This window comes from Streptomyces sp. BRA346 (assembly GCF_052851135.1).
Genome location: NZ_JAIWIH010000021.1, coordinates 171,434 through 228,142 on the forward strand (window position 1 = coordinate 171,434; position 56,709 = coordinate 228,142).

A 56,709-nucleotide genomic window follows, 5' to 3' on the forward strand; every position below is an offset into this window, starting at 1 on the left:
ACGTCCAGTTCGTCGCCGAGCGCCCGGACGTCCAGGACGTCGCCCTCGGCCCAGTGGCCGCCGACGATGCGGGCGCCCAGCCGCTGGACCACCTGGCCGTGCACACCGCGGCCGGAATAGGACGCCATGGGGTTCTCCTCGGGGGGAAGTCACGTGGTCACGGGCACAGTTCCGGGCACTCCGGCCCTGAGCATTATTTATGAATACATCTTGACACCCCTCGGGCCCGCCCGGACGATGAACCGACCTCACCGACGAGCACGCCGACCGCGGGGAGCCCCCTGTGACGCAGTCGCCGCACGCCCATCTCCCGGCCACCCTCACCATCTCGCTGTGGGACTTCAGCTGGTACACCCGTACCGGCCCGGGCGAGCCCTTCGCCGATCTGGACCGCGCCTTCGAGGACGCCGTCGCCCGCGGCTACAACACGGTGCGCATCTGCGCGATGCCGTATCTGCTCTTCGGCTCGGGGCTCGACACCAGCAGGCTGCGGCTGCGCCCGCTGGGCGGCGACTACGGGCAGCGGATGCGCTGGTACGACGTGGGCGGGGTGGCCGAGATCGACGGGCGCGCCCATCTGCGGGCGCTGTTCGAGGCGGCCCTGCGGCACGACTGCTACGTCATCCTCTCCAGCTGGGAGTACCAGCAGAGCCCGTCGTTCGCCGAGGACCGCGCCTGGTACGACGCCCTGATGGCGGTCGAGCCCGAGCGGCGCGCCGAGGCGCTCGCGGACGCGCTGGCCGATCTGATCGACTTCCTCGTCGTCCACGGTCTTGACGACCGGATCGCCTTCACCGAGCTGCACAACGAGGTGCAGGGCACCCGGCTCACCGACGGTCTGCGGGGCGAGGACCGGGTCGTCGCGCTGCGCCCGCGGCTGGAGCGCGGTCTCGCCCGCTTCCGGGAGCGCCACCCGCACCGTCCGGTGACCGTCAACTACGCGATGGTGCCGGTCGGTTCGCTGCGCGGAGTGCCCCGCGACATCGACGTCGCCGTGTTCCATCCGTATGTCTACGGGGTGCTCGGCGAGCTGATCGACACCTTCGCGATCCGCGACCGCGCCCGGCCCTTCCCCCAGCCCCGGGCCCGCCGGGAACTGCTGCGCCCCGGCGCGCCCGATCTGGCGGACTGGGTGCCGCCGGAGCGCGACCGGTGGCGGCTGGCGGCCACCACGGTCGGGCCGCGGGAGATCTACGTCCACGACTGGTGCGATCCGGTCAAGTGGGACGCGTGGCTGTACGAGCGCTACGCGACGCACCGGCTGGCGATGGAGCAGAAGCTCGTCACCTGGATCGACGCCGCCGCCGACTGGGCAGCGGAGACGGGTGTGCCGCTGGTCTTCGGCGAGGGCTGGATCGGCTACACGCCGCTGCACGGCACGTTCGAGGAGGGCCCGGTGGGGGCGGCGTTCTGCCGCCGCGCGGTGAACGAGGCGGCGCGGGTCGGGGCGTGGGGCGCGGTGGTGTGCTCCAACGCCGCGCCGCAGCACCCGATGTGGCAGGACATCGCGCTCCAGCGGGAGTGCAACGCCGTCCTGCGCGGCTGACCGCGGCGCGCTCACCCGGCGCGGTCATCCGGGCGCGGTCACCACTCGGCGAACGAGCCGTCCGCGTGGCGCCAGATCGGGCCGCGCCAGTCGGGGGCCGTCGAATCGGCGGCGCGCACGGCCCGCTCGTCGACCTCGATGCCGAGCCCCGGGGCGGTCGGCCGGTTGATGTGGCCCTCGTGGAAGCGGAACACCTCGGGGTCGACGACGTAGTCGAGGACTTCGGCGCCGTCGTTGTAGTGGATGCCGATGCTCTGTTCCTGGATCAGGAAGTTGGGGGTCGCGAAGGCGATCTGGAGGCTCGCGGCGAGCGAAACCGGGCCGAGCGGGCAGTGCGGGGCGAGGGGGATGTCGAAGGTCTCGGCGAGCGCGCCGATGCGCCGCACCTCGGAGATGCCCCCGGCGTGCGAGAGGTCGGGCTGGAGCACGGCGACCCCGGCCTGGAGCGCGGGCAGCACATCGGTGCGCGAGTAGAGCCGTTCCCCGGTGGCGATGGGGACGGGCGAGGAGGCGACGATGTCGCCGAGCAGATGGGTGTACTCGGGAAGGACCGGCTCCTCGGCGAACAGCGGACCGTACGGGGCCAGATGGGGCAGCGCCGTGCGGGCGGCCGCGGCGGTGAAGCGGCCGTGGAGGTCGACCGCGAAGTCCCGGTCCGGTCCCAGGGCCTCGCGTGCGGCGGCGGCACGGGCCACGACGGCGTCGATGTCGGAGACGGTGGGCAGCCGGTTCATCCGCCCGGAGGCGTTCATCTTCACCGCAGTGAATCCCGCCTCGACCTGGGCGGTGACCGCCTCGCCGATCGCGCTGGGCTCGTCGCCGCCGACCCAGCAGTAGGCGCGGACCCGGTCCCGTACCGGCCCGCCGAGCAGGACGTGGACGGGTACGCCGAGGGTCTTGCCCGCGATGTCCCACAGCGCCTGGTCGAGTCCGGCGACCGCGCTGGAGAGCACCGGGCCGCCCCGGTAGAAGGAGCCCTTGGTCATGAGCTGCCAGTGGTCCTCGATCCGGGCGGGGTCCTTGCCGACGAGGAGTTCGGCCAGTTCGTGGACGGCGGTGCGGACGGTGGCGGCGCGGCCCTCGACCACCGGCTCGCCCCAGCCGACGACGCCCTCGTCGGTCTCCACGCGGCACAGCAGCCAGCGCGGCGGGACGGCGAAGGTCTCCACACGGGTGATGATCACAGCTTGCTCCTCAGGAACTGGTTTTCAGCACGCTCCACCCGCCGTCGACCACCAGCGAGGCGCCGGTGACGAACGAGGCGTCGCCGCCGAGCAGGAAGGCGATGGCCCCGGCCACCTCCTCCGGGCGGCCGAGGCGGCGGGCCGCGGTCTGTTCGGCACTGCTGCGCCGGTCCTCCTCGCTGATCCCGGCCCAGGCGCGGGTGAGGACGGGGCCCGGCAGGACGGCGTTGACCCGCACCGCGGGGCCGTACTCGACCGCCAGCTGGCGGGTCAGCCCGGTGAGCCCGGCCTTGCCCGCCGCGTAGGCGGGGCGGCCGGGGAGGCCGACGAGGGCGTGCACGGACGACACCAGGACCGCGCTCCCCCGGGTGGCCCGCAGGCCGGGGAGGCAGGCGCGGAAGCCGAGGAAGGCGGCGGTGAGGCCGACCGACAGCTGCCGGTTCCACTCGTCGAGGCCGATCGCGTCGGCGGGCCCGATCCGTACCGCGGTGGCGTTGCTGACCAGCCCGGACACCGGTCCGTAAGCGTCGGTCGCGGTACGCACCGCCGCGTCCCAGGACGCCTCGTCGGCCACGTCGCAGTGCTGGAAGACGGCCCTGCCGCCGTCGGCGCGGATCTCCCGGGCGACGTCCTCGCCCTCCTCGCGCAGCACGTCGGCGATCAGCACCCCGGCGCCGTCCGCGGCCAGTCGGCGGGCGGTGGCCGCGCCGATGCCGCCGGCGGCGCCGGTGACGATCACGCACCCGGGTTCCCGGGCGGATCCCTGAGCGGGGGAAGAAGGGCTCACGGCCGATATTAAATATGAATTAATGATCGACGCCAAGGCGTCCCGCGGGCCGGGCGGAGTAAAATTCGCTGCACGTGCCGGTACGAGGCGAGAGCGCATGCAATGGGCGACACCACCTTCCGCGGATGGCCCCACCACCTCCCCGACCTGATCTCGGAGGCCACCTGTGTGGTGGACGAGCGGGGCGTGCTGACCGGCTGGAGCCTCGGCGCGCAGAACCTCCTCGGGCACCGGGCCGAGGACGTGGTGGGACGCCCGGTGGCCCAGCTGTTCGCCCCCGGCGGCCCGGGGCCGCCCCGCTTCGCGTCAGACACCGCCGCCGGAGGCGGCCCCGCGGTGCTGCGCCACCGCGACGGCCACGACGTACGCACCGTCCTGTGGGCCCAGCCGTGGTCCCCGGGCGACGGGCGCCCCCACTGGCTGCTCCAGGCCACCCGCGAGGAGGCGGTGCGCCGCCAGGACATCGGCCGCGCGCTCCTGGACGGCCTGGGCCTGGCCTCACCCATCGCCATGAGCGTCTACGACGACCAGTACCGCTGTCTGATGCAGAACGCCGCTCTGCGCCGACTGAGCGGCGTCCCGGACGAGGAGCGGCTGGGGCTCACCCTGAGCGAGACGGTCTCACAGGTGGACACCTCCGAAATGGAGGCCACCCAGCACCAGGTGCTCCGCCAGGGCGTCGCGGTCGCCGACGTCGAGGTTCGGGGCCGGGTGCCCTCCGACCCGGACCGGGAGCGTGTCTGGTCCAACTCGGTCTTTCCGCTCAAGGACCGCTCCGGCGAGGTGTTCGCCGTCTGCCACGCGGTGCTCGACATCACCGAGCGGCACCGCGCCCGGGAGCGGCTCGCGGTGCTGAACGACGCCAGCGCCCGCATCGGCTCCACCCTCGACCTGCTGCACACCGCCCAGGAGCTGGCGGACGTGGCGGTGCCCCGGCTCGCGGACTTCGCCTGCATCGACCTGATCGACTCGGTCTTCGAGGGCGAGGAGCCGCCCACCGGGGCGGTGGCGGGCGAGAGCGTGTTCCGGCGCGCCGCCCACCAGTCCATCGTGCCCGGCACCCCGGAGGCGGTGGCCGACGTGGAGGACGTGGACGTCCACGCGTCCGCCCCGGCCTCCCCCTTCGCCCGGGCCCTGGCCACCGGCACCTCCGTCCTGGAGTCGGTGAACGGCCGGGATCCGCCCCCCGGCTGGCTCGCCGACGATCCGAAGCGGGCCGAGGGCATCAAGCGGTGGGGCATCCACTCCTGGATGGTGGTGCCGGTACGGGCCCGCGGCAGCACCCTCGGAGTGGCGGTGTTCCTGCGGCGGCAGCGCACCGACCCCTTCGAACAGGACGATCTGCTGCTGGCCGACGAGATCGTGGCCCGTGCCGCGGTGTGCATCGACAACGCCCGCCGCTACACCCGCGAACGCGGCACCGCCCTCGCCCTCCAGCACAGCCTGCTCCCCCAGCGGCTCCCGACCCAGGCGGCCGTGGAGGCCCGATCGCGCTATCTCCCGGCGGGCAGCCGCCTGGGGGTGGGCGGCGACTGGTTCGATGTGATCCCGCTGTCCGGCGCCCGGGTGGCGCTCGTCGTGGGGGACGTGGTCGGCCACGGCATGAAGGCCGCCGTCACCATGGGGCGGCTGCGCACCGCCGTCCGCACCCTGGCCGACCTCGACCTTCCCCCCGACGAGCTGCTGGCCCACGTCGACGACCAGGTGCGGCGGCTGGTCGACGAACAGGCCGCCGAGGGCCAGGAGCCCGGCGATGCCACCGGCGCCGCGGCCGGTCCCCCGCCCGAACCGGCCATCGACGCCTGGGCCTTCGGCGCCACCTGTGTGTACGCGGTCTACGACCCCATCACCCGGCACCTCACCTTCGCCCGGGCCGGGCACCCCCCGCCCGCCGTCATCACCCCCGGCGGCCGCGCCGAGTTCCTCGACTCCGCGAACGGGCCGCCGCTGGGCGTCGGCGGACTGCCGTTCGAGGCCACCGAGGTCCAACTGCCCGACCACAGCCTCCTCGTGCTCTACACCGACGGCCTGGTGGAGTCCCGCGACCACGACATCGACGCCGGGCTCGACCGGCTGCTCCGCGCCCTGGACGACGACTGCCGCGATCTGTCGCCGGACGTGGTGTGCGACACCGTCGTCTCCCGGCTGATCCCGGGGCACCCGCCCGACGACGTGGCACTGCTGGTGGCGCGTACCCGGGCGCTGAGCGACGACCGCTGCGCCGCCTGGGACCTGCCCGCCGAACCCGCGGTCGTCTCCCGGGCCCGGGCCCACGTGGCGCACCAGCTGTCGCGGTGGCAGCTGGGCCATCTCGTGGCCACCACCCAGGTCGTGGTCACCGAGCTGCTCACCAACGCCATCGTGCACGCCCGCAGCCCGATCCAGCTGCGGCTGATCAGAAACCAGTCGCTGATCTGCGAGGTGTCCGACAGCAGCGCGGCCGCCCCGCATCTGCGCCGGGCCGGACGGATGGACGAGGGCGGCCGCGGGCTGTTCCTCATCGCGCAGCTCAGCCAGCGCTGGGGCACCCGGTACTCCGGGGACCACAAGACCATCTGGGCCGAGCAGCCGCTGAAAGGTCCGCCCCGGTAGCCACGTCCGGTACGTACCCGCCCCGGGCGGGTACGGGATGCAGGTGAGCTGTTCTCTCCCCGGTCCGGCCACGCGCCGCGCCCTGCTGGCGGGTTCGGTCGGCAACTTCATCGAGTGGTACGAGTTCGGTGTCTACGGCTTCTTCGCGACGGTCATCGCCGCGAACTTCTTCACCCCCGAGGGCGCCGGCAGCATCGAGGGCCTGGTCAAGACCTACGCCTCGTTCGGGCTCGCGTTCTTCTTCCGGCCCATCGGCGCCGCCGTCTTCGGCCGCGTCGGCGACCGGATCGGACGGCGCCCGACCCTGATCCTGGTGCTGCTGCTGATGACCGGCGCCACCACGCTCATCGGCCTGCTGCCCACGTACGACACGGTCGGCGCCGCCGCCCCGTGGCTGCTCACCCTGGTGCGGATCCTGCAAGGGCTGTCCGCCGGCGGCGAGTTCGGCGGCGCGGTGGCGCTCATGACGGAATTCGCCCCGCCCGGGCGCCGCGGGCTGTACGGGGCGTGGCAGTCGTTCACCGTCGCGCTGGGGCTGCTCGCGGGCGCCGGGACGGCCGCCGTCCTGGCCACCGCGCTGAGCGAGGAGGCGTTGGGCGACTGGGGCTGGCGGCTGCCGTTCCTGCTGGCCCTGCCGATCGGGCTGACCGCGCTGTGGCTGCGGCTGAGACTGGAGGAGACCCCGTCGTTCCGGGAGACGGGCGGGCGGAGCGGTGTGGCACGCCTCCCGGCGGCCACGCGCCGCGAGGTGGCCCGCGCCATCGTCTTGGGCGCCGGGCGCATCATGGGCTGGGCCGCGGCCGGGTACACCTTCCTGGTCGTCATGCCCTCGTATCTCCAGGCCACCCTGGACACCACGTTCCAGCAGGCGCTGATCGCCACCGTGGTGGCCAACGCGGGCTTCGCGGCCGCCATCCTCCCGGCGGGGCTGCTCAGCGACCGGATCGGACGGCGCCCGGTCATGCTGACCGGCGCCGCCCTGGTGACCGTGCTGGCCTTTCCGCTGCTCAACCTCCTTCAGGACCCGGACAGTTCGGCCCTCGTCCAGGGCGTGGCCGTACTGGTGGCGGGCGCGGTGGTCGGGCTGATGGCGGGACCCGGCCCGGCGATGCTCGCCGAGATGTTCCCGACCCGCGTCCGGTACACGGGGCTCGGGCTGGCGTACGCGCTGTCGAACGCCGTGTTCTCGGGGTGCGCCGGGCTGATCATCACCGAGGCCATCAAACGGACCGGCGACGCGGACATCCCCGCGTACTACGTGGCGGCGACCGGTGCCCTCAGCCTGGTCGCCCTGGCCACCCTGCGCGGCGACACCCACCGGGGCACGCTGCGGGAGGAGGAGCGGCACCCGCCCCGGGACGAGAGCGAGGAGGAAACCCCATGCGCGTGATCGGACTGATGTCGGGCACATCCCACGACGCGGTGGACGCGGCGGCCGCCGATCTGGCCCTCGACGGCGACACCCTGGTGCTCGCCCCGCTGGGCCTGATCGGCGCCGCCTACCCGGACACGTTACGGGCGGCGCTGGCCGCGGCGCTGCCACCGGCGGCGACCACCCTGGCGGACGTGTGCGCGCTCGACACCCGGATCGGCCAGGCGTTCGCCCGGCTCGCCGTCCGCGCCGACCGGGAGCTGTGCGACGGACGGGCCGACCTGATCAGCTCGCACGGGCAGACCGTGTACCACTGGGCCGAGGACGGCCGGGTGCACGGCACCCTCCAGCTCGGACAGCCCGCCTGGATCGCCGAGGCCACCGGCGTCCCCGTCGTCTCCGATCTGCGCAGCCGGGACGTGGCCGCGGGCGGCCAGGGGGCGCCGCTGGTCAGCCTGATCGACACGCTGTGGCTGCGCGGGCGGCCCGGGGTGTGCGCCGCCCTGAACCTGGGCGGCATCGCCAACCTCACCGTGGTCCCCCGGGCCGGGGAGCCGCTGGCGTTCGACACCGGCCCCGGGAACGCCCTCATCGACGCGGCGGTCCGGGATCTGACGGACGGGCGGCTCGACCACGACGCGGACGGCGCCCTCGCCGCGCGCGGCACCGTCCACCCCGGACTGCTGGAGCGGCTGCTGGCCGAGCCGTACTACGCGCTGCCGCCGCCCAGGACGACCGGCAAGGAACGGTTCCACCTCCCCTATCTGCGGGCCGCGTTGGCGGCCACCGGCCCGGTGGCGGACCACGACCTCGTCGCCACCGTCACCGAGCTGACCGCCCGTACCGTGGCCGACGCGGCGCGCTCCGTCCACGCCACCGAGGTGATCGCCTCCGGTGGCGGGGTCCGCAACCCGAGCCTGATGGCCGCGCTGCGCCGCACGCTCGGCCCCATCGCCCTGCGGGTCTCCGACGACCTCGGGTTTCCGGCGGCGGCCAAGGAGGCGTACGCCTTCGCCGTCCTGGGCTTCCTGACCGCCCACGGCCTGGCGGGCACCGTGCCGAGCTGCACCGGCGCCCGGCACCCCGGCGTCCTGGGGTCGATCACCCCGGGACGGCGGCCGCTCGTCCTGCCGCCGCCGGACCGGCCCGCGCCGTCCCGGCTGGAGATCTTCCGCCGGTGAGGGGCCGGTGAGGGCCCTCAGTCCTCCGGGATCTCCATCCGGAGGTCCCGGGGCAGCTGCTGTTCGAACCACACCAGCTTGCCGGTGCTCAACCGGGTCGCGCCCCAGCGCCGGGCCAGCTCGTTGACCAGGAACAGGCCACGGCCGCCCTCGTCGCCCGGCCGGGCGTGCAGCATCCTGGGCACGAACGGCGAGTCGTCGCCCACCTCGCAGCGCAGCACATCGGTGCGCAGCAGCCGCAGCGTCACCGGCCGGGAGGCGTAGCGGACGGCGTTGGTGACCACCTCGCTGACCATCAGTTCGGTCGGCTCCAGCAGCGAGTCCAGATGCCAGCGGTGCAGGGTGCGGCGGGTGAGCCGACGGGCCCTGCCCGCGGTCTGCGGCTTCGGATCCAGGAACCAGTAGGCGACGTTGTACGACGGGATGCCGTCGAAGCGGGCCGCGAGCAGCGCGATGTCGTCGTCGCGGTCCCTGGGCCCGACGGCACCCACCGCCGCGTCGCACAGCAGCTCCAGCGGCGGGGGGTCGAGCACCTGGGCGGTGGTGTGCAGCCGATCGCGCAACAGCTCGACCCCGGTGGCCACATCGGTGTCGCGGGACTCCACGAGACCGTCGGTGTACAGCAGCAGGGTGGCCCCGGTGGGCGCGAACATCTCCACCGTCTCGAAGCTGACACCGCCGACGCCGACGGGCGGGCCGGGCGGGATCCGCAGCACCTGGCCACGGCCTCCCGGCTGGAGCAGCACCGGGGGCGGGTGTCCGGCGTTGGCCATCAGCAGCCGGTGCGCGATGGGGTCGTAGATCCCGTAGAGACAGGTGGCCATGTGCTGGCTGCCCAGCCGCTGGGCCTGCTCGTCGAGGTGGTGCAGCACCTCGTCCGGCGAGAGATCCAGGGCGGCGAGGGTCTGCACGGTGGTGCGCAGCTGTCCCATGATCGCGGCGGAGGTCATGGAGTGGCCCATGACGTCGCCGATGACGAGGGCGACGCGATTGCCGGGCAGCGGGATCGCGTCGTACCAGTCGCCGCCGACCCGGGCGGTCTTCGACGAGGGAAGGTACCGGGTGGCCAGCCGGACGCCGATCGGCTCGGGCAGCGAGGCGGGCAGCATGGTGCGCTGGAGGGCGTCGGCGACGGAGGCCTCGCGCCCGTAGAGCACCGCCTTGTTCATGCCGAGGGCGGTGTGGGTGGCGAGCTGGGAGGCGACCAGCAGATCGTCGCCGGTGAAGGGCGGCCGGTCGGGGTGGCGTACGAGGACGGCGGCGCCCATGACGGTGTGCTCGCGGCCGCGCAGCGGGGCGATGATCAGCCGTCGGCCGGGCGGCACCGGGCCGGGGCCGCCCACCGCGGGGCTCAGCAGCTCGGCGACCGCGGCGGCGATTCCGGGGACGTCCCCGAACGCGGCGCGCCCGGCGGCCAGCAGATCCGCGAGCCGGCCGGTGACGGTGAGCCGGGCGAAACCGGATGGGGCTCCCGGCCCCGCCTCCGGTGCGGCTTCCGGTCCGGCTCCCGGCGGGGCATCCGGCGCGGCTTCCGGTCCGGCCGCGTGCGGGCACAGGACCAGCGGTCCCGGCGGCTCCTCCTCCCCGGCGGGCAGCGGGTCGCGCAGATGCACCACGGCCGCGTCGGCGAAGGCGGGCACGGCGGCCCGGCACAGCTCGTGCAGTGTCTCGTCGAGGTCCATGCCCCGGGCGATCTGCCGGGTGGCGGTGTCGAGGTAGCGCAGCCGGTCGGTCTGCGGCCCGGTGCCGTACGCCGCTGCCTCCCGCGGGTGCTCCGCGCCGGGCGGGCCCGGCCCGGACTGCGGCGGGGTCCGGCGGGAGGGCGCGGCGGGCCCCACGGCCCGGCCGCCCGGCCGGTCCGGGCCTTCCTGGGGGGTGGGGTGCGCCATCAGCTGTGCCGTTCGTCGCGGATGCGGTACGGGTACGGATGCGGATTCCTCAGCCGCCCCGTCGGCACCGCAGGAAGATCTGCTCCTCGGGCGGGACGTCCGAGGAGGCCGGTGCGTAGGTGTAGGACGACTCGCCGACGATCTCGAAGCGGGCCGCCTCGATGACCTCGCGCAGATCGTCCCGCAGATAGCCGGTGACCCGGATGGTGGAGCGGAGGAATGGGATCGAGAAGTCGTCCACGTCGGCCTCCACCATCGACAGGGCGAACAGCCCGCCGGGCGACAGCAGGCGGTGGATGGTGCCCAGCGCGAGCGGGATCTCGGCGCGGGGCAGCATCAGCAGCGAGAAGAACGCCGTGACCGCGTCGAACCGGCCGAGGTCGAGCGGGCCCCCGGTCCGCAGATCGGCGATGTCCGCCTGGTGGAAGGAGGCGCCGGGGACATAGGACCGGGCGAGCCGCACCATTCCGGCGGACAGGTCGACACCGGTGACCCGGAGCCCGGCGCCGGTCAGCTGGCGCGCGGTGGGCAGCCCGGTGCCGCAGCCCAGGTCGAGCACCCGGGATCCGCGCGGGAGCAGGCCGATCAGCCACTCGCCCGCGGCGAGCTGGCCGTCCTTGTGCGGGAACGCCTCGTCGTAGCGGTCGCCGATGGCATCGAACGCCTCGGCCTGACCGGTACGGTCGAGCCGAATGTTCCCGTAGCCGGTGTCGCCGGTCCCGTTGTTCACGGACACATCCCCGGAGTTTCGACGTCACCCCCCATTCTCCCCGCATTCCGGGCCCGCGCCACGGTCCGGGCACACCTTCCCCAGGTCCCTAGGGGGTGCTCCCCTTCGGCTTCTCGTCGTCCACGATCTCCGCGTCCACGACCTCGTCGGCGTCCGCCTGCGACTGGCCCTGGCCTCCGTCGCCGCTCCCGCCCCCGCCCGGGGTCCCGGACTGCCCTTGGGCCTGGGCGTAGAGGGCGGTACCGATCTTCTGTCCGACGGTGGCGGCCTTGTCGGTGGCGTCCCGGATCGCGGCGGTGTCCTCGCCCTTCAGCGTCTCCTTCAGCTCCGCGATCGCCGTCTCGGCCTCCTCCCGGACGTCCTGCGGCACCTTCCCGGCCTGGTCGCGCAGCAGCTTCTCGGTCTGGTACACGAGCGCTTCGGCCTGGTTGCGGGTCTCGGCGGCCTCGCGGCGCTTGTGGTCCTCCTCCGCGTACTGCTCGGCCTCCCGCATCATGCGGTCGATGTCGTCCTTCGGCAGCGCGGAACCGCCGGTGACGGTCATCCGCTGCTCCTTGCCGGTGCCCAGGTCCTTGGCGGAGACGTGCATGATGCCGTTCGCGTCGATGTCGAAGGCCACCTCGATCTGCGGCACCCCGCGCGGCGCGGGCGGCAGCCCCGTCAGCTCGAACATCCCGAGCTTCTTGTTGTACGCGGCGATCTCGCGCTCGCCCTGGAACACCTGGATCTGCACCGAGGGCTGGTTGTCCTCGGCCGTGGTGAAGACCTCCGAGCGCTTGGTGGGGATCGTCGTGTTGCGCTCGATCAGCTTGGTCATGATGCCGCCCTTGGTCTCGATGCCCAGGGACAGCGGGGTGACGTCCAGCAGCAGGACGTCCTTCACCTCACCCTTGAGCACACCGGCCTGGAGGGACGCGCCGATCGCCACGACCTCATCCGGGTTGACGCCCTTGTGCGGATCCTTGCCGGTCAGCTCCTTGACCAGGCCGGTCACCGCGGGCATCCGGGTCGAGCCGCCGACCATGATCACATGGTCGATGTCGGCGGTCTTGACCCCGGCATCCTTGATCGCCTGGTGGAAGGGGGCCTTGCAGCGCTCCAGCAGGTCCTCGGTCAGCTGCTGGAACTGCGAGCGGGTGAGCTTCTCGTCCAGGTGCAGCGGGCCCTCGGCGGACGCGGTGATGTAGGGCAGGTTGATCGCGGTCTCGGTCGCCGCGGACAGTTCGATCTTGGCCTTCTCGGCGGCCTCGCGCAGCCGCTGCACCGCCATCTTGTCCTTGGCCAGATCGACCCCGTAGTTGTTCTTGAACTGCTTCACCAGGTGGTCCACGACGCGCTGGTCCCAGTCGTCGCCGCCCAGATGGGTGTCGCCGTTGGTGGCCTTGACCTCCACCACGCCCTCGCCGATCTCCAGCAGCGAGACGTCGAAGGTGCCGCCACCGAGGTCGAAGACCAGGATCCGCTGGTCGTTCTCCCGGTCAAGACCGTACGCGAGGGCGGCCGCCGTGGGCTCGTTGATGATCCGCAGCACCTTCAGCCCGGCGATCTCGCCCGCCTCCTTGGTGGCGGTGCGCTGGCTGTCGTTGAAGTACGCGGGGACGGTGATGACGGCGTCCGTGACGTCCTCGCCGAGGTACGCCTCGGCGTCGCGCTTGAGCTTCTGGAGCACCCGCGCGGAGATCTCCTGCGCGGTGTAGCGCTTGCCGTCGATGTCGCCGGTGGCCGGGAAGTGCCAGTGCTCCTCCCCCATGTGGCGCTTGACCGACCGGGCGGTGCGGTCCACGTTGGTCACCGCCTGGCGCTTGGCCACCTCGCCGACCAGCACCTCGCCGTTCTTCGCGAAGGCGACCACCGAGGGGGTGGTCCGGGCGCCTTCGGTGTTGGTGATGACGGTGGGCTCACCGCCCTCGAGGACCGAGACCACGGAGTTCGTCGTCCCCAGGTCGATACCGACTGCGCGGGTCATCTCGAACCACCTCCCGATACGCCTCCCAGTATCCCAAAAGATGTGTTACGCGGCGGCGGGCCGGGATTCAGGCCCCGAGGTGGTCGACCTCGCGCATCCGGTTCGTCGCGTCGAGGGCGGCGACCTTGTAGGACTCGGCGAAGGTCGGATAGTTGAACACCGCGTCGACCAGGTAGTCGACGGTCCCGCCGCAGCCCATCACCGCCTGGCCGATGTGGATCAGCTCGGTCGCGCCGGTGCCGAAGCAGTGCACCCCGAGCAGCCGCCGGTCGTGCGAAGGACACCAGCAGGACCAGCGCGACCAGCCCGGCGGGCAGGGCGGGCGCGGCCGGAGCGGCGTACGTGACCAGCAGCCCGCCGAACGCCGCACCCACGACGAGGGACGCGAGCAGCGCCAGGCTGACCCAGCGCACCCGGCCGTCGCGGGCCACGTCGACCAGCAGCCCGGTCAGGGTGCCGGTGAGGTAGGTGGTGGACATCCCCGGCGGTCCGACGGCGCGCACCAGACCGCTCTGGCCGCCCATGGCGAGCGCGGCCACCGCGAGCAGCCCCAGCCGCGCGCCCCCGCCCGGGTCGCCGCCCGCCGAGGCCCACCCCGCCCACAGCCCGCCGAGCGCGAGCACCTCCACGCCGAGCGCCCAGCGGAGCCGCCGTACGGGCCGCTCGCCCCGGACGATACGGGCACTGAGCAGGGCGCCCGCGACGAATCCGGCCACCGCGACGGCGGCGTCCCGGGCCCGGTCCGGGTCCTGGGCGCCCGCGGAGATGCCGAGGAGGGAGAGGTTGGCCGTCATGACGCTGGTGAAGACGCCGCCGAGGGCGAGGAAGCTGATCGCGTCCATCGCCCCGGTGGCCACGGTGAGCGCGACGGCGGCCGCCACCAGGCCGCCGTCACCGGTGGTCTTGTCGCCGTCCGCCATCGGCCACCTCCGGGCGCCCCGCCCCTTTGATGCTCGGTTCGCCTCCGGGGCGCAAAAGCCCCTGTCGACGGTCGACCCTGCTCGGCCCTTCGTTCCTCAGGGCCTCCGCGCGCTCTCCCTTTCGACAGCGGCGCGCCCCTGCGGCTCACTCGCGGGTGCCCGCCCGGGGGCGAGGGAAACAGCGGGTCGGAACTCCGGCCGTATTCCGCTTCCCGTACCGCCGCGACATCGTTAGGTTCGGGGTGCTCCGCCCCGTAACGCCCCCTGAACCGTGGAGGAATGCCACACGTGTCCCGCGAACTCCATCACCGCGCGGTCGTCGCCGACGCCCACAACGATCTGCTGATCGCCGTCGCCGCCCGGCCGCCGCGGCGCTGGGCGTCCTTCTTCCGGGAGCAGTGGCTGCCCCAGCTGCGCGAGGGCGGAGTGGACCTCCAGGTGCTGCCGGTCTTCATCGAGGACCGGTTCCGCCCCGAAGGCGCGCTGCGGGAGACGCTCCGCATGATCGAGTGCGCCCATGCGCTGGCCGAGGGCAACCGGGACGAGGTACGGCTGTGCCTGGACGGGTCCGACATCGACGCCGCGCTGGCGGAGGGCAGGATCGCGCTGGTGCTGGCGCTGGAGAGCGCCCCCGGCATCGACGCCGACGTGGAGCTCATCCCGACCGTCCACCGTCTGGGCGTGCGGGTCGCGTCCATCGCCCACTGGGGGCGCAGCGCGCTGGCCGACGGCAGCGGCGAGGACGCCACCGGCAGTCGGCTGACGGCGGCCGGAGTCGAGGCACTGCGGGAGATGGAGCGCCTGGGCATCCTCTTCGACGTCTCGCATCTGGGCGCCTCGGGCGTCGCCCATGTGCTGGAACTGGCCAGCCGCCCGGTGCTGGCCACCCACTCGTCGGCGCGTGCGCTGCTCGACCACCACCGCAATCTCACCGATGAGCAGATCCGCGGGATCGTGGCCACCGGTGGCATGGTGTGCGTGAACTTCCTCGGCGAGTTCCTGGCCACCGACCCGGACGAGCGCACGGTGGAGCGGCTGACCGACCACATCGCCCACATCGCGGAGGTCGCCGGGCCGGACCGGGTGGGCCTGGGGCCCGACTTCATCAAGGAGGTCAGCGCCGATGTCAACCCGCCGTGCTGCGAGGACCTGGAGTACGCCGAACTGGTCGTCCCGGGCCTGGAAGGGCCCCGCGGCCTGCCCCTGGTCACCGAGGCACTGATCGACCGGGGTTTCTCCGAGGCCGCGGTCCACCAGATCCTCGGCGGCAATGTGCTGGACCTGTTCCGCAAGGAGCTGGGCCGCCCCGCGTGAGCCGCCGGGCCCGCTCATCCGCGGCACCCGCTCACCCGCGCCGGTTCGCGCGCCCCAGGAGGAAGGGAACCGCCAGGTGGTGGACCGGCGCGGCCATGGCCCACACCGCGCGGCCGACGCGCCCGTGGAAGCGCACCGAGGTGACCCAGACGACCCTCGCCCCGTCCACGGCCACGACGTTGCGCGCGGCGACCAGCCGCGAGGCCGCCGCCAGGGTGATCGAGTGCGCGCCGGAATCCGTGACGGGCCAGCCCAGGACATGGGCCGGGGACGTCCTCGGCCCCAGCCGCAGCCCCAGGACGAGCGTCCATCCGCCCACCAGGCACCACCGCAGAGGGGCCGGGGCGCCCTCGAACGTGGCGCGCGCCCATTCCTCGGGGGACCGGGACCGGGGCGCCGTCAGCTCGAAGGCCGAGACGTAGTCGGAGTCCGCCAAGTCCTCGCCTCCCGGCGTCACTTGGGGCACATCGACCCGGCGTACCCGCGCGGTGGTCATGGCAGGGCGCTCCTTCCGCGGCGGCTGCGCCGGAGTCTATGCGACAGACACGGGAGCGGGCGGCACCGCCACCGCGATGCCGCCCGCTCCTTGAAGGGCCGTCAGGGCCTCGCCGCCGCCGCGGGTTCCGCGGGCGACGCGGCCGGGGTGCCGGTGTCCGCGCCTGCCCGTACCCACAGCGGCTTCAGCCGGCAGGTCAGCAGGTAGAGCACCACGGAGGCGCCCGCGCCGACGTACATGCTCAGGTCACCGGCGCCGGGGTACGCCGAGGCGAACGCCCCGGTGTACAGCTTGGACTCCCAGAAGGGTACGGACGCCACCACGCCGCCCGCCCAGGCGACGAAGCCCCAGGAGAGCACCCGCCCGCGGTCGTACAGTTCGGCGATCCGCGCCGGGTCGGAGCGGCCGCCCAGCCAGTAGTCCAGGAGCAGCACGGTGGCGAAGGGCGCGATGAAGTACGCGGTGAGGTTGAGGAACACGGAGAACTTCTCCTCGATCCCCGACTCGCCCCACAGGCTGATCACATACGCCAGGAGACAGATGACGGTGACCGCCTGGGTCCGGGTGACCGGCACCTTCAGGGTCTGGACGGAGATCGCGCCGCCGTAGACGTTGAGGAAGTTCTGCGCGAGCGCGGAGAGGCCGACCGCGATGAGCGCGGGGACGGCGAACGGCCCGGCCAGTTCGTGGAGGGCGGTGATGGAGTCGGTGCTGTTGGCGTTCGAGCCGACCAGGACGCCCAGGATGCCGAGCCAGGCGATGGTGACGAAGTTGCCGAACCCGGTGTACCAGGCGGTGCGGTTGACCACCTTCGGGGTGTCCGGCAGATAGCGCGAGTAGTCGGAGGCGAACGGCGCCCAGGCGACGAGGAAGGAGAGGAACCAGCCGCAGAAGGTGATCCAGCCGCCCGTGTCGCCGATGTAGCCGGACGCCTTCGGGTTGGCGTCGAAGGTGCCCGCGCCGCGCACCAGGGCGACGACCGTGATCATCACAAACAGCGGGGTCAGCACGTAAGTGAGCGCACGCTGAAGGAAATTGATCATGTTGTAGCCGAAGATGGAGACCACCAGCTCGATGACGGTGAGCAGCAGTCCACAGAGCCAGTAGGGCAGATGCGTCAGCTCGGCGATCGCCTTGCCACCGAGGATCACGGTGACCGAGGCCCAGCCGACCCCGGCGAACACATTGATGTACGCCACCGGCAGGAAGTTTCCGAAGAAGCCCAGCGGACCGCGCGCCTGGATCTGCTGCGGCACCCCGAGCCGTACGCCCATCTTGGACATCACGGCCATCAGCACCGATCCGACCCCGGCCCCGACGACGATCGCGGCAACCGCGCCGGTGAAGCTGAGGCCCAGGCTGATCGCGCTGAATCCGAGCAGGATGATGGGGAAGTTGAGACCGGCGGCGAACCAGACGAAGAACTGTGAGCTGGGCTTGCCGTGCCGCTCGTTGTCGGGGATGTGGTCGACCCCGAAGGGTTCGACTTTGGTGACCGCGCTGCCGTAGACCGGCGCAGCATCGTCGTGGGTCATGGGCGTGCTCCTGGGGACAGGGGAGATCCGGGCGTCAAGGGGTGGCGATGAGCGGGGGAATGGGAGGGTCCAGGCGCGGCCGGGGCGTCTCACCACGGCAAAGGCGCTGTGTTCGAGATATCGAAAAACCCACCGCCGCTGTAGACCAGAGGCGCCAGGTCCTCGTGACGGGCCGCGACCACCCGGCCGGTGAAGACGGTGTGGCTGCCCGCTTCCAGCCGTTCGCCGATCTCCACCTCCAGCTGGGCGCAGGACCCGTCGATCAGCGGTGCGCCATGGGCGCCCGCGGCCCAGGAGAGCCCGGCGAACTTGTCGTCCGATTTGGACGCAAAGACCTTGGCGACGTCGAGCTGGTTCGCCGCGAGGATGTTGATGCCCAGGTGGGTGGCCCGGTGCAGCGCGGGGTGGGTGGTGGAGCTGTGCTGCACGCACACCAGCACCATCGGCGGGTCCAGCGAGATGCTGGAGAAGGCGTTGACGGCCAGCCCCCTGGGCGTACCGGCGTCGTCGGTGGTCACCACGGTCACGCCGGTGATGAACTTGCGGTGCACCCCGCGCACCAGATCGGCGTCGACGGCGGCCTCCTGGGTGGTGGTGATGATCCCCAGCGCCTCCAGCAGCTGGCGGGGGTCCCAGGTCACCCATTCCTCGGCGATCACACCGCCGTCGAAGTGGGTGAAGGTGGCGCCGGAGACCTCGACCGGGCGGCCGGTGGGCGGCACGCCGAGGAAGTCACCGGTGTGGCTGCCGGTGCTGCGCCAGCGGATCGCCAGCTCCTCGCCGTCCTCCACGATCTCCTCGATCTCGGTGTGCAGATCGGGGAACGCCTCGCGGATGGCGCGGACGGAGTTCTTGAACTGCTCGCGGTCCTGGGGCGCGGCGGCGGGGCCGCGGCGGCGTACGTAGCCGGGGCTGAGCAGTTCGTCGAGCGCCTCCACCCGGCCTTGATCCCAGGCGGCCTGCCAGGCGGAGCGGATGCGGGCGGTGCGGTCAAGAGTGTGCGTCATGACGGATCCCTCATTCAGCTCTTGTATGGCAGAGGACGGTAGGAACGCCATCCGTCACTGTCAACACCTTGGGACAAATGAGCCGGGAAAGAACCGCTCTCGCACCAAATGCACAGGTCAAAGTTGTTGCCTGGACGTTAACCCTTGACGGGCCTCAACCGGACTCCTAGCCTCCCTGCCATGGCACAGCGTGACCCGGAAGAACAGGACGGACGCTGCATGCGCTTCTCGATATTCCACAACCTCGGAGCACCGGGCCGGCTCGGCTCCTACGCCGAAGTCATGGACGAGGCCCGGGAGTTCGCGGTCGCCGCCGACCGGGCGGGCTTCTGGTCCACCTGGTACACCGAGCACCACTTCGGCCACGAGGCGATCGAGATCACCCCGAACCCGGTCCTGATGGGCGCCGACATCGCCGCCCGCACCGAGGACATCCGGATCGGTCAGGCGGCGAACATCGCCACCTTCTGGCATCCGCTGCGGCTCGCCGAGGACATCGCGATGCTCGACCAGCTCTCCGGCGGCCGGGTCGAGGTGGGCCTCGGGCGCGGGCTGTACGGGCGCGAGGCGCTCAATCTGAACGCGCTCGCCGATCCGCGCGACCAGGAACAGAACCGCGCGCTGTACGACGAGACCGTGGAGATCCTCCGCAAGGCGTGGAGCGGCGAGTTCTTCTCGCACCGCGGCCGCTTCTACGAGTTCCCCGCCCCGGGGGTGACGTGGAACCACCCCCTCTCCCCCGCCACCCCGGACTACATGGCGGACGGGGCCATCACCAAGATGCAGGTCACCCCGTACCCGTTGCAGCGCCCGCACCCGCCGCTGTGGCAGGTCATCGACAGCCCGCGGTCGATCAAGGCGGCCGCGGCCGACGGGGTCCAGGGGATGTTCTGGCTGCCGCCGGTCTCGGCGCTCAAGGAGCGCTTCGAGCTGTACCGCTCCACCGCGAGCGAGGCGTCCGGCCGCGCGTACGCGCTCGGCGAGGGCATCGGCCTGGTGCGGGACGTGTACGTCGCCGACACCATGGAGCAGGCCCGGGCCGACTTCGAGGAGGCGCTGATGACCACCTACCGGTGGATCATGCACTTCCGGGGCCTGGGCAACCTGATGGAGGCGGGCGAGGAGCTGACCGACGCCCACGAGCTGTCCTTCGAGTTCCTGGCGGAGCGCAATCTGCTGGTCGGCACCCCCGAGTACGTCTCCGAGAAGATCGCCGAGCTGCGGGAGGAGGTGGGTCTGGAGCATCTGCTGCTGTGGACCACCCACCCCGGCCTGGAACACCGCAAGGCGATGCGCAGCCTGGAGCTGTTCGCGGAGAAGGTCATGCCGCGGTTCACCGGTGGCGGCGGCCATGAGTGACCTGGGCCTGCGCAAGGTCGTCAGCGTCACCGACGATCTGCTGCTGGAGCTGGGACGGCCGGTGGCCGTGCCGGTGCGCCGGGTCGCGGCGGCCGCGGTGATCCGTAACCCATGGGCGGGCCTGGGCCTGGTCGCCGATCTCCAGCCCGAGGTCGAGCGGATCGCCCCGGGGCTGGCGCGGCTGCTCACCGACCGGGTGAGCGAGGCGCTGGGCGGCGTGGACCGCGTCGAGTCGTTCGGCAAGGCCGCGATCGTCGGCCTGAACGGGGAGATCGAACACGGCGGCGCGCTGATCCACACCCCGTTCTTCGGCAACGTGCTGCGGGAGCTGACCGAGGGCACCTCGATCATCGTGTTCAGCGACGACCGGCTTCCGGCGGGCGAGCCGCTGACCGTACCGCTGTGGCACAAGACGGCGGCCGCCACCCGCTCGCACTACCAGACGTGCCAGATCCGCATCCCGGACGCGCCCCGGCCCGACGAGATCGTGGTCATCGCGGCCGGTGCCTCCGGCCCCCGCCCCAACGCGCGCATCGGGGACCGGGCCACCGACCCCGCCATCCGCCTCGCCGACCTGGAAGACCGCGAAAACCCGAAAAACATGGAGACCGTCCAGTGAACGTCCGCAAGATCATCACCTTCACCGAGGACATCCACAGCGAGGGCGGCCGCCCCGTGGACCCGCCCGCCCGGACCGCGGTGGTGCTCGCCATCATCGAGAACCCCTGGGCCGGGCAGGGCTACGTGGCCGACCTGCTGCCGGGTATCGACGAGGTGGCGCCGAAGCTCGGCGAGCTGCTGGCGCCCCGGGTGGTCGAGGCGCTGGGCGCGCCGGTCGAGGCGTACGGCAAGGCCGCCGTCGTGGGCCTGGACGGGGAGATCGAGCACGGCTCCGGGCTGATCCACACGCTCAAGTTCGGCGACCACTTCCGCCGGGCGGCGAAGGCCACCACGCTGCTGCCCGCCGTGGAGAAGCGCGCGGCCGCGGGCACGGTCTTCGACATCCCGCTCAAGCACATCACCGATGCCACGATCCGCTCGCACCACCAGAGCATCGAGGTGCGGGTGGCGGACGGACCACGCGCCGACGAGATCGTGGTCGGGCTCGCGGCCGCCGCCCAGGGCCGCCCCCAGGCCCGGCTGGCCCCGCTCGCCACGGAGCAGTGAGCGTCGTGGGTACGCCCGGGGCGCGCTCCACCACCCCGGTCGCGCTGGGGCACGAGACGCACGGCACCGGGCCCGGCCTCGTCCTGCTGCACGGCGTCGGGCTCGACCGGAGCATGTGGGAGCGGTGCCTGCCCGCGCTCACGGCCCGGCACCGGGTCACGCTGGTCGACCTGCGCGGCCACGGCGCCTCCCCGGCCGCGGCCCCCGGGGTGTCGCTCGCCGAGCTGGCCGCGGACGTCGCGGCCCTGCTGAACGGACCCGCGCACATCGTCGGCTTCTCGCTCGGCGCCCTGGTCGCCCAGCGGCTCGGCCTGGACCGGCCGGACCTCACCGCCTCGCTGACGCTGGTCAGCTCGGTGGCGGGGCGGTCGGAGGACGAGCGTACGGCGGTGGCGCGGCGGCGGGAGGTGGCGGCCCGGGACTTCGGGGCGTCCGCGTGGGCGGCGGTCGACCGCTGGTTCTCGCCCGGCTGGCGGGCCCAGGAGCCCCTCCTGGCGCGCCGGGTGCTGGACACCCTGCTGGCCAACGACCCCGTCTCGTACCTCGCCTGTTACGACGTCTTCGCGACCGCCGACGCCGGGCTGTGGCCGCTGCTGCCGCGGATCACCGCCCCCACCCTCGCGGTGACCGGGGAGGACGACCCCGGCTCCACCCCGGCCATGTCGCGCCGGCTCGCGCAGCGGATCCCCGGCGGCCGGGCGGTGATCGTGCCCGGGGCCCGCCATCTGCTGCCGCTGGAGTGCCCGGAGCGACTCGCCGACGCGATCCTCACCCAGACCGGAAGTCACACCGGAAGCCACACGGGAAGCCACACCGGACATCAGGAGTGCCACAGCTCATGAACCGCCTGCCGCGCCATGACCACTACATCGCGGGCGAGTGGACCGCACCCGCCGACGGCGGCTACTTCGCCAGCGTCAACCCGGCCACCGCCGAGCCCTGGTACGAGGCGGCGAACGGCACCGCCGCCGATGTGGAGCGCGCGGTGGGCGCCGCCCGCGCCGCCTTCGAGGATCCGCGCTGGCGGGATCTGAGCCAGACCCGGCGCGGCCGGCTGCTGCGCACCCTCGGCGATCTGATCGGTGAACACGCCGAGGAGCTGGCCCGCACCGAATCCCTCGACAACGGCAAGCTGCTGCGCGAGATGCGGGCCCAACTCGCGGGCCTGCCCGAGTACTTCTATTACTACGCGGGACTCGCCGACAAGATCCAGGGCGAGGTCATCCCGGGCGCCGGCCGCGAACTGCTCAACTACACCCTGCGCGAGCCCGTGGGCGTGGTGGGCGCCATCACTCCCTGGAACTCCCCGCTGCTGCTCACCGCCACCAAGCTGGCCCCCGCGCTGGCCGCCGGGAACACGATGGTCATCAAGCCCTCGGAGCACACCTCGGCCTCGCTGCTGGCGCTCGCCCCACTCGTCGAGCGGGCGGGCTTCCCGCCGGGCGTGGTCAACGTGGTCACCGGCTTCGGCGCGACCGCGGGCGGCCCGCTGACCGAGCACCGGGACGTGGCCAAGGTGAGCTTCACCGGCTCCACCGGGACCGGCCGCCGGATCGCCCGTACCTGCGCCGACCGGCTGATCCGCTGCACCCTGGAGCTGGGCGGCAAATCGCCCAACATCATCTTCCCGGACGCCGACCTGGGCTCCGCCGCCATGGGCGTGATCGCCGGGGTGTTCGCCGCCGCGGGTCAGACCTGTGTGGCGGGCAGCCGGGTGCTGGTGCACCGCGAGGTGTACGACGAGATCCTGGAGCGGGTGTCGGCACGGGCCGCCACCATCGCGATCGGCGACCCCCTCGACGACACCACCGAGCTGGGCCCGCTGGCCATCGCCGAGCAGCTGGAGAAGGTCGAGTCGTACGTCGACCTCGGCCGTTCCGAGGGCGGGAAGGTGGTCTGCGGCGGGTCCCGGCCGGACACCGGCCTGGGCGGGTACTTCTACTCCCCCACCGTGTTCACCGGCGTCGACAACACGCTGCGGATCTGCCAGGAGGAGATCTTCGGGCCGGTGGCCACCGTCATGCCGTTCGACTCCGAGGAGGAGGCGCTTTCCATCGCCAACGACTCGGCGTACGGCCTCGCGGCGGGCGTGTGGACCCGGGATGTGAACCGGGTGCACCGGATGGCCGCCCGGCTGGAGGCGGGCACGGTGTGGGCCAACACCTACCGTTCGATGTCGCCGATGTCGCCCCGGGCGGGCTTCAAGAACAGCGGCATGGGCACCGAGCACGGCACCGAGGTGGTCCGGGAGTACACCCGGCTGAAGAGCGTGTGGATCAACACCAGCGAGGAACCGGCCGGGGATCCGTTCATCCTCAGGTCATGACGTAGGGACGGACGGAGCGCTCTTGTATGGCAGATCACAGAGGCCCGCCCTCGACCGGCGGCGAGGTTGACGGGGAGAGAGCGCCCCGCCTACGGTTCCGTGCCATGCAACAACCCACGGGCAAGCGGCTTCAGCAGACCAGCATGCAGGCGCGGGTCGCCGAAGAGCTGCGGCAGATGATCATCAGTGGCGAACTGCCGCCCCGCTCCAGCCTGTCCGAGATGGCGCTGTCCGAGACCTTCGGGGTCAGCCGGACGCCCATCCGCGAGGCCCTCAAGCAGCTCCAGATAGAGGGGCTGGTCGAAGTCCGGCCGCGGGTCGGCACGTTCGTCGCCGTACCGTCGCGCCGTGAGCTGACCGAGCTGTTCCAGATGAAGGAGCTGTTCGAGGGCGCCGCCGCCCGGCTGCTCGCCTTCCGCGGGAACGTGCCCGAAGTGGATCAGCTGGAGGCCAGCATGCGGGCGGCCGACCAGGCCGTCAGGGACGGTGACGCCGAACGGTACGCGGCGCTGGTCCACGAGTTCCACGACCTGATCGTCAAGGGCGCGGACAACAGCAAGCTGGAGGGGCACTACCGCACCCTGATGAACCAGCTCGCCTACGCCCGGCTGGTGCGCACCTCGCTGTCCCGCCCCGGGCGGCTCATCGAGTCGGACTCCGAGCACCACCGCGTCCTCAGCCTGATCCAGGCCAAGGACGGCGACGGTGCCGAGCGGGTGATGCGCGAGCACGTCCGCGCCAGCCACCAGGCGCTGATGCAGGGCATGGACGAGCGCGGGATCTGACGTTTCCCGGCGCGGCGGCCGGGGGCGGACCGCGGACGGTCAGCCGTCGGCGGAGGCCCGTGCGGCGCGCAGCGCCGAGCGGAGCCGGTTCTTGGCGCCGAGGAGGTGCTCCCGCAGGGTGGTGACGGCGGTCTCGGTCTCGCCGCTGCGCACGGTCTTCAGCAGGTCGACATGGGCCTCGGCGGAGGGGTGGAGATCGACGTCCTGGGCGTTGGTCACGTCGAGGACGACGCCGAAGGTGGGCCGGTACTGCTCCCAGACCGCGACCAGTCGGCGATGCCCGGACAGCACGTAGAACTGGGAGTGGAACTCCAGGTCGGCGAGGGCGAAGTCGCTGGGCGCGGAGCGGTCGGCGGCGTCCCGCATCCGGTCGACGAAGCCCTGGGCGCGGTCCCAGTCGCCGGGTTCGGCGCGGCCGATGGCGAGGGTGAGGGCGAGGGTCTCCAGGGATTCCCGCAGCGTGTACAGCTCGTCCACATCGTCCTCGGTGAGCCCGGTGACGAAGACCCCGCGGCGCCGGGATTCGACCAGCCCCTCGGCCTCCAGCTGCCGCAGCGCGTCACGGACCGGGCCGCGGCTGACGTCGTACTGCTCGGCGAGGGCACCTTCGACGAGGTGGGTGCCGGGGCGCTGCCGTCCTGAGATGATGAGGACGCGCAGTTCGTGTGCGACCAGATCGCCGAGGGACTGCTGCTGTAGCGAGGTGATGGGCACCGACGGGCTCCTTCTGGGGGGCGGAACGTCCTTCAGTCAACGGTTAACCGTTGACTCATTATTCCTCCTCAGGGCCGCTTCGGAAACGGTGGCGAAGGCGATGCCGCGCCGCTGCCAGGTATACGCGACGGCGACGCCGTCCGCCCAGGGCACGACCGCCGGGTAGGAGAACTCGCTGTGGCCGTCGGTCCGCACGCCCGTCTCGTCCGGGACGATGGCGCCGGGGCGGGAGACCGGGCGGTCCTCCAGCACCACCGCCCGGCGCCAGGTGATCCCGTCGTCCCCGGAGACGGACAGCACCAGCGGGGTGCGCGCGCCCCACTCGGCGGCCACCGGGTTGTGCGCCAGCACCACCCGGCCGTCGGCGAGCCGTACGGCGTCCAGACCGCTGTTGTTGTTCGGTACGTCCAGCGGGCGCGCGGTCGACCAGGTGACACCGCCGTCGTGGGAGGCGCTGCGGCAGACCCGGCCGCAGGAGCTGCGCAGCAGCATCCGGATCTCGCCCGGGGCGCTCTCCCACAGCGCGGGCTGGATGACCCCGGCACCGGGGAACGCCGGGCGGTCCAGGGGTACGGGCGCGGAGCGCCGCCAGCTCGCGCCGCCGTCGTCCGAGCGGTCGGTGAACGCGTCCCAGCGGCCACCGGCGCTCTGCGGCTCCTCGACCGACGCGGGCGCGAGCCAGCCGCCGTCGGCGAGGCGGAGAGGCTTGTTCTTCACCGGTCCGCGGCCCCCGGCCCCGTCCGCGCCCGGCACCAGTTCGGCGGGGACGGACCAGCTCAGGCCGCCGTCCCGGGAGCGCAGCACCCGGGTGCGCCAGTCGGGGATGCGGTGGCCGGTCTTGTAGAAGAGCAGCACCTCGCCGTGGCCGGTGGCGAACAGGACGGGGTTCCAGTGCGGCAGCCCCGCCTCGTCCGCCACCTTCACCGGCGCGCCCCACCGGCCGCCGGTCCGCCGCGCCAGCCAGATCGCCACGTCGTCCGCGCCCTCCCGGCTTCCGGCGAACCAGGCGGCCAGCACCTCGCCGTCCGGCAGCGGAAGCAGGGTGGAGGCGTGGCAGTGGCCGAAGCGGGGGTCGTCGCGCAGGACGAACTCGCGGTGGACGGTCATGGCCGACTCCTGTTTCAGGGCGCGACCGTGTCGGTCTCCGGCGCCTTGGCGGTGCCGGTGTCCGGTGCGGGCTCGGACCCGGCCGCCATCGCGGAGCTGGTGTCGACCAGGTCGCGGCGGGAGGTCTCGGGGGTGAAGAAGTACGCGGCGGCGGCCGAGACCAGGGCCACGGCGCTCGCGTACGCGGCCACCGGGACCCAGTTGTCGCCGCCGCCGGTGAGCGCGGTGGCGATGAACGGGGTGAGGCCACCGGCCACGATCGCGCCGAGCTGGGCGCCGACCGAGGCGCCGCTGTAGCGGACCTTGGAGCCGAACAGCTCGGTGAACAAGGCGGGTTGGACGGCGTTGCAGGCATTGTGGGCGAGGTTGATGACCAGGCAGTACGCCAGCACGATCAGCACCGCCGAGCCGGACTTCAGCAGCCAGAACGCGGGGAAGGCCAGCGCCGCGGCGGCCAGGCCGCCGTAGACGTAGACCGGGCGGCGGCCCACCTTGTCGGACAGCGCGCCGAAGAAGCCGTGGGCGGGGAACGCGAGCACCGAGGCGATCATGATGGCGGTGGTCAGCGTGGCCTTCGGGATGCCGAGGTGTTCGGGCCCGTAGGACACCGCGAAGACGGTCAGCAGGAAGAACGGCACGCTCTCGCTGAACCGCAGCGACATGATCAGCAGCACGCTGCGCCAGTCGTGGCGCAGCACGTCCAGCAGCGGCGCCTTGGCCTTGCCCTCCTCGTGCTTGACCTGCTCGAACACCTCGGATTCGCCGAGCCGGCCGCGCATCCACAGCCCGACGCCCACCAGCACCGCGCTGCACAGGAACGGCACGCGCCAGCCCCAGGACTGGAACTGCGCGTCCGGCAGGATGCCCATCAGCGCGAACATGCCGGTGGCCAGCAGCTGTCCGGAGAAACCACCGGTGTTGGGCCAGGCGCTGAAGAAGCCGCGGCGGTGCGCCGGGGCGTTCTCGACGACCATCAGCATGGCGCCGCCCCATTCGCCGCCGACCATGAAGCCCTGGATGAAGCGCAGCACCACGAGGAGCACCGGTGCCCAGATGCCGATGGTGTCGTACGTTGGCAGAAGACCGACGGCGAAGGTGGCGGCGCCCATCCCGCACAACGTCGTGACCAGCGTGGTCTTCCGGCCGATGGTGTCGCCGAGGTGGCCGAAGACGAAGCCGCCGAGCGGGCGGGCGATGAAGCCGATGCCGAAGGTGGCGAACGACGCGAGGGTGCCCGCGAACGGGCTCAGGCTCGGGAAGAAGAGATCCCCGAACACCAGCGCGCTGGCGAGGCCGTAGAGCAGGAAGTCGTAGAACTCGATGGTGTTGCCGATGAAGCTCGACAACACGGTGCGACGGAGCTGGGCGGACGCGTGGCGTGAGGTCATGTGGTTCTCCTGCTCTGGGCCTCATTGCCCTGGATATCAGTTAACCGTTCACGGTTAACCGTGGCGAAGAGTATGGGATCCCGCACCACGCTCGTCAATAGGCACCCTTGACGCCCCGGAAACGGCTCCGTACCTTTCGGTTCACCTTTTGAAAGATCGAACCGTCAAACACCCTCAGAACTCTTCAACACTCTTCAAGGGGCGAAGAACATGAATGGTGTGCGCAGACGAACGGTGCTCGCCGCGGCCGGCGGCACGGCCATCGCGGGCAGGGCCGCGACCGGCACCGCCCACGCCCGGGAGCGCCCGGGCCCGGGCGAGCGGCCCGCGGCGGAACCCGCCCCGTACGAGGCCAGGGTCCAGGCCCTGCTGGGGCGGATGACGGTCGAGGAGAAGCTGGGCCAGCTCCAGCAACTCGCCTGGACCGGCGACACCGGACCCGGCGGCGGGCAGACCGCCGAGGCGGAGAAGGCGGCCCGGCAGGGACGGCTGGGCTCCGTGCTCAACATCTACGGGGCGAAGACCACCAACACGCTCCAGCGGATGGCCGTCGAGGAGTCGCGCCTGGGCATTCCGCTGGTGTTCGGGCTCGATGTCATCCATGGTCTGTGGACCACGTTCCCCATCCCGCTGGCCCAGGCCGCGAGCTTCGACCCGGCGGTGGCCGCGCGGGACGCCGAGGTGTCCGCGAAGGAGGCCCGCTCCAACGGGGTGCACTGGACGTTCTCCCCGATGATGGACGTCACCCACGAACCGCGCTGGGGGCGGATCTCCGAGGGCAGCGGCGAGGACCCGCATCTGACGGCCGCGATCGCCGCCGCCAAGACCCGCGGCTACCAGGGCGAGGACCTGGCCGCGAAGGACCGGCTCGCGGCGTGCGCCAAGCACTTCGTGGCGTACGGCGGAGCCGAGGGCGGCCGCGACTACAACACGGTGGATGTCTCCGAGGCCCGGCTTCGCAACCTCTACCTCGGGCCGTTCCTGGCGGCCGTGGACGCCGGGGTGGCCACCGTCATGGCGAGCTTCAACACCATCAGCGGAGTCCCCGCCCACGGCAACCGGCACACCCTCACCGACATCCTCAAGGACGAGTGGGAGTTCGGCGGGGTCGTCGTCAGCGACTACAACGGCATTCAGGAAATGACGGTTCACGGCTTCGCCGCCGACCACGCCGACGCCGGACGGCAGGCGCTGAACGCCGGGGTCGACATGGAAATGGCCAGCACCACCCTCGCCGACCACGGCAAGCGGCTGCTGCGCAGCGGCGCGATCACCACCGCCCGGCTGGACGACGCGGTGGCCCGCATCCTGCGGCTCAAGTTCCGGCTCGGGCTCTTCGAACACCCCTATGTGGACGAGGACGCGGCGATCGAGGAGCCCACCAAGGCGTCCCGCGCGGCGGCCCGCGAGACGGCAGCGCGCACCATGGTGCTGCTCAAGAACACCCCGGCGGGGAAGGGGAAGGAGAAGGGGCCGCTGCTCCCCCTCAGCCCCTCGGCCTCCTCCATCGCCGTCGTCGGGCCCTTCGCCGACTCCACCGATCTGCGCGGCTCCTGGGCCGGACCCTGGGCAGACGCGTTTCCGCCGGTCACCGTCCTCGACGCGGTCAAGGACGCCGCACCGAAGGCCCGGGTCACCCATGCCCCCGGTGTCGCCCCGGCGGGCAAAGACACCGGTGGCATCGCGAAGGCCGCCGCGGTCGCCAGGGCGGCCGAGGTGGCGGTCGTGGTGGTCGGGGAGGCTTCGGCGCTCAGCGGGGAGGCGGCCGTACGCAGCGACATCAGCCTGCCCGGACAGCAGGAGGAGCTGATCGCGGCGATCGCGGACACCGGCACGCCCTTCGTCGTGGTCCAGGTCAGCGGGCGCCCGCTGACGATGGGCGGCTGGCTGGACTCGGCACCCGCCGTGCTCCAGGCGTGGCATCCGGGCATCGAGGGCGGAAACGCCATCGCGGACGTCCTGTTCGGCACCGTGAACCCCGGCGGCAAGCTGCCGGTGTCGTTCCCGCGCTCGGCCGGGCAGATCCCCATCTACTACAACCACGAGAACACCGGGCGCCCCTACGACCCGGACAACAAGTACACCTCCAAGTACCTCGACCTCGCCGACGGCCCGCAGTTCGCCTTCGGCCACGGCCTCAGCTACACCACCTTCGACATCGGCGAGCCGAAGCTGTCCGTCAGCCGTATCGCGGCCGACGCGCTGCGCAAGGGCGACACCGTGGAGGTGGCGGTCACGGTGCGGAACACCGGGAAACGCGAGGGCGACGAGGTGGTGCAGGTGTATCTGCGCGACCCGGTGGCGAGCCTGGTGCAACCGGTGCGGCGGCTGTGCGGCTTCCGCCGGGTGACGCTCGGCGCGGGGAAGTCCACCACCGTCCGCTTCCGGCTGGGCGCCGAGGACCTGGGGTTCTGGACCCACGACCGGGACGGCACGTTCACGGTGGAGAAGGGCGAGATCCAGATCTACGCGGGCAACAGCTCGCGGGCGAGGAGTGAACGCACCCTGACGATCACATAGTGGGACGGCGTCCCGTCTTCTGCACAGACACACCGGGTTATTTGTAGGGTGCATGCTGACAACTCCAGCCCGGGAAGACACCGAAGATGACCGCCGCGCCCTGCCCATTGCCCAGCACCCCGAGAAGCCATCCCGCTCCGCGGCGCCTCGCGGCCCACCGGAACCCCGACCGGGCGGAGGCCCCGTGGACGGTGTGATCACGGGCTTCGGCGTCATCGCGAGCATCATCGTCACCGGCTATGTACTCGGCATCCGCGGAGCGCTGGGCGGGCAGGGCCGGGAGGTGCTGACCAAGCTCTCCTTCAACGTCGCCTCCCCCGCCCTGCTCTTCACCACCCTGGCCCACGCCGACCTCTCCGTCATCGTCTCGACCCCGCTGCTCGTCACGGCCTCAAGCACCTTCGTGGTGGCGGGCGCGTTCGTCGCGGTCGGCGCGGTGCGCAAGTGGAGCGTGGGCCGCACCACGATCGGCGCCCTGTGCGCGAGTTATGTGAACGCGGGAAACCTCGGCATCCCGATCGCCATGTACGTCCTCGGCGACGCGTCCCTCATCGCCCCGGTGCTGCTGTTCCAGCAACTGGTGATGACACCGATCGCGCTCACGGTCATCGACCTCAGCCGCCCCGGGGACCACCCGCCCTCGATACTGCGCCGGCTGACCAGCCCGTTCCGCAACCCCATCGTGATCGGCTCGCTGTCCGGGGTCGCGGTGGCCGCCACCGGGTGGCAGGCGCCCGGGCCCCTCATGGAACCGTTCCACCTGGTGGGCAGCATGGCCGTACCCGCCGTGCTGCTGGCCTTCGGGATCTCGCTGCCGGGCAGTGCACTGCCCGGGCGCGGCGAGGAGCGCGGCCCGGTGCTGCTGTCGGTGGCGCTGAAGTCGTTCGGCCAGCCGGTGGTGGCCTGGGCCATCGCGGCCGGTCTCTTCGGGCTCGCCGGGACCGCCCTCTTCGCGGCCGTCGTCACCTCCGCGCTCCCCGCGGCGCAGAACCTGTTCACCTACGCCGTGCGCTACGAGACGAGCACCATCCTGGCCCGCGAATCCATCCTGCTGTCCACGGTGTTGGCCGTGCCGGTGCTCTTCACGGTCGCGGCGCTGCTGGGCTAGGCGCCGCCGGGCCGAGGGCGGCGCCCGGCGCACGGTGTCCGGCCCGGAATCGGGTGGGGTTTACCCCTGGAGGCCCCGGGCAGGCGGATATTCGTGCTTCGGACCGGAGGCACGCACCGCGGGAGCAGTCCGACCGCTCCAGGACGCGGCCACCGGTCCGTATCCTGCGCGCTCCCGCATGGCAGCGACCACGGTCCCAGGCGACCCCGTCAGCCCCTTGCAGGAGGTGTGTGACATGACGACCGCAGCGCAGCACACGACACGTCCCCGCTCCGGCTCCGCGAAGCACCCGCATGACGACGCCCCGGACACCAGCGCCGAGTTCCACGAGATGGCCCGCCTCCCCGAGGGCCCCGAGAAGGACGCGCTGCGGCAGCGGGTGGTGGAGGCGTGGATGCCGATGGCGCAACGGCTGGCCCGCCAGTACCGCAACCGCGGCGAATCCCTGGAGGACCTGGAGCAGGTGGCCGCGCTCGGCCTGGTGAAGGCCGTCAAGCGGTACGACCCCCGACACGGCACGGCGTTCGCAGGTTTCGCGGTGCCCACCGTCGTCGGCGAGATCAAGCGCCACTTCCGGGACCACCTGTGGGTGCTGCACGTGCCGCGCCGGGTCCAGGAGCTGCGCAACCGGGTGCGGACCGCACACCGGGAGCTGTCCCACTCCCTCGACGACGCCACGGTGCCCACCGAGGCCATCGCCGAGCGCACCGGCCTCAGCGAGAAGGAGGTGCGCATCGGCATGGAGGCCATGGGGAGCTTCACCCCGCTGTCCCTGGACGCGCAGCTGACCGGCGCGGACGACGGCTACTCGCTGGCGGACACGCTCGGCGGCCAGGAGCCCGCGTACGACCGGGTCGTGGACCGCGAGGCGGTGCGCCCGGGGCTGGGGCGGCTGCCCGCCCGCGAGCGCCAGATCCTCTACATGCGGTTCTTCTGCGACATGACCCAGAGCCGGATCGCCGAGCAGCTGGGCATCTCCCAGATGCATGTCTCCCGGCTCATCAACCGCACCTGCTCGACGCTGCGCGCCCAGGCCCTGGCCGAACCGAGCGCCAACTGATCGGCGTGCCGCCCACCGCTCGCCCGCGTTGCGCCGCTGGAACGATGTGCATCGCCTCAGCGGGTGACCGTGGCGCCGTGGAGAGCGCCGGGATCCGCTCCGGACTGCGAGGGTCGGGGCGCGGATCACCGATGACCAGCGAAGGAGTACGCCCGTGACCACCCTCCAAGGCCCGCCCACGGTGTCCGACCTCAAGCTCCTCCAGGGCCAGAAGGCCCTGGTGACCGGGGCGAACTCGGGCATCGGCAAGGCGACCGCGATCGCCCTGGGGCGCGCCGGCGCGGATGTCGTCGTCAACTACGTCTCCGACCGGCCGTCCGCCGAGGCCGTCGTGAAGGAGATCGAGGGCCACGGTGTGCGCACCTACGCCCACCAGGCGGATGTGTCGCGGGAGGACCAGGTGGTGGACATGGTGTCCGCCATGGTCGACCGGCTCGGCACGATCGACATCCTGGTCGCCAACGCGGGCCTCCAGCGTGACGCCCCGACGGTGGACATGACCCTGGCGGACTGGGAGAAGGTGCTCTCCGTCAACCTCACCGGTCAGTTCCTGTGCGCCAGGGAGGCGGTCAAGGAGTTCCGGCGGCGCGGGGTCGTTCCGGAGGTGTCGCGGGCGGCCGGGAAGATCATCTGCATGAGCTCGGTCCACCAGATCATCCCCTGGGCCGGACATGTGAACTACGCGTCGTCGAAGGGCGGCGTGGCGATGATGATGCAGACCATGGCCCAGGAGCTGGCGCCCGAGAAGATCCGGGTGAACGCGATCGCGCCGGGCGCCATCAGGACGCCGATCAACCGTGACGCGTGGGACACCGAGGACGCCAGGACCGCCCTGCTGGAGCTGATCCCCTACGGCCGGATCGGCGATCCGCAGGACATCGCGAACGCCGCCGTCGCCCTCGCGTCCGACCTGTGCGACTACGTGGTGGGCACCACGCTCTACGTGGACGGCGGGATGACCCTCTTCCCCGGCTTCGCCACGGGCGGCTGACCGCGCCGCCACCCGGTACCACCGGCCGTCACCAGGCGACTCTGCGCGCGCGGAGCGAGGATGGTGGTGTCACCGTTTCCTCAAGGAGGTGAACGACGATGACGTTCCCCTCGGACAACTCACGTGACGCCGATCAGCGGAAGGAGCGCCACACCGACTCCGACCAGCCCTTCTCCGGTCTCCTGGGCACCGTGTCGGACGCCGCGTGGCAGGTCCTGCTGACCGCGGGCCTGGTCGCGATCGTGCTGGGGCTGCTGGTGCTGGTGTGGCCGGCCGCCACCCTGGCGGTGGTCGGCGCCCTGTTCGGCGTCTATCTGCTGGTCAGCGGCATCTTCCAGCTGATAGCGGCCTTCGGGACGCATATCCCGCGGTCGATGCGCGCCCTCAGCTTCATCAGCGGGGCGGTGAGCGTGTTCCTCGGCCTGCTCTGCTTCCGTGGTCCCGCCCAGTCGGTCCTGCTGCTAGCCCTGTGGATCGGATTCGCCTGGCTGCTGCGAGGTGTCATGCACACCGTCACGGCCGTCCAGGACGAGGCGATCCCCGCCCGCGGCTGGCAGATCTTCCTCGGTGTCGTCAGCGCCGTGGCCGGAATCGTGCTGATCGTGGCGCCCTTCGGCTCCATCGCCGCCCTCACCCTGGTGACCGGCGTCTGGCTGCTCGTTCTGGGCATCATCGAGGTCATCCACGGGATCCAGCTGCGGGCCCGGCTCGGAGGCCACGCGCCCCGCAAGGCACATCACGGCTTCCGGTTCCGCCAGCAGCCCCATCCGCAACCGTAAACCGCCGCGACAGCCGCCCCGAGCGGCTGTCGCGACAACCAGGGGGCTAGTGAGTCTGCACCCACCACGCCATCAGGCCGATGGCCGCGGTGCCGCATGCATACGACGCGCCCCGCACGAAATTCGCGGCGGCGAGCCGACCGTATCGACGCCATCTACTACTGGAACGGCTGGGTACCGGTGGGCGAACCTCCATCGTCTGCTGCATTGGGAGCCCCTTTCGTGACCGTACGGACAGTGACTGTCCGACAGGGGGGAACGACGCGCTGAAGAAAGCATACAAAAGTGTGAACTTCCCTCAGGTGACTGACTCGCCGAGAAAAATAGCTTCCGACACGATTTCAGAACTCGTGCGTCTGAAGGCTCCTGACGAGGCTCCTGACGTGACGGCGCTCAGCCCTGTCCGTGCCAGCGCAGCACCGCGCCCAGCCCTCCGGCGGGCCCCGCCAGGCCCTCGGGCACCAGCAGCACCTCGGTGTCGGCCACCGCCGCGGACCGCATCAGCGCGTCGTCGGCGCGCGCCGGTTCGGGCGCGCTCACGCCCAGCGCCCGCACCTGGGCCCGCTGCACCGCCACCTGATCGGCACCGGGGCCGATCCACACCTCATGGCGCATGTCGCCGCCCGCCTGGCCCAGCAGCAGGGTGGCCGCCTGATGGCTGCGCACCGCCTCCACCACCGCGGGCACCCCCTCCGCCGCCCCGCTCGGCGCGGTGCCGTCGTGGCCGGTCGCGGCGTGCCCGCCGGGGCGGCCGCGCCCGGCGCGGAAGAGATCGAGCACGGCTTCCAGATGGGCGCGGGCGTGGTCCGCGCGGGCATGGTCGATCTCCGCCTCCAGGAGGTCCCGGGCGGCTCCCGGCGCCCGGCTGCCGTGCCGCGCCTCCACCGCCCGGTCCCGCAGCGGCTCGGGCAGCCGGTCGCGGACCGCCCTGCGCTCGCGCGGATCGCCCGCCAGCACCAGCAGGGGTGCGCCGCTGTCCGGCCACTGCCGCACCAGCTCCTCGGCGACGAGGTCCGCGGTGTGCTCCCAGCCGTTCTCGACCCGGTTGCGGTAGTGCCACTCGTACCGGTCCGCGGGCACCGACCGGTGGCCGCGGCCCCGTGGCGCCCGGCCCGTGGCGCGGCACACCGGGCGGGCTCCGCCCTCGTCGCGCAGCTCCAGGTCGGCGCCCGTCCGGTCGACGTACGCCACCAGGCACGACGGCCACTCGCCGCGCAGCGACGCCAGCGGCGCCACCCGGGGCAGCGGCGACCAGGACGTCACGACGTCGCCCGGCGACGCGGCCAGCGGCAGGTCGAGCACCACCTCGCCGTCCGACGCGAACAGCGCCCGTCCGGCGGTCGCGGTGGCCGCCCGCTGACCGGCCAGTCTGCTCACCACCGCCTCACGGGTGCGGGGGTCGGCGCCCTGGGCGGTCAGCTGACCGGCCACGAACCGCTCCCGCAGCCGGCGCCGCGTGGGGGCGTCCTCCGTCGCACGCGAGGTGTCGAGGTAGACGCACGCCCAGGGGCCGGGACGATCGAACAACGGCTTCAGGAATCCAACGTCCATGACCTCCCCCAAACCGGGGAAACACACGACCCGGACGGGCGTCCGGATCGCCGCGCCACTTCGGCCGCGCAGGCCCGCGCCGCTTCGGCCACGTGGGGCGCTTCACGAACCAAGCATCCCTCCAGCTCCCCGGGATCGCCAGAGCTGTCGGGCCGTACGGCGACTAGAATTTGTCCCATGGCTCGCTCCAACGAGGAGGTCGAAGCCCTCCTGCGCGAGTACGCGGATCTCCTCCTGATCACGGGCGGGGACGCGTTCAGGGCGCGCGCCTACGAGAAGGCCGCACGGTCGATCGGCGGCCATCCCGCCGATGTGTCGGGGCTCGATGTGAAGGGGCTGCGGGAGATCCCCAACGTCGGGAAGTCGATCGCCGAGAAGGTCGTCGAGTATCTGCGCACCGGACACGTGCCCGCCGTCGAGGAGGCGCGCGCCGCCATCCCGGCCGGGGTGCGGGAGCTGACCGCGATCCCGGCGCTCGGGCCGAAGAAGGCCATGCTGCTGTACGAGGAGCTGAACATCGCCTCGATCGAGCAGCTGGCCACCGCGATCGAGGAACACCGGCTGCGCGATCTGAAGGGCTTCGGGCCGAAGTCCGAGGAGAACATCCTGCACGGCATCGGGCTGCTGCGGGCCGCGGGCGGCCGGGTCCCGCTCGATACGGCCATGGACGTCGCCGACGACATCGTGGCCGTGCTGTCGCGGGTGCCGGGCTGTGAGCGGGCGGCGTACGCAGGGTCGCTGCGCCGGATGCGGGAGACCGTGGGCGACGTGGACATCCTGGTGGCGGCGGCCGAATCGGCTGCCTTCATGGACGCGTTCACCGCGCTCCCGTATACCGCCGAGATCATCGCGCACGGCGAGAAGAAGACCTCGATCCGCACCACCAAGGGGCTCCAGGTGGATCTGCGGGTGCTGCCGCTCGACTCCTGGGGCGCGGGGCTGCTGTACTTCACCGGCTCCAAGGCCCACAACATCCGCGTCCGCGCGATCGCGGTGCGCCACGGCCTCAAGCTCTCCGAATACGGCCTCTTCGAGACCAAGAGCGGCAAGAAGATCGCCTCCCGCAGCGAGGAGGACGTGTACGCGCGGCTCGGCATGGACTGGATCCCGCCGACCCTGCGCGAGGACCGCGGCGAGGTGAAGGCCGCGCTGGAGGGCCAACTGCCCACGCTGGTCAGCGAATCCGATCTGCGCGGCGATCTGCACACCCACACCGATCTCACCGACGGCCTCGAACCGCTGGAGAACATGATCGCCACGGCGGAGCGGCGCGGTTACGCGTACTACGCCGTCACCGATCACGCGCCGAAGCTGTACATGCAGCAGATGACGAAGGAGAAGATCCTCGCCCAGCGGGAGCGGCTGCGCGCCATGGACCGCGGGCGGGGCCGCCGGGACACGCGGCTGCTGCACGGGGTGGAGCTGAACATCGACGCCGACGGAGAGGTGGACTGGCCCGACGACTTCCTCGAGGGCTTCGACCTGTGCGTGGCCTCGGTGCACACGCTGTTCGGCCAGGACCGGGACACCATGACCCGGCGGTTCCTGCGGGCCTGCGAGAACCCGCACGTCAACATCATCGGCCATCCGACGACCCGGATCCTGGGCAAGCGGCCCGGCGTCGACGCCGACCTCGACGCGGTGTTCGCCGCGTGTGCCCGCACCGGCACCGCGCTGGAGATCAACGCGCATCCGAACCGGCTGGACCTGTCGGACGAGAACATCCTGCGGGCGAAGGAGCACGGCGTGGTGTTCGCCATCGACAGCGACGCGCACTCGACGCTGGACCTCGCCAATCCGCGGTACGGGGTGGGCATGGCCCAGCGCGCCTGGCTGACCACCGACGATGTCATCAACACGTGGCCGCTGACCCGGCTGCGGCGTTTCCTGCGCAAGGGAGCGGGGCACTCGCGCGACGTATGACCACAACGGATTCCGCTTCCGAACCCGCCCGCCGGGCGCCCGGCGCCCGCACCCTCGCCGAGCTGGACGAATGGGTCAGCCGGTGCCGCGCCTGCCCCCGCCTGGTCGCCTGGCGGGAGGAGGTGGCCCGTACGAAACGGGCCGCCTTCGCCGACTGGGACTACTGGGCCCGGCCGGTGCCCGGGTTCGGTCCGCCGGACGCGGCGCTCGCCGTGGTGGGGCTCGCCCCGGCCGCGCACGGCGGCAACCGCACCGGCCGGATGTTCACCGGCGACCGCTCCGGCGACTTCCTGTTCGCGGCGCTGCACACGGTCGGCCTGGCCAACCAGCCCACCGCGACCCACCGCGACGACGGTCTCGCGCTGCGCGGGGTCAGGATCACCGCGCCGGTGCACTGCGCCCCGCCCGCCAACCGCCCCACTCCCGGGGAGCGGGACACCTGCCGTCCGTGGCTGGAGCGGGAACTGCGGCTGCTCCGGCCGACCCTGCGGGCCGTCGTGGTCCTCGGGGCGTTCGGCTGGCAGGCCGCCCTGCCCGCGCTGAACGCCGCCGGATGGGCCGTGCCCCGGCCGCGGCCCGCGTTCGGACACGGCGTGCGGATCACGCTGGAGGCCACCGACGGGGGCGCCCCGCTGCGGGTGTTCGGCTGCTATCACGTGAGCCAGCGGAACACCTTCACCGGCCGTCTCACTCCGGCCGTACTGCACGATGTGCTCGGCGCGGCGGCGGAGGCTGCCGGGCTGCTGCCTCCGCCCGCCGCTCCCCTGGCCCCCGCCCCGGAGGGCGGCTGACAGGGGGAAGGGGAGGCCCCGGGCACTGGGGCAGGAGGGCGCCCGGGGCCTCGTTCAGGGGTGGGTCGGGTCAGTTGACCCCGGCCCCACTGGCGGCGTCATCGGCGGCGTCACCGGCACCGGCGCCGTCCTCGTCGTCGCCCGTACCGGCGCCCGCACCCGCGTTGGCGCCCGCGTTCGCTCCGGCATTCGCACCGGCATTCGCACCGGCGTCCGCGGCACCCGCGCCAGCGTTGGCACCCGCTTCGTCACCGGCACCGGCGTTCGCGGCGCCCTCGTCGCCGCCCGCACCGGCGTTCGCGGCACCTTCGCCACCGGCGTCGCCCGCGCCACCGGCGTCACCCGCGCCGCCATCGGCGCCGATCACCGCGCCGGTTGCTTCCAGGGCGCCGGTCACCGGCTGGAAGAACGTCTCGCCGCCCTGGGTGCAGTCGCCGCTGCCGCCGGAGGTGAGGCCGACCGCCGCGTCCCCGGCGAACATCGCGCCACCGCTGTCGCCCGGCTCCGCGCACACGTTCGTCTGGATGAGGCCGTTGACGATGTCGCCGCCGCCGTAGTTCACCGTGGCGTTCAGGCCCGTGACCTCGCCGTCGCTGACGCCCGTCGTGCTGCCGGAGCGCTGCACCTTCAGGCCCACGCTGGCCTCGACCGCCCGGCCGATGGCCTGGTTGCTGCCGTCGGCGAGCTTGACCGCGCTCTCGGGCTGGGTGGTCGCGTCGTCGTACATGACGAGCGCGAAGTCGGTCTCGGGGAACTGGGTGTCCTGGACCGTGCCCAGCGCCTGGGCACCCGCCTGGTCGGCGGTCCAGGTCTCGGATTCGTTGCCGCAGTGGCCCGCGGTCAGGAAGCCGGGTGCTCCGTCGACGGAGACGTTGAAGCCGAGGGAGCAGCGGGCGCCACCGCCGAAGATGGCATCGCCGCCGACGAGACCGGCAGCGGCTTCGCCCCCACCGCCCGCGCCACCGGCGGCCTCCCCGGCACCGCCAGCGGCCTCACCGGCGCCGCCCGCGGCATCCCCGGCACCACCGGCTGCGGCGTCACCGGCACCCACGTTCCCGGTGCCACCGGCGGCCGCGTCGTCCCCGGCGGCGTCGCCCGCCGCGTCACCGGCTCCCGCGGCGCCGCCGTTGGCACCCGGCTGGGCCGTGTCGCCGCCGTCGAACCTCTTGAACTCGCCCTTCGTCCGCTGGACGGACACCATGCCGTCCATCGCGTCCGTGGCCTTGGTCAGCGTGTCCCACTTGGCGCCGGTCACGGTCTTGTCCGCGGTCACCCGGACCTTGTTCGTCACCGGGTCGATGGACCAGGCGGTACCGGCCACCGAGGCGTCGGTGCTCAGGGTCTTGGTGGCGGCCTTCAGCTCGGACATGCTGTTCTGCACGATCTTGGCGACCGCGCCCTGGGCTTCCACGGTCTTCGCCGCGTCCTCGGTCATGACGTTCATGACCAGTTGGCTCGTGTCGTTGTTGAAGTACCAGCCAGCGCCGTTGTCACCGAGGTCTGAGGCGAGGCTCCTCGCGAGTTTCACTGCCGACGGGGACGAGAAGGTCTTCACGTCCGTCGTCTTGTCCTGGCTCGCATTGGCATTGGGCAGCAGAAGGGCGGCTGCCCCGAGCGCGACAACAGCAGCACCGGAAACGGCGAGGGTCCGCTTGTTCACACGACGGTGGTGGCTCAACACTGACCTCCAGTAGGGGGGCGCGGGGCATGTGCGGAGCGCCTGTTGCGTTCCGCCACGCCCTCGCGCAGGGCCACCACCGAGTACGGGAGGCGTTTACTCCGTTCTCACCATGACTCACAGTGTGATGAATGGCTGCGGCGCACGATCCGGAGCGATAGGGTCCGCCGCTTCCGCACCGTCAGCCCGCGTCCCCGCCCGCCCTGGCGGCCTGGGCGCGCAGCTCCCACACCTCCCCCAGGGCCATCTGCGCCGACCCCTCGACCGGGGAACCCGCCGTGGTCTCGAAGTGATCGACGTAGGCGCCGATGAACTCCTGCCAGCGGTGGTTGACCGGGTCCTCGTCCAGCGCCGCCATCGCCGCGGCGAAGTCCTCGCAGTCCACGAGGTGGAAGAGGTGGCGTCCACTGCGCCAGATCCGCCAGTTGGTGATCCCGGCCCGCCCCAGCGACTCCAGAAGATCCGCCGGAACCGTGGCGTGCTCCCGTTCGTAGCCCGATTCCTGGCCCTCCTTGAGGACCGAGTGCAGCGCCACGCGCATCGGCGTCTCCCTTCATCCACGCTCATCACGGCATATGACCGGAGCCACTCTGCCCCCTCCGGCCCCGCCCGCCAACGGTCCGGCAGTCGCCTCCTGTCCCACGAGGCGCTGGAAACGGCCGCCGCGATCTACGATGCCTCGCGGAGCGGCGCGATCGCCGGACGCCGCGCACCCGCTGATGACGACCACGGAAGGACCCCGACGCCATGGCCAACACCCCCGTGCGCGACCGTTCCACGATCTTGGTTCTCAACGGGCCGAACCTGAACCTGCTCGGTCTCCGCCAGCCGGAGATCTACGGCACCGACAGCCTGGCCGACGTCGAGAAGCTGGTCGCGGCCACGGCCGCCCCGCACGGGCTCACCACCGACTGCCGCCAGAGCAACCACGAGGGGCAGCTGATCGACTGGATCCAGGAGGCCCGGGAGCGGCACGCGGCCGTCATCATCAATCCGGCCGGTTACTCCCACACCTCGGTGGCCCTGCGCGATGCGCTGGCGACCTGCGACGACATGCCGATCATGGAGGTGCACATCTCCAACATCCACCAGCGCGAGCCATTCCGGCAGCACTCCTACGTCTCCGCGCTCGCCAGCGGCGTGATCGCCGGATGCGGCATCCAGGGCTACGCCTTCGCGGTGGAGCGGGTGGCCACGCTGCTCGCGGCCATGAAGAAGTGAACCTCAAGGCCTGAAGAACATGTGAGACCCCGGGCCCGTCAGGCCCGGATGACGCGGACACCGGCCTCGGCGTACGGGGCGATCGCCTCGTCGGTGGCGCCGGTGTCCGTGACCAGCACCTCGATCGCGTCGAGCGCACAGATCCGGGCGAACGCCCGGCGGCCCAGCTTGGAGCTGTCGGCCGCGACGACCACCCGGGCGGCACGCTCGGCCATGAGGTGGTTGATTCCGGCCTCGCCCTCGTGATGGGCGGCCGCGCCCCGCTCGGGGTCCAGCGCGTCCACGCCGAGGATGGCCAGATCGAGGGAAACCTGGGCCAGCACCCCGGTGGCCAGCGGCCCCATCAGCTCGAACGACTGGGGGCGGGCCACCCCGCCGGTGAGCACGATCTTGATGTGCGGGCGCACCGCCAGCTCATGGGCGATGTTCAGGGCGTTCGTCACGACGGTGACGGCCGGGCCGCCGCCCACGGAGTCGGACAGTTCGCCACGGGTGGCGATGGCGCGGGCGATTTCGGTGGTGGTGGTCCCGCCGTTGAGGCCGACGACCGCGCCGGGCTCGACCATGCGGGCGACGGCGGCGCCGATCCGCTGCTTCTCCGAGGCGCGCCGGGCGGTCTTGTAGCGCAGCGGAAGGTCGTACGACAGGTTGTGCGCGACCGCGCCGCCGCGGGTGCGGGTGAGCATCTGCTGCTGCGCGAGTTCGTCCAGGTCCCGCCGGATGGTGGCGGCGGACACCGCCAGCTCGGCCGCGGCCTCCTCGACCTCGATCCTGCCGTCCCTGCCGAGCAGCTCCAGCAGGGCGTTCCAGCGCTCGGGCCGTTTCACGCCGTCTCCTCGACCCCCGTCGTTCCGTCGCGGCTCACCCTACCCCGGGTGTTCGCGCTCTGGACTTCCCTGCAAAATCATGCGCATTATCAGCCTGTAGGAAGCATCTTCGAGCATCCAGCATGCAGACGCACGTCCGTCGGAAGCCGAGCCGGGGAGTCCCATGAGCCACACCGAGACCGAGATCGCGAGCCAGCCCGACTGCTGGCGCCGCGCCATCGCACTGGCCCGGGATCCGGACGGGCCGGTGCGCGAGGCACTGCCCCGGGCCGGTGAGCGGGTCGCCGTCGTCGGCTGCGGCACCTCGTGGTTCATCGCCCAGGCGTACGCGGCGCTGCGCGAGGCCGGGGGCCAGGGCGAGACGGACGCGTTCCCGGCGTCGGAGATGCCGACGGGGCGCGCCTACGACCGGGTGCTCGCACTGTCCCGGTCGGGCACCACGACCGAGGTGCTGGATCTCCTCGGCCGGCTACGGGACGGGGTGCGCACCACCGTCATCACCGCGGTCCCCGGCTCCCCGGTCACCGGCCTGGCGGACGCAGCGGTCGTGCTCGACTTCGCGGATGAGCGGTCGGTGGTGCAGACCCGCTGGGCGACCAGCGAACTGGCCCTGCTGCGCGCCCACTTGGGGCATGACCTGGGCGGTCTTGTCGAGGACGGTGCGGCGGCGCTTGCCGCGCCGCTGCCCGACGGGCTCGCGGAGGCGGGCCAGTTCACGTTCCTCGGGCGCGGCTGGACGTGCGGCGTCGCCCAGGAGGCCGCGCTCAAGATGCGCGAGGCCGCGGGCGCGTGGACCGAGGCGTACCCGGTGATGGAGTACCGGCACGGGCCGATCAGCGTCACCGGCCCGCGCAGCGTGGTGTGGTGGCTGGGCGAGGGCCCGTCCGGGCTGGCGGAGAAGGAGGTCACCGGGCCCGGTGGCCGTCTCGTCGGATACGGCCGCGACCCGCTGGCCGAACTGGTGCTGGTGCAGCGGCTCGCTGTGGCGATCGCGGGGCGCCGCGGCCTCGACCCCGACCGGCCCCGGAACCTCACCCGCTCGGTGATCCTCGGTTGAGCGGGCGGGGCGAGGGGGTGTCTTGTCGGTCAGGCCGGATCAGCGAGCGGCGTCTGGTGCAGGGGGCACCTCCCAGCGGTAGCTGGGGGAGGCTCGCAACCCGCGTGAGGAGAGTGCGGGGGGCACCTCCCAGCGGTAGCTGGGGGAGGCGCTGCGCGCGACGAGCGCGGGGCCGCGAGGTGCCGTGCCAGGCGTCGGGAGCCCGGCATGACCGGCACGACACCCCCTGGGGAAGGGAGGCGGGCCATGCCGCTGGTGGCCACCGGTGAGATCGTCGGGCCCGCCGTGCGGGGCGGGCTCGGCGCGGGTGCGTTCAATGTGATCCAGATCGAGCACGCCCAGGCGATCGTGGCCGGGGCGGAGGCGGCCGGGGCCCCGGTCATCCTCCAGATCAGCGAGAACGCGGTGCGGTACCACGGTGCCCTGGCCGCCATCGGCCGGGCCACCGTCGAGGTCGCGCGCGCGGCGCGGGTCCCGGTCGCGGTGCATCTGGACCATGCCACCGAACCCGGGCTGGTGCGGGAGGCGCTCGGGCTCGGCTTCGGGTCCGTGATGTTCGACGCCTCGGCGCGCGACTACGACGGCAATGTGGCCGCCACCGCCGCGGTGGCGGCCGACTGCCACGCGGCCGGGGTGTGGGTCGAAGCGGAACTGGGCGAGGTGGGAGGCAAGGACGGGGTGCACGCGCCCGGCGCCCGGACCGATCCGGCCGAGGCCGCCGCGTATGTCGCGGCGACGGGCGTGGACGCGCTCGCGGTCGCGGTGGGCACCTCGCACGCGATGGTGGTCAAGGAGGCGGTGGTGGACCTGGAGCTGGTCGCGGCGCTGCGCGCGGCCGTGCCCGTACCGCTGGTGCTGCACGGCTCCTCCGGGGTGCCCGAGGCGGATCTGACCCGTGCGGTCGCAGCGGGCCTGACGAAGGTGAACATCGCCACCCACCTCAACGTGGCCTACACCCGGGCGATCCGCGACCACCTCGCCGACCATCCCGAGGTGGTCGACCCGCGCCGCTATGTCGCGGTGGCGCGGGACGCGGTGGCCCGCGAGGTGACCCGTCTGCTGGCCCTGGTGCGCGCCGTACCGCGCTGAGGCTCGTGCGCCGCGCGGCTCGCGCGGCGCGCACTCGCTGTTGACATGACCTTATCAAGTCGCCCACGATGCGGGGGAGGTTAGGAAAGGTTCCTAACAGAGGAGTGTCCCATGCGCACACGACTCGCGTTCGTCCTGGCCGGCGCCGGGCTGCTGGCTGGTTCCCTCACCGCGGGCGCCCAGGCCACCACCCGGGCACCCGCCCCCGCCCCCGGCTCGGCCACGGAAGGTTCCGTCAAAGAAGGCTCCGTCACGGCCGCGCAGTTGCTCGCCAAGGTCAGGAGCTGTTCGCAGATATCCAGCGGCAAGTACCGCACCGACGACGAGACGTCGGCCACCGTGCCGGTCTGCGGCGCCAATGGCGCGGTCTTCTGGAAGGCGGACATGGACATCGACTGCGACGGCCAGGTGACCTCCAAGTGCAACGAGGACACCGACCCGTGGTTCCAGGACGACACGGCCTTCCACCAGTCGAACGGAAAGCCCCTGATCGCCGACAAGCTGCCCTATGTGGTGGTGCCCGGCAAGAGTTCCACGTGGGACTACTCCGCGTCCGGCATCAAGGGCGGCGGCGTAGTCGCCATCGTCTACAACAACAAGGTCGAGTACGCGGTGGTCGGCGACACCGGCCCGACCAAGATCATCGGTGAGGCCTCCTACGCCGCGGCCGACGCGCTCGGCATCGACCCCGACCCGGAGACCGGCGGCGCGGAGTCGGGCGTGACGTACATCCTGTTCAAGAATTCCTCCGTCTCCCCCATCGAGAACCACGCCAAGGCGGTCTCGGTCGGCGACGGCCTCGCCAAGCAGTTCGTGCAGAACAACTGACGCCCCGTGCCGTGATGCCTGCGGCCTCAGGCGTCACGGCACGGCCTCCAGCAGCGGCAGCATCCGGCCCGGGATGGAGCCCGAGGGGGCGGTGCCGATACGCCGCGCCCCCATGGCCAGGTAGAACGGCTCGGCGTACGGATCGGCGTCGATGGTCAGCCGGGTGAACCCGAGACGACCCGCCGTCTCCAGCACACGCCGGTACAGCAGCCGCCCCACTCCGCTGCCGATCGCGGGCGGGTCGACGAACAGCATTCCCACCCACCCCTGTGGGGCGGTGCCCTCCAGGGTGGCGAACCCCAGCACCCGCCCGTCCTCCTCGGCGACCGTGGTCCGACGGGCGGTCAGCTCGCCCTCGCGCATCGTCAGTTCCTCCCGGCAGGCGGCCAGGAACTCCTCGTCGTACCCCCAGTGGCCCTTCGACCGCAGCGCCAGTTCGGTCAGCGCCCCGGCCTCCTCCTCGCGCCCGGCTCTCAGCCGTCGTGTCGTCATGCGCCGATCGTGGCACCCGGCCACCGGGGGCGGCGATGAATTTTCCCGGCCCGGAGGGTCCCTTCTGGTGAGCGCGCAACACCACCGCGCGCCCCACAACTGGAGGTGGACGTTGGCCGGTCCCGAGTACGAGAGCCCCCTGCCCGCGGCTCCCCCGGCCGTCCTGGTCCTCGACCGGCCACCGGAGACCCGTGCCGAGGTGGAGCTGCTGTGCGCACGGCTGGGGGAGCTGGTGCGCCACAGCGCCCCCGGTCCGGTCACCGTGGACGTGGGCGCGGCGCAGCGGCCGGTCCTGGCCATGGTCGAGACCCTGGCCCGGCTGCGGCTGGCCGCCCGCCGCCTGGGGCGGGAGATGCGGCTGCGGAACACCGGCGGCGAGCTGGCCGGGGTGCTCGCTGGGGCGGGTCTTGACGAGGTGCTGACCGCGCCCGTGACGTTACGCCTCGAGCCGGGCGGGGAGCCCGAAGAGGGGGAACAGCCGCTCGGTGTCCAGGAACGAGTTGAGCCCGGTGATGCGCCCGGCTGATATCTCCAGGACCTGGAGCGCCCAGGGCTCATGGGCGCCGCCCGGTCCGCTCGGCCGGTACTGGCCGAAGGCCGGTGCCCCGTTCGCCACGGTAGGGACCAGCCGGGAGCCACGGCAGCCGATGCCGTGCCCCAGCAGCCAGGTGCGGATGTCGTCGTGGCCGCGCAGCCACAGCTCGTAGGGCGGCATGGACAGGGTGGCGTCCTCGTGCAGGAGCGAGGTGAGGGAGTCCAGGTCGTAGCGCTCGAAGGCGTCCACGTAGCGGGCGAGCAGCGCGCGCTGCTCCTCGTCCAGCGGCTTGACCGGGTCGGTGTCGCTGATCTCGCTCGCGGCGAGCGTGGCCCGGGCGCGCTGGAGCGCGCTGTTGACCGACGCGACCGTGGTGTCCAGCAGCTCGGCGACCTCGGACGCCTTCCAGGCCAGCACCTCCCGCAGGATGAGCACCGCCCGCTGGCGCGGCGCCAGGTGCTGGAGCGCGGCCACGAACGCCAGCCGCACGGCGTCCCGCTGGGCGGCGACCTCGGCGGGGTCCCCGCCGTCGGCCAGAACCTGCCCGTCGGGCACCGGCCCGACCCAGGTGGCCTCGGGCTGCGCGGTGAGGGTGGCGGGGGTCGCCGAGGAGACGGAGGTGAGGTCCATCGGGCGGGCCCGGCGCTTGCTGCCGTTCAGCATGTCCAGACAGACGTTGGTGGCGATGCGGTACAGCCACGAGCGCAGCGCCGACCGCCCTTCGAAGCGGTCCAGGCCCCGCCAGGCGCGGACCATCGTCTCCTGAACGGCGTCCTCCGCTTCGAACGCCGAGCCCAGCATCCGGTAGCAGTAACCGGTGAGCTGGACCCGGTACGGCTCCAGCTGGAGCTCGGCACCGGCCGTGCCGTCCACTGCCGCGACATCACTCATCGACGCACCTCGATCGTTCTGCTTCTGCGGACTCCCGTGGGAGGAAAACTAGCGCGCGGCACTGACAAAGCCCCTGATCTGCGCAATCGACTCAGGACACCGGCCGGGCGCGCACCGTCGCGGCGTGCACCTGGTGCCCGCCGCTGGCGATCATCCGCACCTCGGCGCGGTCGCTGATCTCGGCCCGCACGATGCCGGTGTCGTCGGCGTAGACAGGGTGTCCGCCGGGCCCGCGGGATTCCGTGCGGTGCACCATCACGATGTCTTCGGCGTCCGGCGCCGGGGCGACCGGGTCGGCGAAAATCAGCTCGTATCTCTCGCGTCGTGGCATCACCCACTCCTCCCGCACGGACCCGCCCCCATTTCCCAAACCGGGACAATCAACACTATCGAACAGACTCGTCACCGCAAGAGGGTCGCGGGAGCCCGGGCAGCAGCAGGGCGGGCAGCAACGCCGGCGCGGCGAAGGCCGCGACCCACCAGAAGGTGTCGCCGAACGCCGCGGCCGGGGCGGTGGGGCGGCTGTCGAGCCGGTGCTGGAGGATCACGGCCAGCACCGCGGCGCCCACCGAGGCGCCGACGGTCTGGACGGCGGTCAGGCCTTCGGTTTTTCTCAAGTCCCGGCTCAGGACTCCGGTGCGGCCGCGCCGCTGGCCAGCGGGGTCATGACCGAGCCGATGACCGTGGCCGCGGCGATGGAGCCGAGGGTGATCCCCCAGGCGAGCGGGCCGAGCGGGGTGCAGTCGAAGAACTGGCTCACCCCCGGCGTCTGGATGATCCCGGCGAGGACCGCGGCCGAGCCCAGTCCGGCGATCAGCACATGCCGGTCCAGGCCCCCGGTGGCCAGGGTCTGCGCCAGCTGCGTACCGACCAGGGCGACGAGCGCCACCGTACTGGCCCGGCGCTTGCGGCCGGTGAGCCGCGCGCCCGTCCACGCCACGCCCGCACCGGCGGCCGTGATGATGCCGCGCAGCATCATCTCCCGGTTAAGCGCGGTGCCCAGGGAGCGGCTGGGGCCCTCCTTGAGCAGCCGCTCACCGGTGTGCCCGGTCGGCTCGCGCACGGCGATGGCCAGCGCGGGCGCGAGGTCGGTCAGCAGGTTGACGAGCATGATCTGCCGGGCGGTCAGCGGGGTGCTGCCCGTGATGGCGGAGGTGAGCACGCTGAAGGTGACCTCGCCGAGGTTGCCGCCGATGAGGATGGCGAGCGCGGCCCGGACCGAGGCCCACATCGCCCGCCCCTCCATCAGCGCCGACACGATCGTCTCCAGCCGGTCGTCGCCGACGACGAGGTCCGCGGCGGCGGTCGCGGCGGGGGTGCCGCGCCGCCCCAGGGCGATCCCGATGTCCGCGAGCCGGATCGCGGGGGCGTCGTTGGCGCCGTCGCCGGTCATCGCCACGACCCGGCCGAGGCGCTGGTACGCCTGCACGATGCGGACCTTGTGGTGCGGGCTGCACCGGGCGATGACGTCCACGGTGGGCAGCAGTTCGTCCAGTTCGGCGTCGCTCATCTCGTCCAGTTCCGGACCGGTGCACACCTTCAGTTCGGTGGCCTCGATGACGGTGGCCGCGATGGACTCGGCGGTGGCCGGGTGGTCGCCGGTGAGCATCACGGTGTGCACGCCCGCCTCGCGCAGCCGCGCGGTCGCGGGGGCGGCGCTGGTGCGCACCGGGTCGGCCAGCGCGATGAACCCGCGGAAGACCAGGTCCCGTACGGACTCGTCGGTGAGCTGCTCCCCGGCGCGCATGGGGCGTTCGGCCACGGCCAGGACCCGGCGCCCGGCACCGGCCAGTTCCTCGGCGGCCGCGGTCAGTTCGGCGACGTCGCCGTCGTGCAGGGCGGTGCTCGCCGCCGCGCCGGGCGACTGTCTGCGGACGCAGCGCTCCAGCACGCTCTCCGGGGCGCCCTTCACGCTCAGCAGGGTGCCGCGCGCGGTGGCCCCGGCGGTGGCGTGATAGGCGCGGGACGGCTCGAAGGGCAGGGCATCGGTGCGCCGCCAGCGCGGGGCACCGCGGCGCACCGCGACCCCGGCGCGGCGCGCCCCGGCCATGACCGCGCGGTCGGTCTGGTGGGCCATGGGCTCGGCCTGGCGGGCGGGCGGGGTGGCCCGCAGGGCGGCCGCGAGCACGTCCTTGCGCGGGGTGTCGAGCCGGTCGGCGGGCTGCGGGCCACCGCCGTCGCTGACGGCCGCGAGCTGGAGGGTGCCCTCGGTCAGGGTGCCGGTCTTGTCGAAGCACAGCACATCGGCGCGGCCGAGCGCCTCGATGGTGCGCGGATTGCGGACCAGGGCGCCGAGGTCGGCCAGCCGCCGGGCGGCGGCGAGCTGTGCCGCGTTGACGAGGAACGGCAGGCCCTCGGGTACGGAGGCGACGGCGAGGTTGACCGCCGAGGCCAGGTTCTCGGTCAGCGGGAGGCCGTGCAGCAGCCCGGCACCGGACACCGCGGCGGCCGATCCGAGCGCGATGGGGACGCTGGAGCGGGTGAGCGCGGTGAGCCGCGCCTCGACGCCGGTCACGGGCGCGGCGCGGCGGGCGGTGGCCAGGCTGCGGCCGACCTCGGTGGACGGCCCGGTGGCCACGACGACGGCCTGCGCGCGCCCGGCGGAGACGGTGGTGCCCTCGTAGAGCATCGAGCGGCGCCGGGTGATGTGCGCGGCGACCACCGGCGCCGGGTTCTTGGCCACCGGCAGGGATTCGCCGGTCAGCGAGGACTCGTCGACCTCCAGGCCGTCGGCCTCCACCACCCGGCAGTCGGCGGGGACCACGTCCTCCGGGCCCAGCGTGATGATGTCCCCGACGACCAGGTCCCCCGCGGTGACCAGGCGTTCCGTACCGCCGCGGCGCACCCGGGCGCCGACCGCGGACCGGGCGAACAGCTCCGCGAGCGCCCGCTCGGTCCTGACCCGCTGGAAGCCGCCGACGAGTGCCGAGGTGGCGGTGATGGCCGCGACCAGGGCCGCGTCGGTGCGCGACCCCACGGCGGCGGCGAGCGCGGCCCCGGCGGCGAGGACCGGGGTGAGCGGGTTGGCCAGCTCCTCGATGAACGCCGCCGGGAGGCTGGTGCCGGTCGGCTCTCCGGTGCGGGTGGGCGCCTTGCCGGCCCGGGTGGCGGCCTGCTCCGGGGTCAGCCCCTGGTCGAGGTCGGCCGACAGGCGCTCCAGCACCCGGGGGACGGGCATCAGATGCCAGGGGGTGGCGGTCACCGGGGGCACCAGCGGGCGGGAGAGCAGCTGCCGGGCGCGCCAGTTGCCGAGGCCGAACGCGATGGCCCCGGCCGTGGTACCTGCCGCCGCGCCGCGCGCGGTGGCCTGCGCCCGCGGCGCCTTGAGCGCGGCGACCGCGCCGATGCCGCTGCCACTCGCCGACAGCAGCGCGCTCTCCCGGTCCACCTGGGCGGCCACGCCGACCGCGTCCACGATGATTCCGGCCGACTCCAGGTCGGCGCCGACGAGCAGATGGGCGCCCCAGGCCGGGGGCTCGCCCTCGTGGTGGATCCCGACGCCGCAGTCGGACGCGCCCAGGGCCCGGCGGTTCCCGGACAGCAGCATGACGATGGCGCCCTCGGCCTGGAGGGCGCGTACGGAGGCCACCAGGCGGCGGCCCGCCGGTACCACCGCGTCGGCGAAGGTGAACGCCGTCGGGGGCGGCCGGTCGCTGGCGAGGACGATGCGCGCGCCCGCCCGGCGGGCGGCCGCCGCCACCGCCTCGGCGCCCGGGGCCGCCTGGACGGCGAGCCCGGCGACCGCCTGGAGCCGGTGTCCGCGGGCCAGGCCGAGGGTCCGCTCGCTGCCCCTTCGGCGCAGCCTGCCCGCGGTCTGCCGACCGGTGCGGCCGGTCAGTTCGAGCTGGTCCAGCGGCCCCAGCACCCATCCGTTGTCGCGCCGGACCTGAAGGGGCTCGTCCGGGTCGAAGAGGTCGAAGAGCCGCATCGCGACCTGCTCGGGGTCGGCCCCGCCGAGCAGTTCCAGGTCGATGGGCTCGTACCGGTCGCCGCGCAGCGTCGTCTCGTCGAGCAGCACGGTGTCGATCTGGCCGAGCCGCCGCAGGGCGCTGCGGTCCATGGCCAGGACGCCGCGCAGGGCCAGGAACCGCCCGATGCTGGTGGCGAACCCCTCCCGCCCGGCGCCGGGCGCCTTCGGTATGGACGAGAACGCGACGGCCAGCCCGCGGCGCGGTCCGGCGAAGGGGGCGGCGAGGGTGCCGGCGACCGCTCCGACGGCCATGGACTGCTCCGCGAACCGCTCCATGCTGTCCTTGGGGGTGGGGCCGGGCCGCTCCACCACGATGGGCTCCGCGGCCACGTCCTGGGGGCCGTGCACCAGATGCGGCTCCATCGCCGCCCAGGCCTCGCCCTCGGCCGCGGCCTCCCGCCACAGGCCCATGCGCTGGGCCAGGTCCAGGGCGAGCCCGCCGCCGCGGGTGGCCACGCCCTGGGTCAGCGCGCTCAGCACGGGCAGGGTCGCCTGGGTGGGCTCACCGCGGGTGATGGCCAGGGCCAGCCGCCGCAGCCTGGGGTGGTTCTGGATGGCGGATACGGACGCGCTGACCTCGGCCGGGAGCCTGAGCCACGGGAGCATCCGCAGGGCGGTGGCGACACTCAGGCCCAGGACGTCCGCGACCACCACGGCGAGCGACTGGGCCTCCCGCGGCCCGCCCGAGGGGTGGCGCGGTTCCGGGGCCCATTCGTCGAACTCCTCGGTGGGCACGGCGGGGCCCCGGGTCTCCGCGCGCTCGATCAGGGCGGTCAGCTCCTGCTGGCGAGGGGGCGGCTTGGTGACGGCGACGACGACCCGCTCGGAGGGGGCGTTGACCCGTGCCCACAGCACGCCCGGGTGCTTTTCGAGGGCCTGTTCCACCCGGCTCGCCACCTGCTCCCCACCGATCCCGTGCACCCCGTGCACCTCGATGTAGTAGCGGCCCGGGTACGACCACACACCGCGGGCGGGCGGGTGGACCAGCCGGCCGACCGCGCCCGCGGCGCCCCGTACCCGTGTGGCCACTCCGTGGGTGAGGGGCTCCAGCAGCGGGGGTTTCGTCAAGTGCATCCCAGGCAGCGTCGTCATCGGTGAGACCTCCGGTGTGTCGGCGTCGGTGGCGCGGTGCCCTCGTGGGGCGGTTTCTGCATGGAGCAGCCTGTCCAGTTGATTCCGATTACCCTGAAATGGGAAGAAGATTCCGGACGTCAATCAAGTGTGGACGTGAGATCAGTGACCACTCCCACCAGCTCCCGCAAGCGCAGCACTTCCGCATCGGCACGGTCGTCGGCGCGCGGCGCCGGCAAGTCGACCCGGAGCCAGGCCACATCGAAGAGCCGGACCCCGTCGAAGACCGCGGCCGCGTCCAAGTCCGCGCCGTCGGGAAAGACGAAGGCAGCGAAGAGCACCCAGAGGTCGAAGACGGCCAAGGCGGCGAAGTCCGCGAAGTCCGCGAAGCCCACCCCCCAGAAGGGTGACCACCGGTTCACCGTCACGGTCCCCAGCCTCGGACACGTGGCGCAGGCGACGCGGCTCGACCGCGCCGCGAGCGCGACCCGCCTCGACCGCGTCGACGGCGACCGCGTCGGCCGCGCGGCGAAGAACGCCGCCAATGTGGCGCTGATGCCGATCGCGGCGGCCCGCCGGGTCCTGCCCGCCAAGGGCGGACTCCCGCTGTACGCGGGACTCGGAGTGCTGGGCGCCGCCGAGGTCATCGAATGGCCGGTGGCCGTGGGCGTCGGCATCGGCTACGCGGTGCTGCGGCGCGGCGGAGTCATGGCACCACCGTCCGAGACCCGCAAGGTCTGACTCGGCGCATCCCCGCTCCCCGGGCGACGGCGCCCTGCGCGCCGCCCGGGGCCGGGCGACGGCGCGCCGATCCGACGGCGACGCCGCGCCGAACCGACGCACGTCTCCGGCATCCGGCGGAGAATGGGACAGACTAGGGAATCCCCGAGACTTCACGATGCGCTCCCGATGCCCGCTTTCCCCGATCAGCGGGGCGCTTGCCCGTTTCATCAGGCCAGGCGGGCAAGAAACGGGCAGAAGTTGACCACAAATGGGCAGCGGCAAGCAGCCGAAACGTTGATATATACCATGAAGCGCATCTAACACCCGTCACTGGAACCGTCGCACAACTCGGTTCCGGCGCCGGTCCGGTTGGCTGGTGGCAGGGCCGCGACCTCAGCTTTTGCCGGTTTACGCACGACCATGCCGTTGTTGAGACGACAGAAAGCGGTGTCCTCCATGGCTCACCCCCACACCACTCAGGCCGCCCGACGCGTGCCCGCACAGGCATCTTCGGGCTTAGCCCATGACCGGAACCGGACCCGCGCCGTGACCGGACGCCACGCCACCGGCATGGCCACGCTCGCACCGGACCTCCAAGTCCTCGCCGGGGACGAGGACTTCTTCCGGCACTTCGGCGGAACGTCGGCCGAACTGTGCGGACGCAACCTCTTCGAACTGCTCGACCCCAGCGCCCCCGCCGTCCTGCGGGAGCACTTCCTGCGGCTGCACGACGGCCGGCGCACCCGTTTTACCGAGCGCGTGGTCGGCTACCGCTCGGGAGGCCGGGTGTTCTCGGGCGAGTTGACCGGTACGGCCGTCCAGGGCCCGTCCGACGCGCTGTCGGCCATCGTCGTCCTGGTCAAGCCGGATGACGAGAAGGCCGAGGACGGCACCACGGCCCAGCGCCGCAATCTGCTGTCGCCGCTGGAGGCACAGATACTCGAGGGCGTGGCCACGGGCGCCTCGACCGTGCAGATGGCCGCCAAGCTCTATCTCAGCCGCCAGGGCGTCGAGTACCACGTGGGCTCGATGCTGCGGAAGATGAAGGCGCCCAACCGTGCGGCCCTGGTCTCGCGCGCGTACGCGGCGGGCATGCTGACCGTCGGCACCTGGCCGGCCCGGGTCCGCCCGGATTTCGTCAAGTGACCGCTCGTCACATGGCTCCACCGTTCAGCGGTTCCGCGATGACGTGATTCCCTCGGGCGGGTCAGGAGTGTTCCGGCTGGCAGCGGGGGCACCAGGTGCTGGTCCGCCCGGCGATCTTTCCGCGGCGCAGCGGGCAGCCGCAGCGCGGGCAGTGCGGATCCGGGTCGTCGCGGTGGCCGGTGAGCCAGGACGCCCGGGGTGGCACCTGTCCCGCCCGCACCGAGGTGCTCAGCACCCCGCGCAGCGCGGTGTGCAGCCGCCGCCGCTCGTCGGGCCCCAGGTCGCTCGTCCGGCTCTTCGGATGGACCCGCGCCCGCCACAGGATCTCGTCGCCGAGCAGATTGCCGAGCCCGGCCACGACGGACTGGTCGGTCAGCGTGGCCTTGACCCGTCCGCGCCGCCCCTCCAACAGGCGGTCCAGCTCGTCCCGCCCCAGCGAGAGCGCGTCCGGGCCCTGCTCGCCGAGGATGCGGTCGACGTCGGCTTCGGTGGCCGCGAGCCACAGGCCCCGCAGCTTGCGCTGGTCGTGGTAGCGGAGCTGATGACCGTCGTCGAGGGTGAGGACGACACGGCCGAACCGCTCGGGCGGATCGTCCTCGGAGCGGCACACCAGTCCCCCGGTCATGCCGAAGTGCAGGATCAGCGTCGGGCCCCCGGCCGGGGCGATCAGCCACTTGCCGTGGCGCCGCGGAGCGGCGAACCGGCGGCCCTCCAGCTCGCGCTTCAGCCGCTGTGCGGTGACCCCGCGCAGCACCCCCGGATCGGCCACCTCGACCCGCTCGATGCGGTGCCCCTGCGCGCAGGAGGCCAGCGTCCGGCGGAAGCCCTCGACGTCCGGTAGCTCGGGCATAGCGCCAGATTACGCCGGGCCGGGGAGGACGGCTCGGGGAAAAGTAACGTGCGGAAAACCAAAACTTTGCACGAGTCGGATAAAGTACCTGATTATGCGATTCATCCGCTCCGGACCGGGAGCGAGCGGTCGCAATCAGAAACTTTTCGCGATCGCGCGGTGCCTGCCGTTCGTGGTCATGGCGGCGGTCGTCACCATCGAACTGACGCCCGCGCACGTGATCTACACCGGCCCCCTCCTCACCCCGGCCCCGGCGCTGGCCGCAGTGACGATGGGACCGGTCGGCACCGGGGGCGTGGTGCTGCTGGCCGCGGCGATCAGCGCACTCACCGCCATCCACAACGGCGCCTGGGGCACCCAGCAGGTGTACACGAACCTGCTGGCGCTGCTCGTGGTGTCCGTGGCGAGCGTGGCGAGCAGCGCCATCCGCGAGGGCAGGGACCGGGAGCTGAGCCAGGTCCGCCGGATCGCCGAGGTCTCCCAGAACGTGGTGCTGCGGCCGCTGCCCGCCCGGATGGGCGGGGTGCGCACCGCCAGCGTGTACATGGCGGCCGAGCGCGGGGCGCAGATCGGCGGCGATCTGTACGAGGCGGTGGGCACCCGCTACGGGGTGCGGCTGATCGTCGGGGACGTCCGCGGCAAGGGGCTGGCCGCGGTGCGCTCCGCCGCGGCGGTCCTGGGCGCCTTCCGGGAGGCCGTGCACTACGAGCACGATCTGATCGAGGTGATGGAGCGGTGCGCGGCGGCGCTGGGCCGCGAATACGAGCTGCTGGACCGGTCCCGGCTCCAGGACTGGGACGAGCGGGCCGAGCAGTTCGTCACCGTGCTGCTCGCCCAGGTGGTGCCCGACACCTGCCTGGTCCAGCTGATCAACCGGGGCCACCCTCCGCCCCTGGTGCTGCACGACCGCAAGGTGCGGACGCTGGGACCGGTGCGCCCGCTGCCGCCGCTCGGCCTGGACGAGTTCCTGACCCCGCCCCCGATCGGCGTCGAGACCTTCCCGTTCGTCGTCGGCGACCGGCTGCTGCTGCACACCGACGGGGTCCTCGAGGCGCGCAACCACTGCAACGAGTTCTTCCCGCTGCCGCAGGCCATGGAGAGCGTGGAGGGTGCCACCCCGACCGAATACCTGGACCGGCTGCGCCACGCGCTGGTCCACCACGCCGAGGGGCGGCTGGCCGATGACGCGGCGATGCTCCTCATCGAGCGGGCGACCGCGGCCGAGCCGGGGTGGCGCGCGACCTCCTGAGGTCCCCTGTTGTCTCCTGAGAGGCGGTCCTACGGCACCGGGGTGCCGAACTCCGCAAGCGCGCCCGCCACGATCGCCTCCAGCCGGGCGTGGTGGGCGCCGCGCCAGTAGACGCGCTCGCAGGCGGCGCAGCGGGCGAACACGTCGTACGTGCTCCGCGTGCCGTGCTCCAGCCGCTCGTGGACCGTGTCCTTGTCGGCGTCCTCCAGGGGGCCGTTGCACGCCGTGCAGCGGGTCCAGGGGGCGAGGGACGGGGTGAACCGGCCCAGGACGTCACGCAGTTGCTCATCGGGCCGGTCGCTGTAGACATACGCCCCGGCCCACAGCTCGCGCCGCCGCAGCAGCCCCCGGTCGCGCGAGAGGAGCACCCGGCGCTGGGCCGCGGAGCGGGCGGCGAGTGCGGGGTCGCCGATGTCCTCGCTCTCGTACGCCGCGTCGACGCCCAGCAGCCGCAAGCGGCGCGCCAGGGTGCCCAGGTGGACGTCGAGCAGGAAGCGCAGCGGCGCCCCGGGGACCTGCTGCGGCCGGACGACGGGGTGCACCTCCACGGACTCCCCCGCCCCCGGCACATGCGTCACGGCGGTCTCCCGGCCGTCGACGAGCAGCCGGCCGACCTCGGTGAGCGGAACCCCGAACGACTCAACGACATGACCGAGGGTGGACGCGCCGTCGGTCATCACCGCCGTGCGCTCCCGGCGCCGTTCGGGGGCGGCGAAAAGCCGCAGTTCAGGGGCGAGGCTGAGCTGGATCTCCGGTCCGTTCACACCGCCAGCATGCCAGGCGCGACCGGCCGCGGGCGACGGTGTTTCCGCCCGGTCGGGCTCCGGTTCCCGCAAGGGTCAGGCGCCGCCGGAACGCTCCAGGCGCCGTCGCTTGCGGCGCCAGGTCACCAGCCGCAGATACTCCTCGTGCAGCAGCCGTCCGACGAGCGCGCCGCCGAACACCACGAAGCCGACGCCGACCAGCCAGGACTGCACGACCAGCACGGTGCCGA

The 56,709-nt window shown here is 72.6% G+C and carries 51 protein-coding genes and 2 pseudogenes (2 of these 53 only partly in view); 26 read left to right on the plus strand and 27 right to left on the minus strand.

The window, feature by feature from the left end; translation table 11 throughout:
* A protein-coding gene (locus tag LCH29_RS24295) for a FadR/GntR family transcriptional regulator (RefSeq protein ID WP_446463849.1) crosses the window boundary here: on the minus strand, positions 1-128 show its beginning. The gene continues 583 nt to the left of window position 1, outside the view; only the first 128 of its 711 coding nucleotides appear in the window; its start codon is at positions 126-128; its stop codon lies beyond the left edge, outside the window.
* A gap of 155 nt (positions 129-283) precedes the next feature.
* Between LCH29_RS24295 and LCH29_RS24300 the strand changes: the two genes are divergently transcribed.
* Positions 284-1,546: a cellulase-like family protein gene (locus LCH29_RS24300; RefSeq protein ID WP_446463850.1), complete on the plus strand. Its 1,263-nt coding sequence runs from the start codon at positions 284-286 to the stop codon at positions 1,544-1,546.
* A gap of 38 nt (positions 1,547-1,584) precedes the next feature.
* Here the strand turns inward: LCH29_RS24300 and dgoD are convergent, their stop codons facing one another.
* Complete coding sequence (dgoD, locus tag LCH29_RS24305) at positions 1,585-2,730, minus strand: galactonate dehydratase (RefSeq protein ID WP_446463851.1); 1,146 nt, start codon at positions 2,728-2,730, stop codon at positions 1,585-1,587.
* Positions 2,731-2,740: 10 nt separating this feature from the next.
* Positions 2,741-3,469, minus strand: coding sequence for an SDR family NAD(P)-dependent oxidoreductase (locus LCH29_RS24310; RefSeq protein WP_446463852.1), 729 nt, complete (start codon positions 3,467-3,469; stop codon positions 2,741-2,743).
* Between the two features lie 150 nt (positions 3,470-3,619).
* Between LCH29_RS24310 and LCH29_RS24315 the strand changes: the two genes are divergently transcribed.
* From LCH29_RS24315 to LCH29_RS24325, 3 genes are read left to right on the plus strand one after another with little or no spacing between them, the layout of a single operon-like run.
* Complete coding sequence (locus LCH29_RS24315) at positions 3,620-6,109, plus strand: SpoIIE family protein phosphatase (RefSeq protein ID WP_446463853.1); 2,490 nt, start codon at positions 3,620-3,622, stop codon at positions 6,107-6,109.
* A gap of 37 nt (positions 6,110-6,146) precedes the next feature.
* On the plus strand, positions 6,147-7,499 hold the full coding sequence (locus LCH29_RS24320) for an MFS transporter (protein ID WP_446463854.1): 1,353 nt from the start codon (positions 6,147-6,149) through the stop codon (positions 7,497-7,499).
* A complete protein-coding gene (locus LCH29_RS24325) occupies positions 7,490-8,662 on the plus strand; it encodes an anhydro-N-acetylmuramic acid kinase (protein ID WP_446463855.1) in 1,173 nt (390 codons plus the stop codon). Before LCH29_RS24320 ends, LCH29_RS24325 begins: the two co-directional genes overlap by 10 nt.
* A gap of 17 nt (positions 8,663-8,679) precedes the next feature.
* On the opposite strand, the gene LCH29_RS24330 is transcribed toward LCH29_RS24325, so the two are convergent.
* The 5 genes and pseudogenes from LCH29_RS24330 to LCH29_RS24350 all read right to left on the minus strand — a co-directional run.
* Complete coding sequence (locus LCH29_RS24330; RefSeq protein ID WP_446463856.1) at positions 8,680-10,551, minus strand: SpoIIE family protein phosphatase; 1,872 nt, start codon at positions 10,549-10,551, stop codon at positions 8,680-8,682.
* 49 nt (positions 10,552-10,600) lie between these two features.
* On the minus strand, positions 10,601-11,287 hold the full coding sequence (locus LCH29_RS24335; RefSeq protein ID WP_446463857.1) for a class I SAM-dependent DNA methyltransferase: 687 nt from the start codon (positions 11,285-11,287) through the stop codon (positions 10,601-10,603).
* Positions 11,288-11,369: 82 nt separating this feature from the next.
* Positions 11,370-13,247 (minus strand): molecular chaperone DnaK, encoded by a 1,878-nt coding sequence (gene dnaK, locus LCH29_RS24340; RefSeq protein WP_446463858.1) that lies wholly within the window; start codon positions 13,245-13,247, stop codon positions 11,370-11,372.
* A 67-nt stretch (positions 13,248-13,314) separates the two neighbouring features.
* Positions 13,315-13,518 (minus strand): annotated as a pseudogene (locus LCH29_RS24345) (Si-specific NAD(P)(+) transhydrogenase); the annotation flags it as partial.
* Positions 13,519-13,543: 25 nt separating this feature from the next.
* Positions 13,544-14,167: pseudogene (locus tag LCH29_RS24350) on the minus strand (YoaK family protein); the annotation flags it as partial.
* A gap of 279 nt (positions 14,168-14,446) precedes the next feature.
* Here LCH29_RS24350 and LCH29_RS24355 point away from each other — a divergent pair.
* Complete coding sequence (locus tag LCH29_RS24355; protein WP_446463859.1) at positions 14,447-15,481, plus strand: dipeptidase; 1,035 nt, start codon at positions 14,447-14,449, stop codon at positions 15,479-15,481.
* A gap of 31 nt (positions 15,482-15,512) precedes the next feature.
* Here the strand turns inward: LCH29_RS24355 and LCH29_RS24360 are convergent, their stop codons facing one another.
* The 3 genes from LCH29_RS24360 to LCH29_RS24370 all read right to left on the minus strand — a co-directional run bounded on the left by LCH29_RS24360 (position 15,513) and on the right by LCH29_RS24370 (position 18,519).
* Positions 15,513-15,977: a DUF2867 domain-containing protein gene (locus LCH29_RS24360; RefSeq protein ID WP_446463860.1), complete on the minus strand. Its 465-nt coding sequence runs from the start codon at positions 15,975-15,977 to the stop codon at positions 15,513-15,515.
* A 101-nt stretch (positions 15,978-16,078) separates the two neighbouring features.
* On the minus strand, positions 16,079-17,512 hold the full coding sequence (locus tag LCH29_RS24365) for a purine-cytosine permease family protein (protein WP_446463861.1): 1,434 nt from the start codon (positions 17,510-17,512) through the stop codon (positions 16,079-16,081).
* Between the two features lie 89 nt (positions 17,513-17,601).
* Positions 17,602-18,519: a flavin reductase gene (locus LCH29_RS24370; RefSeq protein ID WP_446463862.1), complete on the minus strand. Its 918-nt coding sequence runs from the start codon at positions 18,517-18,519 to the stop codon at positions 17,602-17,604.
* Between the two features lie 180 nt (positions 18,520-18,699).
* On the opposite strand from LCH29_RS24370, the gene LCH29_RS24375 reads away from it, so the two are divergent.
* The 6 genes from LCH29_RS24375 to LCH29_RS24400 all read left to right on the plus strand — a co-directional run bounded on the left by LCH29_RS24375 (position 18,700) and on the right by LCH29_RS24400 (position 24,156).
* The gene (locus LCH29_RS24375; RefSeq protein ID WP_446463863.1) at positions 18,700-19,878 is read left to right on the plus strand and encodes an LLM class flavin-dependent oxidoreductase; all 1,179 of its coding nucleotides are present in this window, start codon (positions 18,700-18,702) and stop codon (positions 19,876-19,878) included.
* Entirely contained in the window at positions 19,871-20,497 is a 627-nt protein-coding gene (locus LCH29_RS24380) for an amino acid synthesis family protein (protein WP_446463864.1), read from the plus strand. Before LCH29_RS24375 ends, LCH29_RS24380 begins: the two co-directional genes overlap by 8 nt.
* Positions 20,494-21,045, plus strand: coding sequence for an amino acid synthesis family protein (locus LCH29_RS24385; protein ID WP_123108264.1), 552 nt, complete (start codon positions 20,494-20,496; stop codon positions 21,043-21,045). Before LCH29_RS24380 ends, LCH29_RS24385 begins: the two co-directional genes overlap by 4 nt.
* A gap of 5 nt (positions 21,046-21,050) precedes the next feature.
* Positions 21,051-21,887 carry an alpha/beta fold hydrolase gene (locus LCH29_RS24390; protein WP_446463865.1) on the plus strand — a complete coding sequence of 279 codons (837 nt, stop codon included), beginning with the start codon at positions 21,051-21,053 and terminating at the stop codon, positions 21,885-21,887.
* Complete coding sequence (locus tag LCH29_RS24395; protein ID WP_446463866.1) at positions 21,884-23,371, plus strand: aldehyde dehydrogenase; 1,488 nt, start codon at positions 21,884-21,886, stop codon at positions 23,369-23,371. The genes LCH29_RS24390 and LCH29_RS24395 overlap by 4 nt, the downstream gene beginning before the upstream one ends.
* A gap of 104 nt (positions 23,372-23,475) precedes the next feature.
* Complete coding sequence (locus LCH29_RS24400) at positions 23,476-24,156, plus strand: GntR family transcriptional regulator (RefSeq protein ID WP_446463867.1); 681 nt, start codon at positions 23,476-23,478, stop codon at positions 24,154-24,156.
* Positions 24,157-24,195: 39 nt separating this feature from the next.
* Here LCH29_RS24400 and LCH29_RS24405 read toward each other — a convergent pair whose 3' ends face one another.
* The 3 genes from LCH29_RS24405 to LCH29_RS24415 are packed head-to-tail and all read right to left on the minus strand — an operon-like array spanning position 24,196 to position 27,365.
* Positions 24,196-24,870, minus strand: a complete 675-nt coding sequence (locus LCH29_RS24405) for a GntR family transcriptional regulator (RefSeq protein WP_009712462.1) — start codon at positions 24,868-24,870, stop codon at positions 24,196-24,198.
* A gap of 36 nt (positions 24,871-24,906) precedes the next feature.
* Positions 24,907-25,977 carry a sialidase family protein gene (locus tag LCH29_RS24410; RefSeq protein WP_446463868.1) on the minus strand — a complete coding sequence of 357 codons (1,071 nt, stop codon included), beginning with the start codon at positions 25,975-25,977 and terminating at the stop codon, positions 24,907-24,909.
* A gap of 14 nt (positions 25,978-25,991) precedes the next feature.
* A complete protein-coding gene (locus tag LCH29_RS24415; RefSeq protein WP_446463869.1) occupies positions 25,992-27,365 on the minus strand; it encodes an MFS transporter in 1,374 nt (457 codons plus the stop codon).
* 210 nt (positions 27,366-27,575) lie between these two features.
* Between LCH29_RS24415 and LCH29_RS24420 the strand changes: the two genes are divergently transcribed.
* The 5 genes from LCH29_RS24420 to LCH29_RS24440 all read left to right on the plus strand — a co-directional run bounded on the left by LCH29_RS24420 (position 27,576) and on the right by LCH29_RS24440 (position 33,823).
* A complete protein-coding gene (locus LCH29_RS24420; protein WP_446463870.1) occupies positions 27,576-29,885 on the plus strand; it encodes a glycoside hydrolase family 3 N-terminal domain-containing protein in 2,310 nt (769 codons plus the stop codon).
* A 184-nt stretch (positions 29,886-30,069) separates the two neighbouring features.
* A complete protein-coding gene (locus tag LCH29_RS24425; protein ID WP_446463871.1) occupies positions 30,070-30,993 on the plus strand; it encodes an AEC family transporter in 924 nt (307 codons plus the stop codon).
* A gap of 235 nt (positions 30,994-31,228) precedes the next feature.
* Positions 31,229-32,053, plus strand: a complete 825-nt coding sequence (locus LCH29_RS24430; RefSeq protein ID WP_446463872.1) for a SigB/SigF/SigG family RNA polymerase sigma factor — start codon at positions 31,229-31,231, stop codon at positions 32,051-32,053.
* A gap of 154 nt (positions 32,054-32,207) precedes the next feature.
* Positions 32,208-33,044 (plus strand): SDR family oxidoreductase, encoded by an 837-nt coding sequence (locus tag LCH29_RS24435; RefSeq protein ID WP_446463873.1) that lies wholly within the window; start codon positions 32,208-32,210, stop codon positions 33,042-33,044.
* Positions 33,045-33,142: 98 nt separating this feature from the next.
* The gene (locus LCH29_RS24440) at positions 33,143-33,823 is read left to right on the plus strand and encodes an HdeD family acid-resistance protein (RefSeq protein WP_446463874.1); all 681 of its coding nucleotides are present in this window, start codon (positions 33,143-33,145) and stop codon (positions 33,821-33,823) included.
* 393 nt (positions 33,824-34,216) lie between these two features.
* Here LCH29_RS24440 and LCH29_RS24445 read toward each other — a convergent pair whose 3' ends face one another.
* The gene (locus LCH29_RS24445) at positions 34,217-35,374 is read right to left on the minus strand and encodes a baeRF2 domain-containing protein (protein ID WP_446463875.1); all 1,158 of its coding nucleotides are present in this window, start codon (positions 35,372-35,374) and stop codon (positions 34,217-34,219) included.
* 177 nt (positions 35,375-35,551) lie between these two features.
* On the opposite strand from LCH29_RS24445, the gene polX reads away from it, so the two are divergent.
* Both polX and LCH29_RS24455 read left to right on the plus strand, forming a co-directional pair.
* A complete protein-coding gene (gene polX / locus LCH29_RS24450) occupies positions 35,552-37,297 on the plus strand; it encodes a DNA polymerase/3'-5' exonuclease PolX (protein ID WP_446463876.1) in 1,746 nt (581 codons plus the stop codon).
* A complete protein-coding gene (locus LCH29_RS24455; protein ID WP_446463877.1) occupies positions 37,294-38,088 on the plus strand; it encodes a uracil-DNA glycosylase in 795 nt (264 codons plus the stop codon). The genes polX and LCH29_RS24455 overlap by 4 nt, the downstream gene beginning before the upstream one ends.
* Before the next feature lie 70 nt (positions 38,089-38,158).
* On the opposite strand, the gene LCH29_RS24460 is transcribed toward LCH29_RS24455, so the two are convergent.
* Positions 38,159-39,748 carry a S1 family peptidase gene (locus tag LCH29_RS24460; protein ID WP_446463878.1) on the minus strand — a complete coding sequence of 530 codons (1,590 nt, stop codon included), beginning with the start codon at positions 39,746-39,748 and terminating at the stop codon, positions 38,159-38,161.
* A 199-nt stretch (positions 39,749-39,947) separates the two neighbouring features.
* On the minus strand, positions 39,948-40,307 hold the full coding sequence (locus LCH29_RS24465) for an L-rhamnose mutarotase (protein ID WP_446463879.1): 360 nt from the start codon (positions 40,305-40,307) through the stop codon (positions 39,948-39,950).
* A gap of 206 nt (positions 40,308-40,513) precedes the next feature.
* Here LCH29_RS24465 and aroQ point away from each other — a divergent pair, with 206 nt between their 5' ends.
* Positions 40,514-40,987 carry a type II 3-dehydroquinate dehydratase gene (gene aroQ, locus LCH29_RS24470; protein ID WP_446463880.1) on the plus strand — a complete coding sequence of 158 codons (474 nt, stop codon included), beginning with the start codon at positions 40,514-40,516 and terminating at the stop codon, positions 40,985-40,987.
* Positions 40,988-41,025: 38 nt separating this feature from the next.
* Here the strand turns inward: aroQ and LCH29_RS24475 are convergent, their stop codons facing one another.
* Entirely contained in the window at positions 41,026-41,814 is a 789-nt protein-coding gene (locus tag LCH29_RS24475) for a DeoR/GlpR family DNA-binding transcription regulator (protein WP_446463881.1), read from the minus strand.
* Between the two features lie 163 nt (positions 41,815-41,977).
* Between LCH29_RS24475 and LCH29_RS24480 the strand changes: the two genes are divergently transcribed.
* The 3 genes from LCH29_RS24480 (at position 41,978) to LCH29_RS24490 (ending at position 44,788) form a co-directional block, all read left to right on the plus strand.
* Positions 41,978-42,871 (plus strand): SIS domain-containing protein, encoded by an 894-nt coding sequence (locus LCH29_RS24480; protein ID WP_446463882.1) that lies wholly within the window; start codon positions 41,978-41,980, stop codon positions 42,869-42,871.
* Between the two features lie 246 nt (positions 42,872-43,117).
* Complete coding sequence (locus tag LCH29_RS24485; RefSeq protein WP_446463883.1) at positions 43,118-43,960, plus strand: class II fructose-bisphosphate aldolase; 843 nt, start codon at positions 43,118-43,120, stop codon at positions 43,958-43,960.
* Between the two features lie 111 nt (positions 43,961-44,071).
* On the plus strand, positions 44,072-44,788 hold the full coding sequence (locus LCH29_RS24490; protein WP_446463884.1) for a glycoside hydrolase family 75 protein: 717 nt from the start codon (positions 44,072-44,074) through the stop codon (positions 44,786-44,788).
* A gap of 33 nt (positions 44,789-44,821) precedes the next feature.
* Here LCH29_RS24490 and LCH29_RS24495 read toward each other — a convergent pair whose 3' ends face one another.
* Positions 44,822-45,280, minus strand: coding sequence for a GNAT family N-acetyltransferase (locus LCH29_RS24495; protein WP_446463885.1), 459 nt, complete (start codon positions 45,278-45,280; stop codon positions 44,822-44,824).
* Positions 45,281-45,392: 112 nt separating this feature from the next.
* On the opposite strand from LCH29_RS24495, the gene LCH29_RS24500 reads away from it, so the two are divergent.
* A complete protein-coding gene (locus LCH29_RS24500) occupies positions 45,393-45,806 on the plus strand; it encodes an STAS domain-containing protein (RefSeq protein WP_446463886.1) in 414 nt (137 codons plus the stop codon).
* Here the strand turns inward: LCH29_RS24500 and LCH29_RS24505 are convergent.
* The 5 genes from LCH29_RS24505 to LCH29_RS24525 all read right to left on the minus strand — a co-directional run bounded on the left by LCH29_RS24505 (position 45,717) and on the right by LCH29_RS24525 (position 52,175).
* Positions 45,717-46,706 (minus strand): sigma-70 family RNA polymerase sigma factor, encoded by a 990-nt coding sequence (locus LCH29_RS24505; RefSeq protein WP_123106934.1) that lies wholly within the window; start codon positions 46,704-46,706, stop codon positions 45,717-45,719. The two genes, LCH29_RS24500 and LCH29_RS24505, sit on opposite strands and share 90 nt — an antisense overlap.
* Positions 46,707-46,797: 91 nt before the next feature.
* Entirely contained in the window at positions 46,798-47,037 is a 240-nt protein-coding gene (locus LCH29_RS24510) for a DUF6296 family protein (RefSeq protein ID WP_446463887.1), read from the minus strand.
* Positions 47,038-47,092: 55 nt separating this feature from the next.
* Positions 47,093-47,323, minus strand: a complete 231-nt coding sequence (locus LCH29_RS24515; RefSeq protein ID WP_446463888.1) for a hypothetical protein — start codon at positions 47,321-47,323, stop codon at positions 47,093-47,095.
* Between the two features lie 8 nt (positions 47,324-47,331).
* On the minus strand, positions 47,332-51,750 hold the full coding sequence (locus tag LCH29_RS24520) for an HAD-IC family P-type ATPase (RefSeq protein ID WP_446463889.1): 4,419 nt from the start codon (positions 51,748-51,750) through the stop codon (positions 47,332-47,334).
* 137 nt (positions 51,751-51,887) lie between these two features.
* Entirely contained in the window at positions 51,888-52,175 is a 288-nt protein-coding gene (locus tag LCH29_RS24525; RefSeq protein WP_446463890.1) for a hypothetical protein, read from the minus strand.
* Positions 52,176-52,194: 19 nt separating this feature from the next.
* Between LCH29_RS24525 and LCH29_RS24530 the strand changes: the two genes are divergently transcribed.
* Both LCH29_RS24530 and LCH29_RS24535 read left to right on the plus strand, forming a co-directional pair.
* Positions 52,195-52,488, plus strand: a complete 294-nt coding sequence (locus LCH29_RS24530) for a hypothetical protein (RefSeq protein ID WP_446463891.1) — start codon at positions 52,195-52,197, stop codon at positions 52,486-52,488.
* 528 nt (positions 52,489-53,016) lie between these two features.
* A complete protein-coding gene (locus LCH29_RS24535; RefSeq protein WP_446463892.1) occupies positions 53,017-53,616 on the plus strand; it encodes a LuxR C-terminal-related transcriptional regulator in 600 nt (199 codons plus the stop codon).
* A gap of 61 nt (positions 53,617-53,677) precedes the next feature.
* On the opposite strand, the gene LCH29_RS24540 is transcribed toward LCH29_RS24535, so the two are convergent.
* A complete protein-coding gene (locus tag LCH29_RS24540; RefSeq protein ID WP_446463893.1) occupies positions 53,678-54,466 on the minus strand; it encodes an Fpg/Nei family DNA glycosylase in 789 nt (262 codons plus the stop codon).
* A gap of 94 nt (positions 54,467-54,560) precedes the next feature.
* Here LCH29_RS24540 and LCH29_RS24545 point away from each other — a divergent pair, with 94 nt between their 5' ends.
* Entirely contained in the window at positions 54,561-55,715 is a 1,155-nt protein-coding gene (locus LCH29_RS24545; RefSeq protein ID WP_446463894.1) for a PP2C family protein-serine/threonine phosphatase, read from the plus strand.
* 29 nt (positions 55,716-55,744) lie between these two features.
* On the opposite strand, the gene LCH29_RS24550 is transcribed toward LCH29_RS24545, so the two are convergent.
* The gene (locus LCH29_RS24550; protein ID WP_446463895.1) at positions 55,745-56,479 is read right to left on the minus strand and encodes a Mut7-C RNAse domain-containing protein; all 735 of its coding nucleotides are present in this window, start codon (positions 56,477-56,479) and stop codon (positions 55,745-55,747) included.
* A 75-nt stretch (positions 56,480-56,554) separates the two neighbouring features.
* Positions 56,555-56,709: the 3' end of a ribonuclease BN gene (locus tag LCH29_RS24555; RefSeq protein ID WP_446463896.1), read on the minus strand. The gene runs 709 nt beyond the window's last position; 155 of the gene's 864 nt are visible here — the last part of the coding sequence; the start codon falls outside the window, past its right edge; its stop codon occupies positions 56,555-56,557.

What these genes read in the sequence shown, in the direction of transcription:
- LCH29_RS24315 (WP_446463853.1), top strand. Translation starts at nt 3,620, where the DNA reads ATGGGCGACACCACCTTCCGCGGATGGCCCCACCACCTCCCCGACCTG.
- LCH29_RS24320 (WP_446463854.1), top strand. Translation starts at nt 6,147, where the DNA reads ATGCAGGTGAGCTGTTCTCTCCCCGGTCCGGCCACGCGCCGCGCCCTG.
- LCH29_RS24325 (WP_446463855.1), top strand. Translation starts at nt 7,490, where the DNA reads ATGCGCGTGATCGGACTGATGTCGGGCACATCCCACGACGCGGTGGAC.
- LCH29_RS24330 (WP_446463856.1), bottom strand. Translation starts at nt 10,551, where the DNA reads ATGGCGCACCCCACCCCCCAGGAAGGCCCGGACCGGCCGGGCGGCCGG.
- dnaK (WP_446463858.1), bottom strand. Translation starts at nt 13,247, where the DNA reads ATGACCCGCGCAGTCGGTATCGACCTGGGGACGACGAACTCCGTGGTC.
- LCH29_RS24355 (WP_446463859.1), top strand. Translation starts at nt 14,447, where the DNA reads ATGCCACACGTGTCCCGCGAACTCCATCACCGCGCGGTCGTCGCCGAC.
- LCH29_RS24360 (WP_446463860.1), bottom strand. Translation starts at nt 15,977, where the DNA reads ATGACCACCGCGCGGGTACGCCGGGTCGATGTGCCCCAAGTGACGCCG.
- LCH29_RS24365 (WP_446463861.1), bottom strand. Translation starts at nt 17,512, where the DNA reads ATGACCCACGACGATGCTGCGCCGGTCTACGGCAGCGCGGTCACCAAA.
- LCH29_RS24370 (WP_446463862.1), bottom strand. Translation starts at nt 18,519, where the DNA reads ATGACGCACACTCTTGACCGCACCGCCCGCATCCGCTCCGCCTGGCAG.
- LCH29_RS24375 (WP_446463863.1), top strand. Translation starts at nt 18,700, where the DNA reads ATGGCACAGCGTGACCCGGAAGAACAGGACGGACGCTGCATGCGCTTC.
- LCH29_RS24380 (WP_446463864.1), top strand. Translation starts at nt 19,871, where the DNA reads ATGAGTGACCTGGGCCTGCGCAAGGTCGTCAGCGTCACCGACGATCTG.
- LCH29_RS24395 (WP_446463866.1), top strand. Translation starts at nt 21,884, where the DNA reads ATGAACCGCCTGCCGCGCCATGACCACTACATCGCGGGCGAGTGGACC.
- LCH29_RS24400 (WP_446463867.1), top strand. Translation starts at nt 23,476, where the DNA reads ATGCAACAACCCACGGGCAAGCGGCTTCAGCAGACCAGCATGCAGGCG.
- LCH29_RS24410 (WP_446463868.1), bottom strand. Translation starts at nt 25,977, where the DNA reads ATGACCGTCCACCGCGAGTTCGTCCTGCGCGACGACCCCCGCTTCGGC.
- LCH29_RS24415 (WP_446463869.1), bottom strand. Translation starts at nt 27,365, where the DNA reads ATGACCTCACGCCACGCGTCCGCCCAGCTCCGTCGCACCGTGTTGTCG.
- LCH29_RS24420 (WP_446463870.1), top strand. Translation starts at nt 27,576, where the DNA reads ATGAATGGTGTGCGCAGACGAACGGTGCTCGCCGCGGCCGGCGGCACG.
- LCH29_RS24430 (WP_446463872.1), top strand. Translation starts at nt 31,229, where the DNA reads ATGACGACCGCAGCGCAGCACACGACACGTCCCCGCTCCGGCTCCGCG.
- LCH29_RS24440 (WP_446463874.1), top strand. Translation starts at nt 33,143, where the DNA reads ATGACGTTCCCCTCGGACAACTCACGTGACGCCGATCAGCGGAAGGAG.
- LCH29_RS24445 (WP_446463875.1), bottom strand. Translation starts at nt 35,374, where the DNA reads ATGGACGTTGGATTCCTGAAGCCGTTGTTCGATCGTCCCGGCCCCTGG.
- polX (WP_446463876.1), top strand. Translation starts at nt 35,552, where the DNA reads ATGGCTCGCTCCAACGAGGAGGTCGAAGCCCTCCTGCGCGAGTACGCG.
- LCH29_RS24455 (WP_446463877.1), top strand. Translation starts at nt 37,294, where the DNA reads ATGACCACAACGGATTCCGCTTCCGAACCCGCCCGCCGGGCGCCCGGC.
- LCH29_RS24465 (WP_446463879.1), bottom strand. Translation starts at nt 40,307, where the DNA reads ATGCGCGTGGCGCTGCACTCGGTCCTCAAGGAGGGCCAGGAATCGGGC.
- aroQ (WP_446463880.1), top strand. Translation starts at nt 40,514, where the DNA reads ATGGCCAACACCCCCGTGCGCGACCGTTCCACGATCTTGGTTCTCAAC.
- LCH29_RS24480 (WP_446463882.1), top strand. Translation starts at nt 41,978, where the DNA reads ATGAGCCACACCGAGACCGAGATCGCGAGCCAGCCCGACTGCTGGCGC.
- LCH29_RS24485 (WP_446463883.1), top strand. Translation starts at nt 43,118, where the DNA reads ATGCCGCTGGTGGCCACCGGTGAGATCGTCGGGCCCGCCGTGCGGGGC.
- LCH29_RS24490 (WP_446463884.1), top strand. Translation starts at nt 44,072, where the DNA reads ATGCGCACACGACTCGCGTTCGTCCTGGCCGGCGCCGGGCTGCTGGCT.
- LCH29_RS24495 (WP_446463885.1), bottom strand. Translation starts at nt 45,280, where the DNA reads ATGACGACACGACGGCTGAGAGCCGGGCGCGAGGAGGAGGCCGGGGCG.
- LCH29_RS24505 (WP_123106934.1), bottom strand. Translation starts at nt 46,706, where the DNA reads ATGAGTGATGTCGCGGCAGTGGACGGCACGGCCGGTGCCGAGCTCCAG.
- LCH29_RS24510 (WP_446463887.1), bottom strand. Translation starts at nt 47,037, where the DNA reads ATGCCACGACGCGAGAGATACGAGCTGATTTTCGCCGACCCGGTCGCC.
- LCH29_RS24520 (WP_446463889.1), bottom strand. Translation starts at nt 51,750, where the DNA reads ATGCACTTGACGAAACCCCCGCTGCTGGAGCCCCTCACCCACGGAGTG.
- LCH29_RS24540 (WP_446463893.1), bottom strand. Translation starts at nt 54,466, where the DNA reads ATGCCCGAGCTACCGGACGTCGAGGGCTTCCGCCGGACGCTGGCCTCC.
- LCH29_RS24545 (WP_446463894.1), top strand. Translation starts at nt 54,561, where the DNA reads ATGCGATTCATCCGCTCCGGACCGGGAGCGAGCGGTCGCAATCAGAAA.